The sequence below is a fragment of the Streptomyces achromogenes subsp. achromogenes genome, assembly GCF_000720835.1.
GTDB classification, from domain to species: Bacteria; Actinomycetota; Actinomycetes; order Streptomycetales; family Streptomycetaceae; genus Streptomyces; species Streptomyces achromogenes.
The window spans coordinates 1-57,671 of sequence record NZ_JODT01000043.1 but is presented as its reverse complement, the minus strand read 5'-3'; the positions used below and the strand labels follow the sequence as shown (position 1 = coordinate 57,671).

At 72.5% G+C, this 57,671-nt stretch carries 47 protein-coding genes and 1 pseudogene; 27 read left to right on the top strand and 21 right to left on the bottom strand.

What is annotated here, in order from left to right; translation table 11 throughout:
• Positions 1–110: 110 nt before the first annotated feature.
• The 4 genes and pseudogenes from IH25_RS0132545 to IH25_RS0132530 form a co-directional block, all read right to left on the bottom strand.
• A pseudogene (locus IH25_RS0132545) lies at positions 111–3,209 on the bottom strand (alpha-amylase family glycosyl hydrolase); the annotation flags it as partial.
• A gap of 169 nt (positions 3,210–3,378) precedes the next feature.
• Positions 3,379–5,085: a carbohydrate-binding module family 20 domain-containing protein gene (locus IH25_RS0132540; RefSeq protein ID WP_030619022.1), complete on the bottom strand. Its 1,707-nt coding sequence runs from the start codon at positions 5,083–5,085 to the stop codon at positions 3,379–3,381.
• 300 nt (positions 5,086–5,385) lie between these two features.
• Positions 5,386–6,363 carry a dTDP-glucose 4,6-dehydratase gene (rfbB, locus tag IH25_RS0132535; protein ID WP_030619020.1) on the bottom strand — a complete coding sequence of 326 codons (978 nt, stop codon included), beginning with the start codon at positions 6,361–6,363 and terminating at the stop codon, positions 5,386–5,388.
• A complete protein-coding gene (locus IH25_RS0132530; RefSeq protein WP_030619018.1) occupies positions 6,360–7,427 on the bottom strand; it encodes a glucose-1-phosphate thymidylyltransferase in 1,068 nt (355 codons plus the stop codon). The genes rfbB and IH25_RS0132530 overlap by 4 nt, the downstream gene beginning before the upstream one ends.
• Before the next feature lie 247 nt (positions 7,428–7,674).
• Here IH25_RS0132530 and IH25_RS0132525 point away from each other — a divergent pair, with 247 nt between their 5' ends.
• The 17 genes from IH25_RS0132525 to IH25_RS0132440 all read left to right on the top strand — a co-directional run bounded on the left by IH25_RS0132525 (position 7,675) and on the right by IH25_RS0132440 (position 30,479).
• On the top strand, positions 7,675–8,967 hold the full coding sequence (locus IH25_RS0132525) for an aspartate aminotransferase family protein (protein WP_030619015.1): 1,293 nt from the start codon (positions 7,675–7,677) through the stop codon (positions 8,965–8,967).
• On the top strand, positions 8,964–10,022 hold the full coding sequence (locus IH25_RS0132520) for an ABC transporter ATP-binding protein (RefSeq protein ID WP_051754310.1): 1,059 nt from the start codon (positions 8,964–8,966) through the stop codon (positions 10,020–10,022). The genes IH25_RS0132525 and IH25_RS0132520 overlap by 4 nt, the downstream gene beginning before the upstream one ends.
• Positions 10,019–10,903 carry an ABC transporter permease gene (locus tag IH25_RS0132515; protein ID WP_078844538.1) on the top strand — a complete coding sequence of 295 codons (885 nt, stop codon included), beginning with the start codon at positions 10,019–10,021 and terminating at the stop codon, positions 10,901–10,903. The genes IH25_RS0132520 and IH25_RS0132515 overlap by 4 nt, the downstream gene beginning before the upstream one ends.
• Positions 10,900–11,700, top strand: a complete 801-nt coding sequence (locus IH25_RS0132510) for an ABC transporter permease (RefSeq protein WP_051754309.1) — start codon at positions 10,900–10,902, stop codon at positions 11,698–11,700. The genes IH25_RS0132515 and IH25_RS0132510 overlap by 4 nt, the downstream gene beginning before the upstream one ends.
• On the top strand, positions 11,697–13,196 hold the full coding sequence (locus IH25_RS0132505) for a hypothetical protein (protein WP_030618992.1): 1,500 nt from the start codon (positions 11,697–11,699) through the stop codon (positions 13,194–13,196). The genes IH25_RS0132510 and IH25_RS0132505 overlap by 4 nt, the downstream gene beginning before the upstream one ends.
• Positions 13,193–15,286 (top strand): glycosyltransferase, encoded by a 2,094-nt coding sequence (locus IH25_RS0132500; protein WP_245172955.1) that lies wholly within the window; start codon positions 13,193–13,195, stop codon positions 15,284–15,286. Before IH25_RS0132505 ends, IH25_RS0132500 begins: the two co-directional genes overlap by 4 nt.
• A complete protein-coding gene (locus IH25_RS0132495; protein ID WP_030618986.1) occupies positions 15,279–16,385 on the top strand; it encodes a sugar phosphate nucleotidyltransferase in 1,107 nt (368 codons plus the stop codon). Before IH25_RS0132500 ends, IH25_RS0132495 begins: the two co-directional genes overlap by 8 nt.
• A complete protein-coding gene (locus tag IH25_RS0132490; RefSeq protein ID WP_051754307.1) occupies positions 16,382–17,332 on the top strand; it encodes a carbohydrate kinase family protein in 951 nt (316 codons plus the stop codon). Before IH25_RS0132495 ends, IH25_RS0132490 begins: the two co-directional genes overlap by 4 nt.
• 10 nt (positions 17,333–17,342) lie before the next feature.
• Positions 17,343–20,357 carry a Cof-type HAD-IIB family hydrolase gene (locus IH25_RS43050; protein ID WP_342447392.1) on the top strand — a complete coding sequence of 1,005 codons (3,015 nt, stop codon included), beginning with the start codon at positions 17,343–17,345 and terminating at the stop codon, positions 20,355–20,357.
• Positions 20,354–22,402: a 4-alpha-glucanotransferase gene (malQ, locus tag IH25_RS0132475; RefSeq protein WP_037656072.1), complete on the top strand. Its 2,049-nt coding sequence runs from the start codon at positions 20,354–20,356 to the stop codon at positions 22,400–22,402. The genes IH25_RS43050 and malQ overlap by 4 nt, the downstream gene beginning before the upstream one ends.
• A gap of 8 nt (positions 22,403–22,410) precedes the next feature.
• On the top strand, positions 22,411–23,628 hold the full coding sequence (locus tag IH25_RS0132470; RefSeq protein WP_037656069.1) for a sedoheptulose 7-phosphate cyclase: 1,218 nt from the start codon (positions 22,411–22,413) through the stop codon (positions 23,626–23,628).
• Positions 23,621–23,977: a cupin domain-containing protein gene (locus IH25_RS0132465; protein WP_051754305.1), complete on the top strand. Its 357-nt coding sequence runs from the start codon at positions 23,621–23,623 to the stop codon at positions 23,975–23,977. Before IH25_RS0132470 ends, IH25_RS0132465 begins: the two co-directional genes overlap by 8 nt.
• Positions 23,974–25,014, top strand: a complete 1,041-nt coding sequence (locus tag IH25_RS0132460; protein ID WP_245172954.1) for an ROK family protein — start codon at positions 23,974–23,976, stop codon at positions 25,012–25,014. The genes IH25_RS0132465 and IH25_RS0132460 overlap by 4 nt, the downstream gene beginning before the upstream one ends.
• Complete coding sequence (locus tag IH25_RS0132455; RefSeq protein ID WP_030618970.1) at positions 25,011–25,934, top strand: SDR family oxidoreductase; 924 nt, start codon at positions 25,011–25,013, stop codon at positions 25,932–25,934. Before IH25_RS0132460 ends, IH25_RS0132455 begins: the two co-directional genes overlap by 4 nt.
• A gap of 24 nt (positions 25,935–25,958) precedes the next feature.
• Positions 25,959–27,929 (top strand): radical SAM protein, encoded by a 1,971-nt coding sequence (locus tag IH25_RS38755; protein ID WP_030618966.1) that lies wholly within the window; start codon positions 25,959–25,961, stop codon positions 27,927–27,929.
• Positions 27,930–28,017: 88 nt separating this feature from the next.
• Complete coding sequence (locus IH25_RS38750; RefSeq protein WP_051754303.1) at positions 28,018–29,508, top strand: GMC family oxidoreductase; 1,491 nt, start codon at positions 28,018–28,020, stop codon at positions 29,506–29,508.
• Between the two features lie 26 nt (positions 29,509–29,534).
• Complete coding sequence (locus tag IH25_RS0132440; RefSeq protein WP_030618960.1) at positions 29,535–30,479, top strand: aldo/keto reductase; 945 nt, start codon at positions 29,535–29,537, stop codon at positions 30,477–30,479.
• Between the two features lie 37 nt (positions 30,480–30,516).
• Here IH25_RS0132440 and IH25_RS0132435 read toward each other — a convergent pair whose 3' ends face one another.
• Both IH25_RS0132435 and IH25_RS0132430 read right to left on the bottom strand, forming a co-directional pair.
• Positions 30,517–31,833, bottom strand: a complete 1,317-nt coding sequence (locus tag IH25_RS0132435; RefSeq protein WP_030618958.1) for a cytochrome P450 — start codon at positions 31,831–31,833, stop codon at positions 30,517–30,519.
• A 104-nt stretch (positions 31,834–31,937) separates the two neighbouring features.
• A complete protein-coding gene (locus IH25_RS0132430; protein ID WP_030618956.1) occupies positions 31,938–32,561 on the bottom strand; it encodes a histidine phosphatase family protein in 624 nt (207 codons plus the stop codon).
• Positions 32,562–32,638: 77 nt separating this feature from the next.
• On the opposite strand from IH25_RS0132430, the gene IH25_RS0132425 reads away from it, so the two are divergent.
• On the top strand, positions 32,639–33,163 hold the full coding sequence (locus IH25_RS0132425; RefSeq protein WP_030618953.1) for an AAA family ATPase: 525 nt from the start codon (positions 32,639–32,641) through the stop codon (positions 33,161–33,163).
• A 122-nt stretch (positions 33,164–33,285) separates the two neighbouring features.
• On the opposite strand, the gene IH25_RS0132420 is transcribed toward IH25_RS0132425, so the two are convergent.
• On the bottom strand, positions 33,286–33,903 hold the full coding sequence (locus IH25_RS0132420) for a sigma-70 family RNA polymerase sigma factor (protein WP_030618951.1): 618 nt from the start codon (positions 33,901–33,903) through the stop codon (positions 33,286–33,288).
• Between the two features lie 215 nt (positions 33,904–34,118).
• Entirely contained in the window at positions 34,119–34,880 is a 762-nt protein-coding gene (locus IH25_RS0132415; protein WP_078844537.1) for a hypothetical protein, read from the bottom strand.
• 191 nt (positions 34,881–35,071) lie between these two features.
• On the opposite strand from IH25_RS0132415, the gene IH25_RS0132410 reads away from it, so the two are divergent.
• From IH25_RS0132410 to IH25_RS0132400, 3 genes are all read left to right on the top strand, one after another.
• On the top strand, positions 35,072–35,800 hold the full coding sequence (locus tag IH25_RS0132410; protein ID WP_030618944.1) for a DJ-1/PfpI family protein: 729 nt from the start codon (positions 35,072–35,074) through the stop codon (positions 35,798–35,800).
• A 457-nt stretch (positions 35,801–36,257) separates the two neighbouring features.
• Positions 36,258–37,451 carry an NAD(P)/FAD-dependent oxidoreductase gene (locus IH25_RS0132405; RefSeq protein WP_030618941.1) on the top strand — a complete coding sequence of 398 codons (1,194 nt, stop codon included), beginning with the start codon at positions 36,258–36,260 and terminating at the stop codon, positions 37,449–37,451.
• A 10-nt stretch (positions 37,452–37,461) separates the two neighbouring features.
• Positions 37,462–38,397 carry a sigma-70 family RNA polymerase sigma factor gene (locus tag IH25_RS0132400; RefSeq protein ID WP_030618938.1) on the top strand — a complete coding sequence of 312 codons (936 nt, stop codon included), beginning with the start codon at positions 37,462–37,464 and terminating at the stop codon, positions 38,395–38,397.
• An 84-nt stretch (positions 38,398–38,481) separates the two neighbouring features.
• On the opposite strand, the gene IH25_RS0132395 is transcribed toward IH25_RS0132400, so the two are convergent.
• Positions 38,482–39,954, bottom strand: a complete 1,473-nt coding sequence (locus IH25_RS0132395; protein ID WP_030618935.1) for a hypothetical protein — start codon at positions 39,952–39,954, stop codon at positions 38,482–38,484.
• Positions 39,951–40,883, bottom strand: a complete 933-nt coding sequence (locus tag IH25_RS0132390) for a hypothetical protein (RefSeq protein ID WP_030618932.1) — start codon at positions 40,881–40,883, stop codon at positions 39,951–39,953. Before IH25_RS0132390 ends, IH25_RS0132395 begins: the two co-directional genes overlap by 4 nt.
• Before the next feature lie 213 nt (positions 40,884–41,096).
• Between IH25_RS0132390 and IH25_RS0132385 the strand changes: the two genes are divergently transcribed.
• Positions 41,097–42,458 (top strand): endo-1,4-beta-xylanase, encoded by a 1,362-nt coding sequence (locus IH25_RS0132385; RefSeq protein WP_030618929.1) that lies wholly within the window; start codon positions 41,097–41,099, stop codon positions 42,456–42,458.
• A 92-nt stretch (positions 42,459–42,550) separates the two neighbouring features.
• On the opposite strand, the gene IH25_RS0132380 is transcribed toward IH25_RS0132385, so the two are convergent.
• Complete coding sequence (locus IH25_RS0132380) at positions 42,551–43,057, bottom strand: DinB family protein (protein WP_030618926.1); 507 nt, start codon at positions 43,055–43,057, stop codon at positions 42,551–42,553.
• Positions 43,058–43,242: 185 nt separating this feature from the next.
• Here IH25_RS0132380 and IH25_RS42650 point away from each other — a divergent pair, with 185 nt between their 5' ends.
• Complete coding sequence (locus tag IH25_RS42650) at positions 43,243–43,560, top strand: alpha/beta hydrolase (RefSeq protein WP_030618924.1); 318 nt, start codon at positions 43,243–43,245, stop codon at positions 43,558–43,560.
• 50 nt (positions 43,561–43,610) lie between these two features.
• Here IH25_RS42650 and IH25_RS0132370 read toward each other — a convergent pair whose 3' ends face one another.
• From IH25_RS0132370 to IH25_RS0132325, 10 genes are all read right to left on the bottom strand, one after another.
• Complete coding sequence (locus IH25_RS0132370; RefSeq protein WP_030618921.1) at positions 43,611–44,519, bottom strand: TIGR04222 domain-containing membrane protein; 909 nt, start codon at positions 44,517–44,519, stop codon at positions 43,611–43,613.
• Positions 44,520–44,602: 83 nt separating this feature from the next.
• Positions 44,603–45,121, bottom strand: a complete 519-nt coding sequence (locus IH25_RS0132365; RefSeq protein WP_030618917.1) for a GNAT family N-acetyltransferase — start codon at positions 45,119–45,121, stop codon at positions 44,603–44,605.
• A 16-nt stretch (positions 45,122–45,137) separates the two neighbouring features.
• Entirely contained in the window at positions 45,138–45,959 is an 822-nt protein-coding gene (locus IH25_RS38745) for a 4'-phosphopantetheinyl transferase family protein (protein ID WP_051754301.1), read from the bottom strand.
• Positions 45,960–46,037: 78 nt separating this feature from the next.
• On the bottom strand, positions 46,038–47,750 hold the full coding sequence (gene cmlS / locus IH25_RS0132355) for a chloramphenicol-biosynthetic FADH2-dependent halogenase CmlS (protein ID WP_030618911.1): 1,713 nt from the start codon (positions 47,748–47,750) through the stop codon (positions 46,038–46,040).
• An 11-nt stretch (positions 47,751–47,761) separates the two neighbouring features.
• Positions 47,762–48,388, bottom strand: coding sequence for an LbetaH domain-containing protein (locus tag IH25_RS0132350; RefSeq protein WP_030618908.1), 627 nt, complete (start codon positions 48,386–48,388; stop codon positions 47,762–47,764).
• A complete protein-coding gene (locus IH25_RS0132345; protein WP_030618903.1) occupies positions 48,385–49,749 on the bottom strand; it encodes a class I adenylate-forming enzyme family protein in 1,365 nt (454 codons plus the stop codon). The genes IH25_RS0132350 and IH25_RS0132345 overlap by 4 nt, the downstream gene beginning before the upstream one ends.
• On the bottom strand, positions 49,746–50,444 hold the full coding sequence (locus IH25_RS0132340; protein ID WP_030618901.1) for an SDR family NAD(P)-dependent oxidoreductase: 699 nt from the start codon (positions 50,442–50,444) through the stop codon (positions 49,746–49,748). Before IH25_RS0132340 ends, IH25_RS0132345 begins: the two co-directional genes overlap by 4 nt.
• A gap of 17 nt (positions 50,445–50,461) precedes the next feature.
• A complete protein-coding gene (locus tag IH25_RS0132335; protein ID WP_030618898.1) occupies positions 50,462–50,779 on the bottom strand; it encodes a hypothetical protein in 318 nt (105 codons plus the stop codon).
• 249 nt (positions 50,780–51,028) lie between these two features.
• Positions 51,029–52,282 carry a cation:proton antiporter gene (locus tag IH25_RS0132330; protein ID WP_245172952.1) on the bottom strand — a complete coding sequence of 418 codons (1,254 nt, stop codon included), beginning with the start codon at positions 52,280–52,282 and terminating at the stop codon, positions 51,029–51,031.
• Positions 52,283–52,560: 278 nt separating this feature from the next.
• The gene (locus IH25_RS0132325) at positions 52,561–53,502 is read right to left on the bottom strand and encodes a ParB/RepB/Spo0J family partition protein (RefSeq protein ID WP_245172951.1); all 942 of its coding nucleotides are present in this window, start codon (positions 53,500–53,502) and stop codon (positions 52,561–52,563) included.
• Positions 53,503–54,240: 738 nt separating this feature from the next.
• Here IH25_RS0132325 and IH25_RS0132320 point away from each other — a divergent pair.
• The 4 genes from IH25_RS0132320 to IH25_RS0132305 form a co-directional block, all read left to right on the top strand.
• Positions 54,241–54,654, top strand: a complete 414-nt coding sequence (locus IH25_RS0132320; protein WP_030618891.1) for an ectoine synthase — start codon at positions 54,241–54,243, stop codon at positions 54,652–54,654.
• Between the two features lie 65 nt (positions 54,655–54,719).
• Positions 54,720–55,610 (top strand): ectoine hydroxylase, encoded by an 891-nt coding sequence (thpD, locus tag IH25_RS0132315; protein WP_030618888.1) that lies wholly within the window; start codon positions 54,720–54,722, stop codon positions 55,608–55,610.
• 190 nt (positions 55,611–55,800) lie between these two features.
• Positions 55,801–57,147: a CynX/NimT family MFS transporter gene (locus tag IH25_RS0132310; protein WP_030618886.1), complete on the top strand. Its 1,347-nt coding sequence runs from the start codon at positions 55,801–55,803 to the stop codon at positions 57,145–57,147.
• A gap of 135 nt (positions 57,148–57,282) precedes the next feature.
• Positions 57,283–57,671, top strand: a 389-nt coding sequence (locus tag IH25_RS0132305) for an aminotransferase class III-fold pyridoxal phosphate-dependent enzyme (RefSeq protein ID WP_030618884.1), incomplete at its 3' end; no start/stop codon positions are given.

Here is a 57,671-nt window from a genome sequence, read left to right as displayed (position 1 = left end):
GCGCGGGCGTGCCGGTGGTCCGCCCGGGTTGCCTCGGGCGGTGGGTGCTGGGGTCACGGTGCGGCTCTTTCCTTTCGTACGGTGTGCTGGGGAGGTCAGCCGGGTGGCAGGCGCACGGTCGTGGCGCCGAGCAGGGCCCCGTCCTGTCCTCGCTGGGTGGCGATCAGCTGGCGGCTCGCCCGGGCCTCGGCGATCCGGTCGCGGTCCCGGGGGTCGACGGTGAAGGCCTGATGGTCCGCGAATCCGGGATGGGCGGACCGTTGCGCGTCGGTCAGCTGCGCGGGGATCAGCCGCAGCCAGTGTCCCTCGTCCGACAGGGCACCGTTCTCCAGGCGGATGCCGCCGCCGGGTGCGTACACGAGTTGCTGGCCGGCGACTCCGGCGCCGGTCCCCCGCCATACGACGGTGTCCTCGTCCAGCCAGGTCGCGGCGGACGTGCCGAGGTCCAGGCCGAAGGCGCCGCCGAGGGTGGGGGTGAGGTAGGTGCCGTCGCCGGCCACGCGCCACACCTCGTGGCCGTAGAGGGAGAAGTCCAGGGTCTCGTCGGAGGGGACGTCCTTCTCCTCCTTCTTGTGCAGGATGTAGCTGAGGGAGTCCGCGTGATCGGTCAGCGGGACCTCGAAGACCAGGCCGAAGGAGTCCCGGCGCACCGGGCGGATCGGGTCGTTCCACTCCGGCGGGCGGGCCGCTCCCGTCCAGGCGTGCAGGCCCCAGCCGTCGTAGTCGCCGTCGGCGCGGTGGTAGTGGACGACCGCCTTCGCCGGGTCCTGGGCCGGGTACGCGTCCACGGGTCTGGTGCCCGTGACCGTGTCGCTGCCCTGTTCGGTCCACACCTCCGGTGTCGCGGCGAAGCCCAGGGTGCGTGCGGGGGCGTCGGGGACGCCGTCCTTCTCCACGGTGAAGGTGATCTCGGTGGTGCCCTCGGCGGGGGCCAGCCAGGCGAACGCGCCGTAGGCGTCCCGGCCGGTGAAGGCGGCGGTGCGGCCGTCGGCGGTGCGCAGGCGCAGGCCGTCGTACTCGCCGTCGGGCCGCCGGTGGTGGACGACGGCCCAGTGGCGGGCCGCGGTCGGTGCCGGAACCGGTGCGGTCCGGCCCGCGGTCGTGGCGGCGAGGGCGCCGGCGGTCCGGCCCGCGCGGTCCACGACGACCGCCTTGTATCTCAGCGGTGTGCCCGCGGGGACGTCCGGGGCGATGTGCTGGGTGACCTTGTACGGGGCGTGGTCGGCGGTGCCGAGCGTGTGCCACGCACCGTTGCCGGCCTGGGCGGCGAAGACGACCCGCTGGTAGTCGCCGCCCGTGACGTCGGCGGAGACCTCCACGGTTCCATGGGCGCCCGCCTGGGGGGCGGTGAGTGCGAGCGAGGGCGCGGCCGTGGGCGGGTGCGGTGGCCGTGCCGCCTGGTACACGACGGACGACAGGGCCGGGACGGTCACGGTGGTCTTCCCGTCGGCGTCCGCGCGTACGCTGCCGGTGGTGCCGTACAGCGCACGGTAGGGCGTGTCCGGGGAGCCGGTCGGCAGGGTGACGGTCCTGGGCTCGGTGGCGTTGTTGAACGCCACCAGGTAGTCGCGTCCCGCGCGGACGTCGGTGCGGGTGACGGCGTAGACGGAGCCCTGTGCGTAGCGTTCGGTCTGGACGCCGTCGCGCAGGGCGGGGTGCTGCCGGGTGAGCCGGGACAGGGTGGCGATCGCCCGGTACAGGGGGTGGGAGGGGTCGTAGGCGTCCGAGGAGGCCGTGCGGCCGGTGCCTATCTCGTCGTCGTCCAGGTACTCCGGCACCTTGGAGGCGAACATCGTCTGGCGGGCGGCCACGTCGCCGCCCGAGCCGGTGAAGCCCTGCTCGTCACCGGAGTAGACGACCGGGTTGCCCCGGGAGAGGAACATCAGCTCGTGGGCCAGGCGGTCGCGGCCGAGGAGTTCGGCGTCGTCCGCGCCGGGGTGGTCCTGGGCGAGGAAGGTGCCGATGCGGCCCATGTCGTGGCTGCCGAGGAAGGTGACCTGGCTGTAGGCGTTGGTCTTGTCGGTGGTGTAGCGGTAGTCCTGCGCGAAGACGTGGGCGAGGTCGTCCGCGGGGCCGCCGCGCGAGGCGAAGTCGCGGGCGGCGGCCTGGAACGGGAAGTCGAGCGTGGCGTCGAGCCGGCCCTCGGTGACGTAGGGGGCGGTGATGGCCGCGTCGGCGGAGAAGGCCTCGGCGAAGAGGAAGAAGTCCCGGCGCCCGTGCCGTGCCGCGTGGCGGTCGAGCGCGGTGGCCCACTGGGTCCAGAAGGCCATGTCGACGTTCTTGGCGGTGTCGACGCGGAAGCCGTCCACTGCGAAGTCGTCGACCCACTTCTCGTAGATCTCCTCCATGCCCCGGACGACCTCCGGGCGTTCGGTCCACAGGTCGTCCATGCCCATGAAGTCGCCGTCCAGGGCGCTCTCCCCGGCGAAGGTGGAGTTGCCGCGGTTGTGGTACATGGACGGGTCGTTCAGCCAGTCGGGCACCTTGCGGTCGTCCGGGTCGGCGGAGACGCGCGGGGTGTACGGGGCGCCGTCCGCGTCCGCCGGGCGCATGCCGGTGCTGTCGTCGAAGGGGCGGCCCTCGGTGTCGAGGTAGGGGTAGGCGCCCTTGCCGCGGTATCCGTAGCGTTTCTCGGCGTAGTCGATGGTGTCCGCTGTGTGGTTGGTGATGACGTCGAAGAAGACCTTCATGCCCTTGGCGTGGGCCTTGTCGATCAGTTCCGCGAGGTCGGCCTCGGTGCCGAAGTGCGGGTCGACGCGGGTGAAGTCGGTGATGGCGTAGCCGTGGTAGTTGGCGGTCGCCCTGCCGTCGCGGACCGTCACGGGCTTGTTCCGGAACACCGGCGCGAGCCAGATGGCGGTGGTGCCGAGGCCCTTGACGTAGTCCAGGTGGTCGATGGCGCCCCGCAGGTCGCCGCCCTGGAAGAAGTCCTTGTCGGTGGGGTCGTAGCCGGTGGTGGTGCGGTCGCCGGTCAGCCCGCCCCGGTCGTTGGCGGCGGAGCCGTTCGCGAACCGGTCGGGCAGCAGCAGGTAGAACTGTTCCCGGCTGGTCGCCGGGCGGTCCGGCTCGTGCGCGAGCCGGGCGTCCGCCGGGGGCGGGGGCGGCCCCGCGGCCGTCGCCGGTTCCGCGGCCGTACCCGGAGGCGGTTCCGCGGCCGTCGCCGGGGGCGTCAGCGGTGGCAGAACGGCTGTGCACAGGGCGATGGCCAGTGCGGTTGCGTGATGTCGGGGTCTGCCGGCCACGTGACGCGTCTCCTCGGGGTGTCGGTCGCGGGCAAGGACGGGCTGCGTCGCGCGGCGGGGTGCGGGACCGCCCGGCACCGGTGGTCGGGCCGGGCGGTCGTCGCCGGTGTGCGGAGTCCGGCTCCGGGTGGGCCGGTCAGCCGCGCCAGGTGTCGTTCAGCGTGACCACTCCGCCGACCGGCACGGTGGCCGTACGGTTGGAGCCGCTCTCCCAGGTGACGTTGCCGCTCGCGTCCTTGCGGAGGTACTTGTACTCGAATGCGGTGCCCGCGGGCAGGGGCTGGGCGAGCTTCCACACGGGGTAGCTCGCCGGGTCCAGCTTCAGGGCGTTGGAGGGGTTCCAGTTGCCGAGGGCGGAGGTGCTGCCGACGACGTAGATGTCCTGGCCCCACTGGGTGGTGGCGTTGACGTTGAACGAGGCTCCGGTGGTGGGAGCGGGGTCGGGGTCGGGGTCGACGGTGGTGTCGCAGTTCTTCGCCCCGACGTGCAGGGCGAGGGCGGAGTTGGCGCCCAGGGTGGCAGTGAACCGGCCGGACGAGTCGACGGTCACGCCCTTGCCGCTCTGCACGTCGCAGTAGCTCCCGGCGGGCAGCGAGGTCTGGAAGGTGCGGGTGAGGGTGGAGCCCTCGTGGTTGATGGCGACGTACGCCTTGTCACCGCGGCCGAAGGCGATCTGGTTGTTGCCGTTGTCCCACCAGTCGGTCACGGCGGTCCCGGCCGCCGTGGTGCGGAACTTGACCATGCTCGCTATCTCGCGCCAGGCGTGCTGGCACTTCCAGCCGTCGGTGTAACAGGCGTTGACCTGGCCGTTGTTCGGTCCGCCGGCGTCCTTGTCGCTGAACTCGTAGCCGGAGTGCACAGCGGGTGAGCCGTACGGCCAGGCCAGCATGAAGACGTTCGCGAGGGTGTAGTTGGCGCCGTCCTTGTAGGTGAGGCTGCCTCCGTTGCGCTCGGTGTCGTGGTTGGTGACGAAGACGGACGCCTTGCCGCTGGAGACGTAGCCCCACGCCTCGCCGAAGTTCTTCAGCTCGGCGAGCTTCTCGTTGTTGAAGACCCGCTTGAGGTCGTAGGCGTAGCGGAACTCCTGGACGTCGCCCGTGTTGTAGAACTCGGGCGGCTGGACCGCCTCGCCGGGGGCCCCGATCGTCTCCTGGTTCCAGTACACGCCGGGGTTGGTCAGGCGGGACTTGATGTTGGCGAGGTCGTCCTCGGGGATGTGCTTGGCGGCGTCGATACGGAATCCGTCGACGCCGAGGGACAGCAGGTCGTTCAGGTAGCCCGCGATGGTCTTGCGGACGTACTCCTCACCGGTGTCGAGGTCGGGCAGGCCGCCCATCTCGCAGTGCTGGACGTTCCAGCGGTCGCCGTAGTTGCTGATGCTCGTGGTGCAGTCGTCCATGTCGGCGGCGGAGTAGGTGCCGGGGTAGGCGTACTTGCTGAAGGACGACCCGGCGGTGCCGGTGCCGGAGGCGTTCGCCATGTGGTTGATCACGGTGTCGGCGACCACCTTGACGCCTGCCGCGTGGCAGGTGTCCACCATGTTCTTGAAGTCCGAGCGGTTGCCCAGCTTCGTGCCGATCTTGTAGCTGACGGGCTGGTAGGCCGTCCACCAGGAGGGACCCTGGATGTGTTCGTTCGGTGGGGAGACCTGGACGTAGCCGTACCCGGCGGGGCCCAGCTGGTCCGTGCACGCCTTGGCGACGGACGCGAAGTTCCATTCGAACATCACCGCGGTGACGTCCTTGCCGCCGGGCACGCTCGCCTGCGCCGGCGTCGGTCCCGTGACGGCCACAGCGGCTCCCGCCAGGGCGGCGAGTGCAGCGGCCACGGTCTTTCTGGCCATGGTTGCTCCAGTGGGGATGGGGGGCGGTACCGGAGTCAGCCTCGGTTGACAACGCGCCATGCCAGGTAAGGCCGTTCACTGGTTCTTGCAGCAAGAAATTGCGGTCGAGACCGTACGGCGCCGCTTACCGCAGGTCAACCCCTCGCGCAGAACTGCCGATTGAACAGGCAATAGTTGAACTGGCTGCGCGCAAAGCCTTTCGCAACGGTTTTCAGGGTGTTACGTTCAACGAACTCCGGTCCCCGGCCGCGGGGTTCGCATCCGGTGCGTCCCCGACGCGCCCGGCCGCGCGGACCGGAGTCACACGGACTCCAGCAGGGGTTCCCACCACGCCCGATGGGTGCGGTACCAGTCCGCCGTGGCGGCCAGTGCCGCCTCGAAGCCGACCCGTGGCCGGTATCCCAGCTCCGCGGTGATCTTGCCATGGTCCACCGCGTACCGCCGGTCGTGCCCCTTGCGGTCCTCGACGTGCGTGATGCGCTCCGGGCCGGCCCCGCACCACCGCAGCAGGCGGTGCGCGAGGTCCAGATTGGTCAGCGAGGTGCCCCCTCCGATGTTGTACGTCTGCCCCGGCCGCCCCGCCGTGCGCACCAGCTCCACCGCCCGCACGTGGTCGTCCACGTGCAGCCAGTCGCGCACCTGCCGCCCGTCGCCGTACACCGGCAGGTCACCGCCGGTGAGCAGGGTGGCGACGAAGCGCGGGACGGCCTTCTCCGGATGCTGGTACGGGCCGAAGTTGTTGGAGCAGCGGGTCACCCGGACGTCCAGGCCGTGGGTGTGGTGGTGGGCCAGGGCGACGAGGTCGGCCGCGGCCTTCGACGCCGCGTACGGCGAGCTGGGTATGAGCGGGTCCTCCTCCCGTGCGGCGCCCTCGGGTATCGAGCCGTAGACCTCGTCGGTGGAGATCTGCACGAAGGTCCGCACCCCGTACCGCAGCGCGGCGTCCAGCAGGGTGTGGGTGCCCATCACGTTGGTGTGGGTGAAGCCGGTGCCGTCCTGGATGGAGCGGTCGACGTGCGACTCCGCCGCGAAGTGGACGATCTCGTCGTGCCCGGCCGCCAGCCGCCGCACCGTCACGGCGTCGCAGACGTCGCCGTGCACGAAGGTCAGCCCGGGGTGGCCGCGCACCGGATCGAGGCGGGCGAGGCTGCCCGCGTAGGTGAGTTTGTCCAGGACCGTGACCGAGACGCCGGGCGGCCCGGCGGGGCCGAGCAGCGCGCGGACGTAGGCGGAGCCGATGAAGCCGGCTCCGCCGGTGACGAGGATGCGTGAGGTCATGAGGTGAGCTGCACCTTGCTGTGGTCGCCGAGGACGAGACGGTGGGCCTGGGGCGGACGGGGCGCGGCGGTCACCACGGCCTCCCGGCCGATGAGCGACCGCTCGATCCGTGCGGCCCCCTCCACGCACGCGCCCTGGAGCAGCACCGAGAACTCGATCGCGCTGTCCTCGATCCGGCAGTCCTCGGCGATGGCGGTGTACGGGCCGACGCTGGAGTTGTTGATGACGGTGCCCGCGCCGACGACGACGGGCCCGACGATCCGTGATCCGCGCACCACGGCCCCGTCCGCGATGCGGACCCGGCCCACCAGGACGCTGTGCGGATCGACCTTGCCGTCCACGCGGCCCTCCATCCGGTCCAGGACGTGCCGGTTCGCCTCCAACAGGTCCTCGACGCTGCCGGTGTCGCGCCAGGGACGGGTGGTCGTCTCGGCGCGTACGCGCAGTCCGCGGTCGATCATCCACTGCACCGCGTGGGTGATCTCCAGCTCGCCGCGCCCGGAGGGGCGGATGGCGCGCACCGCCTCGTGCACGGCGGGGGTGAAGGCGTAGACCCCGACCAGGGCCAGGTCGCTGCGGGGCCGCTCCGGCTTCTCCTCCAGCCGGCGCACCACTCCGTCGTCGTCGACCTCCGCGACGCCGAAGGCGGTGGGGTCGGGCACGGGGGTGAGTAGCAGCCGGGCGGCGTCCCGCTGGGCGGCGGCGCGCCGGACGAACCCGGCGACGCCGTCCTCCAGGTGGTTGTCCCCGAGGTACAGCAGGAAGTCGTCGTCCGCGAGGAAGGGGCGGGCGACCGCCACCGCGTGGGCCAGGCCCAGGGGCCGAGGCTGGTTCAGGTAGGCGATGCTCAGCCCGAAGGCCGAGCCGTCGCCGATCGCGCGGCGGACGTCGTCCCCGTGGTGGCCGACCACCACGCCCACCTCCTCGATGCCGGCGTCGGCTATCGCCTGCAGGGCGTAGTGCACCACCGGCCTGTTGGCGATGGGGAGGAGCTGCTTGGCGCTCGTGTGGGTGAACGGCCGCAGCCGGCTGCCGGTGCCGCCCGCCAGGACCAGGGCTTTCACGCCGGGCACCGGTGTCGCGGCGGGGACTGGATCTGTGGTCTCACGGATGTCTCCTTGAGCGAGAGTCGCGGGGTCACCGGTGGGTCTGTTCCCGACTCAAGCAGAAGCCGGACCGGGCGCGCAAGGTCGTTCAGCAACTTTCAGCAAGTTCTTGCACCCAGCGCCGCGTTGGTGTTTGACTCGCTTCCGGCACCGCCCAACGGCGCTGCCCGGAACAGCAGTTCACACAGAAGGGGGTGGGCGGCGCATGACGGCTCGGCACCAGCGGGAACGGCTGGAGCGGGAGGCGCGGCACCTGGCTCCGGGCGCCTCCGAGGAGGCGGCCGTCGGGCGCCGGGTCTTCGCCGAGGGGCGCGGTCCGGTCCTCACGGACCTCGACGGCAACCAGTACCTGGACTTCGCGGCGGGCGCCCTGACCCAGTCCCTGGGACACGGCCATCCGGAGGTGGTGGCGGCCCTCACCGCGCAGGCCCGGCGCCTGTGGAACGTGCACGACTCGGCCACGCCCGACCGGGCCGCCCTGCTGGAGCTGCTGGCCGGGCTGCTGCCGGAACGGCTGGACACCTACGCGCTGTTCTCCACCGGCGCCGAGGTCGTGGAGGCCGCGCTGCGCGTGGTGCAGGCCACCGCCGCACCGGGCCGCAACCGGATCGGCGCGCTGCGCGGGGGTTTCCACGGCAAGACGATGGGCGCGCGGATGCTCGTGCACTGGGACGTGGGCCACCAGGCCTTCGCCGGCAACTCGATCCTCGGGTACTCGGCCTACTGCTACCGCTGCCCGCTGGAACTCACGTACCCCTCCTGCGGGGTGCGGTGCGCCTCCCTCGTGCGCAAGCACATCGCCGAGAAGCCGAACGTCTCGGCTCTGGTCTTCGAACCGGTCCTCGGAGCCGCCGGCGTCGTCGTGCCGCCCCCGGGCTACTGGGAGCAGATCGCCGACGCCTGCCGGTCCAACGGCGTCCTGCTGGTGGCCGACGAGGTGCTCACCGGCGGCGGCCGGACGGGCACCTTCCTGGCGAGCGAGCAGTTCGGTGTCGAGCCCGATCTGGTGGCCCTGTCCAAGGGGCTGGCCAGCGGTTTCCCGTTCGCCGTGCTGGCGGGGCGGGCCGACCTGATGCACCATCCGGCGGCCTCCGGGGCCGGCGCCTACGCGTCGACGTACGCGGGCAATCCGCTCGGCATCGCGGCGGCCCGGGCCACGCTGGAGGTCATCGAACGCGACCGGCTGATCGAGCGCGTCCGGGTCCTGGGCGAGCTGCTGCACGAGCGGCTCCGCGCCCTTCCGGCCCGCTTCGAGAACCTGGGTGACGTACGCGGCCTGGGGCTGCTGTACGGTCTGGAGTTCGTCACCGACCGGGCGAGCCGCACCCCCGCGCCGCACCTCGCGCGGGCCGTGTACACTACCGCCCTCGACCTGGGTCTCCGCGTCGCCCTGGGCGGGCACATCCTGCGTCTGGCACCGCCTTTCACCCTCGACGAGCCGCTGCTGGACGAGGGCGTCACACTGCTCGAACAGGCCCTGGAACGGGTGCTGTCGTGATCGTCGCGGAGCACCTCGTCAAGGAGTTCCGGCTCACCGAGCGCAAGCCGGGCCTGGCCGGCAGTCTGGCCACCCTCTTCACCCGGGAGCACCGCGTCGTCCGCGCGGTCGACGGCGTGTCCTTCACGATCCCGGCCGGCGCGAAGACGGCGTACATCGGCGCCAACGGGGCGGGGAAGTCGACCACCATCAAGATGCTGACCGGCATCATGACGCCCACCAGCGGGCGCTGTCTGGTCCGGGGCATCGAGCCCTACCGGCACCGGCAGGCCAACGCCCGCGGCATCGGGGTGGTCTTCGGGCAGCGCAGTCAGCTCTGGTGGGATCTGTCCGTGCCGGACTCGTTCCGCATCCTGCGCCGGGTCTACGACATCCCGGACGCGGTGTACCGGCGCAATCTCGCCCTGTACCGGGAGCTGCTGGACATCGACGCCCTCGGCACCACGCCCGTGCGCCAGCTGAGCCTGGGGCAGCGGATGCGGGCCGAGATCGCGGCGAGCCTGCTGCACGATCCGGCGGTGGTCTTCTGGGACGAGCCGACCATCGGCCTCGACATGGTGCTCAAGGACGCGGTACGGCAGTTGGTCAACCGCGTCCACGCGGAGCTGGGCACGACCGTCGTGCTCACCAGCCACGACATCGCGGACATCGCCGCCATCTGCGACAGCGCGCTGGTCGTGGACCGGGGCCGGGTCGTCCACCAGGGCAGCATCCGGGACCTGCTGCGCACCGCCGACCGGCGCTCGGTCGTCTTCGACCACCGGGGCCGGCCGGATCCCGGGCCCGTCCGCGCGGAGATAGAGCGGGGGCTGCCCGGGGTGAGCGCCTCGTCCGCCGAGGACGGCCGGATCAGGGTCGACTACCCGGCGGACCGGTTCACCTCCCGGCAGGTGCTCGGCTTCCTGCTCGACCGCTTCGACCTGGCCGACTGCTACGCGCCCGAACCCGACCTGGAGGACGTCCTGCGGAGGATCTACGGCGGGCACCGCGAGGCCCCGTCCACCGGGGTCCCGTCCACCGGGGTCCCGGGCGGCGGCGAGGAGGGTGTGGCATGAGCGGCCCGCTCCGCCCGGAGACGCACGGCCCGCTCCGCCGGGTGCGGGAGAACCCCACGCCCCTCTCCCCGGCCGCGCGCGCCCGGCGCTATCTGCCGTTCGCCACCGGGGGGCTGCAGTCCCTGCTCCAGTACCGTTCGACGTTCCTCACCACCGGGATCACGGCCGCCGCCGGCGCGGCGATCACGGTCTTCCTGTGGCGGGCGGTGTACGCGGACGCCCCGCCCGGCGGCGGCCCGGGCGGCTTCACCTCCGAGAGCATCACCACCTATCTGCTCGTGGCGCAGGTGCTGCAGATCCTGCACGCCAACCGGGTGGACGACGAGGTCGCCGCCGAGGTCTACCGCGGCGACGTCGCCGTCATGCTGGTGCGGCCCGTCAGCTACCCGGTGATGCGGTTCTTCGCCTGTCTGCCGGTGGTCGCGGCCAACGCCGTCCTGGTCGGCGTCCCCGTGCTCGTGCTGTTCGCGCTGCTCGTGCCGCTGACCACGCCACGGCCCGTGGACGTCGTGCTGTTCGCGGTGTCCACCGCGCTGTCCGTGCTGCTCGCCTTCCTCGTGAACCTGCTGACCGGGATGACGGGTTTCGTCACCACGAACACCTGGGGGGTGCGGATGGTGAAGCAGAGCGTGGTCGCCTTCTTCGCCGGACAGCTGGTGCCCCTCGCGCTGATGCCCGGGCCGCTTTCGGCGCTGGCGTCCGCGCTGCCCTTCCGGGGCATGGTCGACGGACCGCTCACCCTGCTGCTCGGCCGTTACGACGGGGTGGCCGGCGCGGCCGACGTGCTGGCCCGGCAGATCGGCTGGGCGGCCGGTCTGACGCTGCTGGCCGGCGTGCTGTGGCGGGCCTCGCTGAGCCGTCTGGAGGTGCTCGGCGGATGACCGGCACGGTGTGGCGCCATGTGCGGCTGGCCTTCTTCCTCGGCGGGGTCGGGCTGCACCGGCTGAGCATGTACCGCGTGGACTTCGCCCTGGGCGCGGGGGCCTTCCTGGTCCGGGTGGGCCTGCAGACGGCCGTGGTGGGCCTGGTGTTCCGGCAGGTGCCCGCGGTGGACGGCTGGACCTATCACGAGGTGCTGTTCCTGCTCGGCTTCTCGCTGCTGCCGCGCGGCCTGGACCACCTCTTCACGGACCAGCTGTGGGAACTGGGCCGCAAGCTGGTCCAGCGCGGCGAGTTCTACCGCTATCTGATCCGCCCGGTGAACCCGCTGTTCTCGCTGCTGTCGGAGCGCTTCTTCCATCCCGACGGCCTCGGCGAACTCGCCGTGGGCGCCGTCCTGGTGGGGTGGTCCGGCAGTGAGCTGGGGCTCCACCTCACCCCGGTGCAGTGGCTCGTCGCCCCGTTCCTCGTGCTGTGCGGCGCCCTGATCCACACCTCGGTGAAGCTGCTGTTCGCCTCGCTGTCCTTCTGGACCGTGACCAGCCTGCCGTCGATGTACGCGGCGAACCAGGTGTCCGAGTTCGCCGCCTATCCGCTGGACATCTACCACCCCTCGCTGCGCGCGGTACTGACCTGGGTGCTCCCCTTCGCCTTCACCTCGTACGTGCCGTGCGGCTATCTGCTGACCGGCGCCACGGGACGCGTGGTCTGGCTGCCGCTGGTGACCGCCGGGGCCCTGGCCGTCGCCCTGGCCGTCTGGCGGCGCGGCATCAACGCTTATGAAATGACCGGGAGTTGAGCACGCACGTGTTCCGCGACGACGATCTCCAGCCCCTGCACCTCGAACCCCTGCTGCGCTCCGCGCCCTGGCTGCCGCGCGATCTGCGGGCCGCCCACCGGTGGGAGGCGGTCGACCACGCCGAGCTGGGCTCCGGCGAACTGCTGCTGGTGGTGGCCGCCGTCGGCGGGCCCGCCTCGGGCGAGCGGGTCTTCCTGACCGCGCGCCGGGATCCGTCGGGCGCCCTGACCGCGGCCGGCGACGACGGGCCGCACGGACTCGCGGCCGTGCGCCACGTGCTCGCCGGCGCCCGGCTGCGCACCGCCCGCGGCGGGCACGTCGACTTCCGCCGGGCGCCCTCGGCCCCGGCCGGCGAGCCGCGCCGGCTCCCCTTCGACCAGGGCTGGTCCTCCAACTCCCTGTCCCTGGTGGAGGTGGCCGGGGCCGCGTACCTCCACAAGACCTACCGGCGGCCGGCCGAGGCGGTCCACGAACCCGAACTGCTCCGCCGCATGAGCGGCACCGGGCACACACCCGAGTGGGCCGGCGACTACACCTACACGGACCCCGTGCGCGGGTCCCGGCACCCCGTGGGCGTCCTCTACCGCCATGCTCCGGGCCGGGGCATCGACGCGCCGCTGCGCGAGAACCTGCGCTCGCTGTGGCCCCGGCTCATGTCCGGCACCGCGCCGGACCGGCTCGTACGCGACCATCTGCTGCCGCTGGAGGCGAGGTTGCGCGCCGCCGGGCGTTTCCTGCGCGGCTTCCACCGGGATCTGGCGGCGCGCCTGGGCGCCCCCGCCACCGGCTACCCGGTGGCCGACGCCCTGGCGCGGGCCTCGGCCCGGCTGGCCGAGCTGGCCCGGGCCGGCGCGCCCCTCCCTCAGGACGGCGCGCCCCTTCCGCGGGCCGCCCGCGACGCCGCCTTCGACGCGCTCGCCACCGAACTCGCCCGGCTGGAGGGAGAGTTCGACGGCCGGACGACGGCGTCCGTGGCCGGCCCCTGCCACGGCGATCTGCACCTGTCGCACCTGCTGTGCTCCGACACGGCCGACGGCACCTGGCACATGAGCGTCATCGACCTGTCCACGCCCGCCCTGTCACCGGACGACCCGGAGTACGCCGCCCAGTCCCCCGTGCAGGACCTCGTCGCCGTGCGGCGCGCGCTGGAGTACTTCGCCGCCGACGAGGCCGCCTTCGAGAGCTCCCGCAGGCTCGGCGTCGACGCGACCGAGACCATGTACGGCTCCCTGGACGGCGCGCCCGGCCTGCCGGCCGCGGACCGGGCCGTGCTGACGAGTGTCTTCCGCACCGCCGACCTCTGGCGCGAGCGCGTGCTGGGCCTGCTGCTCGGCCCCGCCTCCGGTGATCCGCTGCGGCGGCTGCTGTACCTGCGCCGGCTCCTGCACGAGCTGGGCTACAACCACGACCACGCCCGCCCGTACCACGCCGCGATCGACCTGCGCCACGCGCTCGCGCTGGCCACCCCCGCCCCGACGACCCACGCGAGGACATGACCGTCGTGAACGCGCCCAGGATGCACATCATCGAGACGTACTTCGAGTGCTGCGGATTCGACCACACCTTCCTTCAGGGCGGCACGTCCGTGTACCTGTGGAACCTGTCCAAGACCTTCGCCGCCCGGGGACACCGGGTCTCCATCGTCACCCCCGCCCACGGCCGGCTGGACGACCTGCGGCGGCGCTACGAGGTGGAGGACCTGCCCTACGAGGACACCTACACGCTGCCGGTGGTCCTCGACCCCCGGGTCTGGCAGGGCTTTCCCGCACAGGCCGAGCTGGCACTGCGCACCACCGCCCACCGCATCCGGCTGGCCGGCGTGGACCTGTACTTCCTGGCCAACGAGTACCTGAACCGGCTGCCCGACACCTTCTACCCGCCGTACTCCGCCAAGGGCCGGGACCTGGTGTTCTTCAAGCCCCTGGTGTTCCAGGTGGACAGCGTGCGCTTCCTGCGCGGCTGGTTCGGCGGCGAGAAGGCCGTCGTCCACGCGCACGAGCCGTACTACCACTACCTGCTGCCGGCCGCCCTGCGCGACGACCCCACGAAGCTGGTCGTCAGCAACGTGCAGAGCAACATGCCGATCGCCAAGAAGGTGTACCGGCCGGAGGTGGAGCGCCTCTTCGAACTGCTCGACGTGAACGTCGAGTTGCCGGGCCCAGAGCCCGAATCCGACGTGCCCGCGGCGATCGTGCAGTACCAGCAGCTCACCCATCTGCACTACACCTACCCGCCGGACCACGTGGCGGTCTACGAGCTGACCGCCGAGCACGCCGACCTGATCGACTTCCTGTCGCCCGGCCAGCTGGACTTCTACGCGGGCTTCCGGGACACCCCGTTCGAAGCGCTCTTCCGGCGGCTGCCGATCGCCGGCGTGGTGCGGCGCAACGCCCACAAGATGTTCGTCGGCGGCTGCGCCATCTCCGACCAGTGGCTGGCCTGGGACCCGGCCGGCGTGGACCGGGTGAAGGTGCTCGGCGGCCTCGGTCTCGATCCCGCCCTGCCGACGTTCTTCCACAACGCCCGCTACGCGGTCCACCACAAGGGCCAGACCGAGCTGATGCGGGCCGTGGACCGGGTGCTGAGCGAGGGCCTCGCGGCCAACTTCGTCATCCGCTGCATCTCCGGCAACGGCATCGACAATCCCTTCTTCCACGAGGTGGCCGCCCGCCATCCGGGCCGGCTGCACTTCGAGTGGGAACGCGTCGAGGAGGCGCAGGTCTTCTCGTACGCCGCCGCCAGCGACTTCGCCCTGTTCCCCTCCAAGTTCGAGATGGACACCTTCCTGATCGCCCAGGGCGAGGCCATGGCCGTGGGCGCGGTGCCGATCGCCACCGACCAGCGCGGCATGGAGCACTTCCGGCACGCCGACGGCCCGGACACCACGACGGGCTTCGCGGTGAACCGCTCCTTCGCGGAGGACGACGACCTGCTGACCGACGCGCTCGCGCGGCGGATCCGGCAGGCGGTGGCCCTGTGGTCGGACGATCCCGGCCGCTACCGTGAGCTGTCCGGACGGGCCGCAGCCGTCGCCCGGGGCTTCACCTGGGACCACTGCGCCGACCTGCACCTGGCGGCGTTCACCGGTCTGTGGGAGGGCCGCCCCGCCGTCCTGTCCACCGAACTGGCGCTGCGGCACGGCTGGTTCGACCTGCTCCCCGACGCGTCGGTCACCCCCGGTGCCGCGCTCGCCCACGGTGACATCGCGGCCTGGGAACGCCGTGCCCCGTTCGATACGGACGCCGCGCTGACGATGTTCCGTGCCGCCTGGGAGCGGGCCGACTTCGCGGTCTGCGAGCGGGTCCTGGAGCGGCTCCCCGAGGCGGTGCCCGCGGCGGAGACCGCCCGGCTGCGCGGGCGGTTGCGGATCCTCGGTGACGGGCGGCTGGAGTACCGGCTCCCGCACGCCGAACGAGTGGAAGTGGTCGAGCCCCGGCGGGGCCCGGACCGGTCCCTTCCGGAGGTGCGCACCCTGGAACGCACGGCGCCGGGGCGGTTCGTGGGCGAGGCTCCGAGCGACGCCGGGCGGCTGCTGCTCACGCTGTCCTCCGGCCGGGTGACCTGGGACGAGGTGCGTCATGGCTGATCTGAGCACGGTACGCGCGGTGCTGCTGGCGGGCGGTGAGGGCCGCCGGATGGGCCCGCTCGGCACGGGGCGGCTCAAGCCGCTGGTCCCCTACGGGGGAACCTGCCGGCTCATCGACTTCAGCCTGGCCAACGCCCGCGCCTCGGGCCTCGCGGAGGTGCTGCTGCTCTCCCAGTACGAGGAGCGGCTGCTGATGGACGACCTGCACCGGACGTGGAACACCGGGCCCGGCTTCCGGGTGCGCTTCGGCCCCTACGACGCCGCCTACGCGGGTCCGGAGCTGCCCGCCGCGCTGCCGCCGCGCACCTGGCCGCCGGAGCGGGGCACGGCCGACGCGCTGATCCGCAAGGCGGAGTACGTCTTCACCGAGGGCACGAGGGACGTCCTCGTCCTGCACGCCGACCATGTCTACCGCTACGACTACGGTCCGCTGGTCGCGGCGCACCGCGCCTCGGGCGCGGCGCTGACCGTCGCCTACCAGCGGATCGACATGCGCTGGGTGCACCTGTTCGGCATGGTGCGTTTCGACGGCGGCGGCCGGCTGACGGAGTTCACGGAGAAACCCGAGAACCCCACCTCCGACCTGGTGTTCGCCGCGTTCTGCGTCTTCGACGCCGCCGTGCTGCGCCGGTATCTGACTCAGCTGGACGGCACCGACTGGCAGCACGACATCAGCCGGGACGTGATTCCCGCGATGCTCGCGGCCGGGGAGCACATCCGCGGTCACGAGGTGCGCGGCCACTGGGAGGACATCGGCACCGTCGAGCGCTACCACCGCGCCCACCTGGCCCTGGCCGCCGGGCCCCGGGCGCCCCTGCCCGTAGGGCGGATGCCGCGGACGGTGCGGCCTCAGGTCGGGCGGCGCTGGGTCGCCGACGCGCCGGGAGTCCGTGCGTCGGTGGTCCCGTCGGACCTCGTCAACGCCGGGCTGGTGCGAGACAGCGTGCTCTTCCCCGGGGTGCGGGTCGGCGCGGGCGCCCGGGTGCGGCGCAGCGTGGTGCTGCCCGGCGCGGTGATACCGCCCGGCGCCGACATCGACGGTGCGGTCGTCCTGGAGGACGGACGCGTTCAGCACGTTGCCGAAGGAGTGAGCGCATGACCCTGCCCGAACACCACACCCGCGCACCGCGTCCGGCCGACTACGACGTCCTGGTGGTCGGCGGGGTCGGGGTGGACACCATCGTGCGCGTGGACGAGCTGCGCGTACCGCCGGGCGACTCGGTCTTCGTGGAGCCGCTGAAGGACTACGTGGGACACACCGGCAACGGTGTCGCGCTGGGCTGGCACGCGCTCGGGCTGCGCACCAAGTTCATCGACTTCCTCGGCGACGACCCGCAGGGCCGCATGGTGCTGGAGCACTACGCCCGCCAGGGCCTCGACTTCAGCCACCTCGTCTCGCCGCACGGCACGCCGCGCTCGGCGAACCTCGTGGACCCGCACGGCCGCCGCTTCTCCTTCTACGACGGCCGCCACCCCGCCGACCTCCGGCTGCCCCGCGACTTCTACCTGCCGTTCCTGGAGCGGTCGGCCCACGTCCACCTGTCGATCATCGGTCACAACCAGGACATGTACGAGGACGTCCACCGGCTCGGCGTGACCAGCTCCACCGATCTGCACGACTGGGACGGGCACAATCCGCACCACCGCCACTACGCCCTCAACTCCGACTACGTCTTCCTGAGCGCGGCGGCGATCCACGACCGGCTGGACAGTGTGCTGCGCACGATCCTCGACGAGGGCCGGGCCCGGTTCGTGGTCGCGACCGACGGCGCCGACGGCTGCCATGTGCTGGAGCGCGGGGCCACGCGGGTCCGGCACTTCCCCGCGGTGCGGCCCGAGCGTCCGGTGGTGGACAGCAACGGTGCAGGGGACGCCTTCGTCACCGCGTTCCTGCACTCCTGGTTCGAGGGCCGCCCACTTCAGGAGTGCGTGCTGAGCGGTTCGGTGGCCGGTGCCTTCGTGTGCGGGAGCGTCGGCACCCACACCGAGTTCATCGACCTGCCGGGGCTGCGCGCGGCCGGCGCGCGCGCCGCGGCGGACTGGTGAGGGGGCGGCCATGCATGTCATCCACTTCGCCTTCGAGTGCGGCGGGTTCGACAACCGCCTGATGCGCGGCGGGCTGTCGCCGCTGGTGTGGAACCTCTCGCGGGAGTACGCGGCACGCGGTCACCGCGTCTCGCTGGTCACCCCCGCCCACGGGCTCCTGGAAACGCTGCGGCACGACCACCCGATCGAGGAACTGCCCTACGTCCACGAGCACCATGTGCCGCTGGTGCCGGATCCCAAGGTGTGGCCGGACCACCCGGCCGAGATCGGCCTGGACCTCACCACCCGGGCCCACCGGCTGCGCAGGGACGGCGTGGACGTGTACTTCCTGTCCGACGCCTTCCTGGACCTGCTCCCCGACCGGCTGTATCCGCCGCCCGGCATGGAGGGCAGGGACCTCGCGCACTTCAAGCCGCTGGTGTTCCAGGTCGCGGGCGCCCACTTCGTCCAGCGGTACCTGAGGGACGGGGAGGCCGTGGTCCACGGCTTCGAGCCGTACTACCACTACCTGCTGCCGACGATCTTCGCCGGCGATCCGGCCCTGCGCACGGTGAGCACGGTGGCGGCCAACGCGCCCGTCGCGCAGGCGGTGTACCGCCCGCAGGTGGAACGGCTGCTGGGCGTGTTCGGCGTCGAAGCGGACCTGGACGCGTTCGCGGCGCCGCTGCCCGCCGAGGACAGCCCGGAGGCGACCATGGCGCGGGTCCTGGCCGGCACCCGGATGCACGTCGAGGCCGGCCCGGACCACATCGCGTTCCTGCCGATGATCCTGGCCCACGCCGATCTGGTCGACTTCGTCTCGCCGGGCCAGCGCGACCACTACAGCACCTTCCGGGACACACCGTTCGAGTCGCTGTTCCAGGCCCTGCCGGTGTCGCGGATGCTGCGCGAGCGGGCGCCGAAGCTGTTCACCGGGGGCTGCGGGATATCCGACAGCTGGCTGGCACGGGATCCGCGCGCGGTGGACCGTGAGGCGGTCCTGCGGGGCCTGGGGCTCGACGCGTCGCTGCCGGTCTTCTACCACGCCGCCCGCTACGCGGTGCATCACAAGGGGCAGTTGGAGCTGGTCCGGGCCGTGGAGGAGGTCCTGGCGGGCGGTACCGAAGCCGTGTTCGTACTGCGTTTCGCGACCAACGGTGGCGGGCGGACGGCACCGGCCGCCAACGCCTACTTCCAAAGTGTCGCCGACCGGTTCCCGGGCCGCGTGCACCTGGACTGGCGGCTGGCCGACGAGGACACCTTGTTCGAGCAGGCGGCGTGTGCCGACTTCTGTGTGTTCCCCTCCAAGTTCGAGCTGGACGGCTTCCTCATCGCCCAGGCCGAGGCGATGGCGTGCGGCGCGGTGCCGATCGCGACCGCGCAGAGCGTCACCGCGCACTTCGGGCACGCGCTGCCGGCGGACGACCCGCGGGCGACCGGCCTGTCGCTGCCCGGCTCGTTCCGCGACGACGATCCCGCCCTGGCCGCGTCGCTCGCCGAGCGCATACGCCAGGCCGTGGCACTGCGGCGCACGGCCCCCGGCGACTACGCCCGGCTGTCGGCCAACGCCCGCGCCACGGCCCGCCGGTTCACCTGGTCGCGCAGCGCGGACCTGCGCCTCGCGGCCTTCGAGGACCTGCTGCGCGACCGGCCCAGGCCTTTCCCCGTCAAGGACGCCGTCCGGTACGGCTGGTTCGATGCCCTGCCCGCCGAGGCGTGGTCCCGGCACCGGGAACTCGTCGCGCGGTCCGCCGCGGACCTGGGCGACACCGGGGCCTACGGGCGGTGCGCTCCCCTGGACGAGCGGGCGTACGAGCGGCTCTTCGAAACCGCGTACGCCCGCGCCGACTTCGTGCGGTGCGCCGAGACCGCCCGCGCGGCCGGACGGGACGACTGGGCGGCCCGGGTGCGCGGACGGTACCGGGTGCTGCCGGACGCCACGGGCGGCCGGGTGCTGGAGTACCGGCACCCGCACGCGCGGCACGTGGAACTCGCGGTCCCCGGCACCGCCGCCCCGGCCACGGGCCTGGAGTCGCGGGCCGAGGCCGTCGCCTCCGACGAGGCCGTGCCCGCGGACAGCGGCATGGTGCTGACGGCGCTGGCTCCGGTCGGGGACGGCGTGTTCCGGGGCGCGCTGCCCGGCTCCCCCGCCGGACGCGGGCCGCTGGTCATGCTGACCCTGGACTCCGGGCGGGTCACCTGGGACACCCTGCCCGGCGACGGGCTCGCGGACCGCCCGGCCTTCCGGCTGGTGGCGACCGACCTCGACGGCACCCTGCTGCGCGACGACCAGACCGTCTCCGAGCGCACCCTGCGCGCCCTCGCCCGGGTGGCCGAGGCCGGGGCCCGGCACCTCGTGGTCACCGGAAGACCCGCCGCGGCCTGCAAGCAGTACCTGGCCGCACTCGGCTACCGGGGGCTCGCCGTGTGCGGGCAGGGCGCTCAGCTCTACGACGCCGGAGCCGACCGGCTGCTCAGCTCGGCCTCGCTCGACCTCGGCCTCGCCCAGGAGGTGGTGGAACGCGTCGAGGCGGTGCTGGGGCCCCTGGAGCTGGGGGTCGTGACGGCGCCGCCGGAGAGCCGGTTCAAGGTCACCCCCCGGTTCGGCGAACGCGTCCGGCACGGCTGGGACGTCACGGCCGACCGCGGCCTGCTGTGGACGGACCCCATCGACAAGCTCGTCCTGCACCACACGAGCGTCCCGGAGGACGAGGTGGAGTCCGTGGCGCGGACGCTGTGCGGGGACCGGGTCACCGTGGTGCACTCGGTGCGGGGCATGGTGGAGGTGTTGCCGGCGGGCACCACCAAGGCGGCCGGGGTGGAGCGGGCCGCGCGGCTGCTCGGCTGCGACGCGGCCGAGACCGTCGCGTTCGGTGACATGCCGAACGACATACCGCTGCTGGCCTGGGCCGGGCACGGGGTGGCCGTCGCCAACGCCCACCCGGCGCTGCGGGCCATGGCCGACGAGATCGCGCCCGGCAACGACGAGGACGGTGTCGCCGTCGTCCTGGAACGCCTCTTCGGCACCCCTGAGGAGCCGTCATGACCGACGCCCTGCGCGCGTTGGCCCGCGCCCACCGCATCGCCACCGCCTACACCACCGACCGGGGGCAGCGGGTGGCGGTGTCCCCCGACACCCTCGTGGCCGTACTCGCCGCGTGCGGTGTCGACGCGGCCACCGGCGCGGCGGCCCGCGCCGCCCTCGCCGCCCACCGTGAACGTACGGCGGCCCGGTCGCTGCCCGACTGCGTCGTCGTACGCGGCGGCGCCGTACCCCCGCTCGGACTGCCCGGGAACGCCACCGCCGAGGTGGAGTTGGAAGGAGGGGGCACCGCCGCCCTGTCCGGCCCGCTGCCCGTCGGCCGGCACACCCTGCACGTCACCGCGCCGGGGCGGAGCGAGTCGGCGCCGCTCCTCGCCGTACCGGAACGGCTGCCCGTGCCGGCGGCACGGCACTGGGGGTTCCTCGTCCAGCTGTACTCGGTGCTCTCGCGCCGCTCCTGGGGCATGGGCGACCTCGGTGACCTGGCGGAGCTGGCGGCATGGTCGGGTCGCGCGCTCGGGGCGGACTTCGTGCAGCTCGGTCCGCTGCACGCGATGGAGCCCGGTCCGCTGCCGGACCCGTCGCCGTACCGGCCCGGCTCCCGGCGGTACCCCGACCCCATGCACCTGAGGGTGGAGGCGATCCCGGAGTACGCCTACCTCGCGGGAGAGCCGCGCCGCGTCGCCGACGGGTGTCTCGCCCGGGCCCGGGCCCTCAACGAGGGCGTGCTGCGCGGGGAGCTGCTCATCGACCGGGAGACGGTGCGCCTGCTCAAGCACGAGGCGCTGCGGGCCGTGCGCCGGGTGCCGCTCTCCCCCGGACGGGCCGCCGCGTTCGCCGCGTTCACCGCGCGGGAGGGCCAGGACCTGACGGACTTCGCCACCTGGTGCGCGCTGGCGGACGTGCACGGCGGGGCGTGGCGTTCCTGGCCGGCCGGGCTGCGGGACCCGCGCTCGCCCACCGTGGCCCGCGCCCGCGAGGAGCTGGCCGCCGAGGTGGACTTCCACCGCTGGCTGGCCTGGATCACCGACGAACAGCTGGCCGCGGCGCAGCGGGCGGCCATCGACGCCGGCATGGAGATCGGCCTGATCCACGACCTGGCCGTCGGGGTGGCCCCGGAGGGTGCCGACGCGTGGGCCCTCCAGGACTGTCTGGCCGCGGGCATGAGCGTGGGCGCGCCCCCGGACGACTTCAATCCGCACGGCCAGGACTGGGGGCAGCCCCCCTGGCGTCCGGACGGGCTGGTCGCGTCCGGGTACCGGCCGCCGGCCGCGCTGCTGCGGGCCGGGTTGCGGCACGCGGGCGCGCTGCGCGTCGACCATGTGATGGGCCTGTTCCGGCTGTGGTGGGTGCCGGAGGGCCGGCCGCCGTCCGAGGGCACGTACGTCCGCTACGACGGCGAGGCCATGCTGGGCGTGCTGATGCTGGAGGCGCACCGTGCGGGGGCCGCCGTGATCGGCGAGGACCTCGGCACGGTCGAGGACGGGGTGCGCGAGTCCCTGGCCGCGCGGGGCGTCCTCGGCACGTCCGTGCAGCGTTTCGAGTACCTCGGGGGCTCGGCGGGCCGGCACGGTCCGCTGCCGCCCGAGCGGTGGCGGCGCGACTGCCTCGCCACCCTGACCACGCACGACCTGCCGCCGACCGCGGCCTGGCTGAGCGGCGAGCATGTCGCGCTGCGCGCCCGCCTGGACCTGCTCACGCGCCCGGAGGCGGAGGAGAAGGCCGCGGCCACGGCCGAGCGCGACGGCTGGCTGGCGGAGCTGGAGCGGCTCGGCCTGCTGCCCGACCCGGAGGGCGAAGTGGTCGCGCTGCACCGTTTCCTGTGCCGGACACCGGCGCGGCTGCTCGGTGTCTGGCTGCCCGACGCGACCGGCGACCGCCGGTCCCAGAACATCCCGGGCACGTCCGCGGTGTACCCCAACTGGAGGCTGCCCGTGAGCGACGCCCAGGACCGTCCCGTACCGCTGGAGGACCTGCCCGGACAGCCCCTCGTGGCCGCTGTGTCCCGGGTGTTCGGGCACCTCTCGCGGCAGGGGGAGACCACGTGAGGAGAGAGATGACAAGCCAGGTTCTCGACCGGGTCGGGCATCCGCCGGCAGGGGTCCGCGAGGATTCCGGCGGTTTCGACCTGAGCGCGCCGGACGGCACCCGGTACCGGGTCGACCTCGGCTCCGGAGTGCTCGACCCGGACAACACGCTGCTCGCCGGCCACCTGGGGGAGCGCCGGGTCGTGGCCTTCGTCAGCCGGACCGTCGACCGGCTCTACGGCGACCGGCTGCGCGCCTACCTGGAGGCCCATGTCCGGCCCGGCCAGTGGTCCTTGCACGTGATACCCACCGGTGAGCACCACAAGACCCTCGCCGCGGTGGAGCACGTGTGCGCCCTCGCCAAGGCGGACGGGCTGGACCGGCACGGGGTGATGCTCGCCGTGGGCGGTGGCATCGTGGCCGATGTCATCGGCTTCGCCGCGTCCATCTACGCCCGGGGCATCCGCTACATCAAGGTCAACACGACCCTGGTCGGCCAGGTGGACGTCGGGGTCGGGGTCAAGACCGGGGTGAACGCGCTGCGGACGAAGAACATGTTCGGCGCCTACCATCCGGCGCACGCCTCCCTGAACGACCCCGCCTTCCTCGCGACGCTGCCGCACCGGGAGATCCGCTGCGGGCTCGCCGAGATCGTGAAGATGGCGGTGATCCTGGACGAGGACCTGTTCCAGGCGCTGGAACGGCACCCGGACGCCTTCCGGCGCCCGCACGGCGCCGGTGACGGTGACGGCGCGCACCATTCCCACGGGGAGCTGGAGACCTACATCCTGCGCACGTCGATGCGGCTGATGATGGAGGAACTCTGCCCCAACCTCCGGGAACACGAGCTGGCCCGGCTCGTCGACTTCGGCCACACCTTCAGCCCGGTGGTGGAGACGGCCGGCGACCACCGACTGGAACACGGCGAGGCGGTCGCCGTCGACATGGCGCTCTCCGCCCATCTGGCCCGCCTGCTCGGTCTCGCGGACGAGGAGACCTGCGACCGCGTGGTCCGGCTGCTGCGGCGGATCGGGCTGCCGGTGTTCGATCCCGGCACCTGCACCCCGGAGCTGATGACGCAGGCGCTGCGTGCCTCCTGGCAGCGCCGAGGCCGCAAACTGCACCTCGTGGTGCCGACCGGGATCGGCAAGGCGGCCTTCGTGGAGGAGCTGGAGGACGTTCCCGCGGACGTCCTGACGGCCGCGCTCACGGCACTGGCGGCGGACGGGGGCCGGCGCGATGCCTGAGACGGTGGTCAACCTGCGGGACCTGCTGGCCGGCAAGGAGCGGGACCACGGCGGTCTCGGCACGATCCTCGCCCACCGCGTCTTCGCCCGCCGTCCCGGCTCCCCGGGCGCGGAGTTCATCGACCTGGCGGTGCTGCCGCCGGGCACCTCGATCGGCCGGCACCGGCACGGCGCCGACCGCGAGACCTACATCGTGCTGGACGGCGACGGCCTGATGTACCTCGACGGCGAGGAGTTCCGGGTCGGTCCCGGTGACGTGATCGTCAACGGGCCCTATGGCGAGCACGGGCTGCTCAACGACGGTGAACGACAGCTGCGGCTGCTGGTCTTCGAGGAGGGGACGCCGTGAGCGGCGGGCCGGCCGACGAGATGTTCACCGTGGTCGACGTGGGCGGCACCACGCTGCGGGTGGGCGACTACGACCCCGCGACCGGGGCCGTGCACCGGGTGCGCCGGGTGCCCGTCGACGGCATGCACCGCGATCCGGGCGCCCCGGTGGCGGTGCTCCAGCGGCGGGTGGTGGACCAGATCGCGCGCGAGGTCGCCGCGCACACGGGCGGACGGCCGCCGCGGGCGCTGGGTGTGGCCTTCGCCGGGCCGATCACGGCCGCCGGTCTGGTGCTCGCCGCGCCCACCGTCTGGGGACGGCGCGGGGATCCGCTGCCGCTGGGCGAGTTGCTGACGGAACGGACCGGCACGCCGGCCGTCGTCGTCAACGACCTGACCGCGGCGGCCTGGCGGTACGCCGCGACCGAGCCCGGGGACTTCTGCCTGCTCACCATCAGTTCGGGCATCGGCAACAAGGTGTTCCGCGGGGGCGAGGTGCTGCTGGACGCCGACGGCCACGGCGGCGAGCTGGGCCACTGGGTGTGCGACCCGTCCCCCGACGCGCCGCTGTGCGACTGCGGGGGCCGTGGGCACCTCGGCGCCATCGCCTCCGGGCGGGGCGTGCTGGCGGCGACGCGCCGGGCGGCGCACGCGCGGCGGTCCGCTTTCCGGGACTCCCGGCTCGCGGCGGCGTGCGGCGGCCGGGCGGACCGCGTCGACAACCGGGCGATCGCGGCGGCGGTCCGCGCCGGCGACCCGTTCACCACGGAGGTGCTGCGCGGCACCCTGACCCCGCTGGCCCAGGCGGTGTCCGGGGTGTTCGCGTCAATCGGGGTGTGCCGTTACATCCTGATGGGCGGCTTCGCCCTGGCGGTCGGTGAGCCGTACCGGCGCCTGCTGGTCGCCGAGTTGGCGCGGCTGGGCTGCTTCGGTCTCGGTCCCGGGCAGATCGACGCCATGGTGTCGCTCGGGGTCGCCGACGACGACCACGGGCTGATCGGCGCGGGCCGGCTGCTGGCGGACCGGATGCCGGCGCGGTTCTCCCGGGGGGCGTCGTGACCGGGCCGGTCCTCGTCGTGGGCAGCGGTCTGGTGGGCACCGGGATCGCCCGGCGGCTGGCTGCGGAGCACCCTGTGACACTCGCCTCGCGCCGCCCTCCGCCGGTGCCGCCGACGGCCTACGGGGCGCACTGGACGGCCCTGGACGCCACCGACGCCACGGCCTGCCGGCGGTTGCTGGACCGGCTGCGTCCCGAGGGCATCGTCCTGGTGCACGGCCCGTCCGACGTCACCTGGTGCGAGGCCCACCCGGAGGAGGCCCGGGCCGCGCACGTCACCGTCGCGGAGACCTTCGCCGGCCTGGCGCCGGACACCCGGATCGTGATGATCTCCACCGACAACGTCTTCGACGGCGGCTCGCCGGACAACACCGAGAGCAGCCCCGTCTCCCCGGCCAACGCCTACGGCCGGGCGAAGGCGGAGGCGGAGCGGGCGCTGCTCGCCACGGCGGCCCGGGCGGTGGCCCTGCGGGTCAGCCTCGTCTACGGCCACGAGCCGGCGGACGCGGGCAAGTGGCTGAACTTCTTCGCCGCGTGCGCCCACCGGCTGCGGCACGGGCAGCGGATCGAGGCCCCGGACGACCACTGGACGACACCGGTGCTCCTGGACGACGTGGCGGATGTGACGGCGGCCCTGCTGCGCGCCGGGCACCCGCTGCCCCCGGTGCTGCACCTGGGCGGACCCGACCGGCTCACCCGTGCCGAGTGGGCCGCCGTCATCGCCCGGCAGCTGGGGGCGCCCGCGGACCTGGTGACTCCGGTACCGCGGGCCCTGACCCGCTATGCCTCCCGTCCGGTGAACGCCTGCCTCACCAGTGAGCTGCTGGCGACCCTGCCCGCCACCGGGCGGATCGCCCTCCGGGGGGTGCGCGAGGGAGCGCGCCTGCTGGCACCCGCGTTCGCCGGAACCCCGGCCGTCTGAGATCCCGTACCCGCAAGGAGCCCCGTGGCCACCGCACCCACCCGTTTCCGGCATGCCCGGCTGTATCTCACCTTCCGCTGCAACTCCCGCTGCGGGTACTGCAATGTCTGGCAGGACCCCGTCTTCGACGGCCACCGGGAGCTGACCGCCGACGGGCTGCGGCGCTGTCTCGACGAACTCGCGGACCTGGGCGTCACCTACCTCGACATCACCGGTGGCGAACCGTCCCTGCACCGGGAGCTGGTCACGGCGGTGCGGCACGCCCGCGACCTGGGCATGACGGTGGAACTCACCACCAACGCCATCCGGTTCGCGCCGCTCGCCACCGAGATCGTCCCGTACGTCGACACGCTGAACATCTCCCTGGACACGCTCAGCGCCGAGCGGTACCACCGCATCCGGGGCACCGACACCCTGGACCGCACCGTCGCCCTGGTGGAGGGCCTGCGGGCCGAGGGGGCGGACAACCTAAAGCTGATCTGCGTGGTGACCGACCGCAACGCCGACGAGGTGGAGGACGTGGTCGCCTACGCGCAGCGGCACCGGGTCACCGTCTATCTCGCGCCGATGTTCAGCTACTTCGCGGCGCAGAGCGAGGTGCGCCCGGCCGGCTCGGTACGGATGCTCAAGCTGGCCGCCGTCAACGGAAGGTCCGCTGCGGCCACGGCGACGGAGGCGCCCGCCCGGGCCCCGTCGACGGTGCTGCTGCGCCGGGTCGCGGAGCAGCGGTACGCGCCGTACACGCTGGTGAACCTGGCCTTCCTGCACCATCTGCGGACGCTGTCCCCGGCGAGCGTGACCGCGTGCGGGGCCGACTCCCGGATCCTCACCGTCGGTCCGGACGGCCGGGTCATGCTGCCCTGCTATCACGAGTGGGACGCCTCGCTCCCCTGGGAACGGCCGTACCGGGAACTGGTGCGGGACCCGGAGCTGGTCCGGGTGCGGGACGAGGAGGTGGGACACCGTCCCGCCTGCCGCACCTGCGCGGTCTTCCCGTACCTGGGGCTGCCGATGAGCCACCGGCTCACCACCCCGTTCCTGCTCCAGGCGTTCTCCCGAGAGGTGGACCGGCTCAAACCGTACGCGGCGGCGCTGACGCCCGAGCGGCGTGCGGCGCTGCTCGAACGGAGCGACGCGCTGCTGGCGGAGCTGGAGCGGGTGTCGGCGCCGCTGCGGGCCGGAGAGCACCTGGACGAGCTGTACCACTTCGAGGCGGCGGACACCGGCGTGCGCACCGGCCTGGCGCGGGAACCGGTGCGGGTGGAGGAACTGCTCGCGGACCACGCTTACGACGACTGCTGGCAGGTCCAGCGGACCCCGCATCGCGTCGTCCGGCTGCTGTACACGGAGATCCTGCCCGCCCTGGCCGCCCTGGCCGGGGACCGGCGCGGCCCGGCACGGGGGCCGGCGCTCGCCTTGGACGTACTGGACGCCCATCTCGACTGCTGGCGCGTCCTGTTGGCGCTGCTGCCCGGGGGCGAGGCGCCGGACCTCACCGTACGGCGGCGGCTGGCGGACTGGTGCGCGCGGGCCGGGCAGGTCCTCGCCGGCCGTCCCGCGGCGTCGGCGCTGGCCCTGCTGGCGAGCCTGAGCGCGCTGCCCGCCGCGGAGATCGCCTCCTGGGGCTCGCCCCGGGGACACGCAGAGGAACCCCTCGTGGTCAAGCTGCTGTGCTCGCTGGCGGGCCCGGAGCGCCGCGTGGAGCTGGCGCCCCTGTTCGCACCGGAGTTCACGCCCGCGCTGACGGGAGAGCCGGTGGCCGGATCGGTGCCGGTGCCGGACGCCGGGCCGCCGGCGGCGTCCGAGCGGGTGCCGACGCCGGAGGAGGCGCGCGCCGGCCACGGGCTGGAGCGCTTCGTGGCCGCGCTGCGCGGGGCGGACACCGGTGCGCTGCGCACGGCGCTGCGGCGCTGGACGGCGGCGGCGGACCCGGTGACGGCTCCGGACATCGCACGGCGCCTGCTCCTCGCCGAACTCGGCGCCGGCCCCCGGTGATCCCGCCTCTCCCGCACGGCGGTCCACGCCTCCCCGTACCCCGTACCCCCTACCTCGTATCCCCACCCGATCTCTCAGCGGAGCGACCATGACCATCCCGTCCCTTGCGTCCGGCTACGACGTCGTCATCCTCGGCGGCGGAGTGGCCGGCTGCGTACTGGCGGCACGCCTGAGCGAGGACCCCGGCCGCACCGTGTGCCTCGTGGAGGCGGGCCCCGACTACGGCGCCCGGCAGGAGGACTGGCCCGGGAAGATCCTCGACTCCCGTGCCCTGCCACGCGAGAACGTGTGGGAACGGCACACCGAGTCCTACCGCATCCGGGCCCGTGTCCTCGGCGGCTCCTCGTGCGTCAACGGCGCCTGGAACACCTGGGGTTCGCACGCCGACCACGCGGAGTGGACCCGTGCCGGCGGTGACCACTGGTCGGCCGGCGCGCTGGAGCCGTACCGGCTGCGGGCCGTGGAGCGGATGGGGCTGCGCACCGTACCGGACTCCGAACTGTCCGCCTGGGCCTCGGCCGCCCTGGTGGCGGCGCGCGAACTCGGCTACCCGGAGGTGGACATGGGCACCCCGGGCCGGCCCGGCCACGGCCGGCCGCTGCTCAACTCCGTGGACGGGCTGCGCTGGAACGCCGCCTTCGCCTACCTGGACCCGGCGACCCGGTCGCGGCCGAACCTGACGATCCTCGCCGGCGCCCTGGTGGACCGCCTGTCCTTGCGCGGGGGCCGGGTGACCGGTGCGCACGTCGTCCTGGACGGGCGGCCGGTGACGCTGACGGCCGGCACCTGTGTCCTGGCGTCCGGCACCTTCGGCTCCCCCGCCGTGCTGCTGCGCAGCGGCATCGGCCCCGCCGCCCACCTGGAGCGGACCGGCATCCGCTGCGCGGCGGACCTCCCCGGTGTCGGCGCCAACCTGTCCGACCAGCCGGGGATCTTCGTCCCCCTGTCCCCCACGGACGGACTGAACAGGGCGCTGGCGGCCAAGGAGGCGGCCGGGGAGCTGTATGTCAGCCGGATGCTGATCCGGGCGGCCAGCGAGTTCTGCCCGGACGGGGCGTGGGACCTGCATCTCCTGCCCACGGCCGGCCCGCCGCTGTTCGGCTCGCTCCCGCCCGGCCAGTACGAGGCCGGTGTCTCCGCCTTCCTGATGAAGCCGGTCTCGCGCGGGCACGTCCGGCTGCGCTCGGCCGACCCCGAGGAGCCCCCCGAGATCGCCCCCGCCTTCCTGTCCGACCCGGCGGGCCGGGACCTCGCCGTCGTCCGGTCGGGGCTGCGGAAGGCCGAGGAACTCGCCACGGCCATGAAGCCGCTGGCGGGCCCCGCCGACTCGGTACCGGCGCACACGCTGCCCGACGACCTCCTGCGGGCCCGGGTGGGCACCTACTGGCACCCGGTGGGTACCTGTGCCATGGGACCGGCGGACGATCCGCGGTCCGTGGTCGACGGGCAGGGCGCCGTGCACGGTGTGGCGGGGCTGCGCGTCGCCGACGCCTCCATCCTGCCGACGGTGCCCGCCGCCAACACCCAGCTGCCGGTGCTGGCCGTCGCCGAGATGCTCGCCGACACCCTCCGCGCCTGACCGCCCCTCCACCACGGGAGACCGACATGACGGCAGAGACCGACATCCGCGCGCACAAGCTGCTGTACGGCTGCATGGGGCTCGGCGGCGGCTGGGACACCGAGCCGTACACGGCCGACGACATCCGGCGCGCCGAGGCCGCGATCGAGGCGGCGCTGTCCGCCGGGATCACGGCCTTCGACCACGCGGACATCTACAAGTACGGCAAGTCGGAGGCGGTCTTCGGCGAGGTGCTGGCCCGCAGCCCCGGCTTGCGGCAGCGCATCGTCGTGCAGACCAAGTGCGGCATCCGGCTGCCCGAGGGCGACCGGCCCGGACTCTACGACCTGCGGGGCGCCGCCATCGTACGGCGGGTCGAGGAGAGCCTGTCCCGGCTGCGCACGGACGTCCTGGACGTCCTCCTCCTGCACCGTCCCGACCCGCTGACCGATCCCGGGGAGATCGCCGCGGCACTGGACTCCCTGCACGCCCAGAGACTGGTCCGGCAGTTCGGCGTGTCCAACATGAGCGGCCCGCAGATCGCCGCGCTGCGAGCCCATACGGACCTCCCGCTGGTGGTCAACCAGCTCGAGATGAGCCTGGCCCGGCGGGACTGGGTGGAGGCGGGCGTCCTGTTCAACACGTCCGACGCCGCCCGGCTCGGCTTCGCGCCCGGCACGCTGGAGTGGTGTGCGGCGAACGGCGTCCGGCTCCAGGCATGGGGGCCGCTCGCCCGGGGCCGCTTCACCTCGGGCGCGGACACGCGGGCGAGCCGGCTGGTCGCGGAGCTCGCCCGGCGCAAGGACACCACCCCGGAGACCATCCTCCTGTGGTGGCTGCGACGCCACCCGGCGGGCATCGCCCCCGTCATCGGCACCACCCGCCCCGAACGGATCAGCGCCTGCGCGGACGCGGCCCGCCGCGAACCGGACCTCACGCACGAGGAGTGGTACGACCTGTGGACCGCCGCGCGTGAGGCTCCCCTGCCCTGAAAGCAGGACGTGTCGCCTCTCTCGTGGGTCGTCCACGTCAGGCCCGTGGGCGCGCTGTCATCCGGATGCCGTCGCGGGCCCACAGTACGAAGCGTTCCGTTGGCGTCACTTCGTGCCCCGGCGCGGGGCTGAAGCGCAGGCGTTTGAGGAGGACGGCCAGGACGAGCTGGGCCTCGACCGTGGCCAGGGCGGCGCCCTCGCAGCCGCGGGGACCGATCCCGAAGGGGATGTACGCGAGGCGGGGCCGCTTGGCGACCTCTCGGGGCGTGAAGCGTTCGGGGTCGAACCGTTGCGGATCGGGCCAGTACTCGGGGTTCAGGTGTACCGCCCAGAAGGGGTAGAACACGGTCGTCCCGGCGGGGATCCGGTACGGGCCCAGGGTGAGGTCTTCCGTCGTCTCGCGCGCGCCGTACGGGCCGGGCGGGAACAGGCGCATCGACTCTTTGAGCACCCTGTCCAGATACGGGAGCCGTCGCAGGTCGCCGTAGTCGGGCGCGGCGCGGTCGCCGAGGACCTGGTCCAGTTCGGCGGCGACGCGGTCGGCCGCGTCGGGGTGTCGGCCCAGCAGGTGCAGTGTCCAGGAGACGGCGACGCCGGTGGTGTGGTGGGCGGCGAGGAGCGTGACCATGACGGTGTCCCGGATGCGCGCCGGGCTCTGCCCGGCTTCGATGAGCGCCCCGATCAGGTCGCTGCGGTCGGCACGGCCGTCCGGGCGGTGCGCCGCCACCACGCGGTCGACCGTCGCGCGCAGGTAGGCGAGCGCCGCGTCGGCCCGCCGTGCCGAGCGGGGGTCGGTCCGCGGCACCTGGTATAGCCGGCCGAGGTGCTCGGTGAGTACCTCTTCGAACGCGGTGACGACACGGTCCGCGTCCGTGCCGGCGTCCGCGCCGCCGAGCGCGAACTCGCAGATCATGCGGAGCGAGAGGGCGGTCAACTCCTGCTGCAGTTCCACGGGTTCGCCGTCGGGCTGTCCGGCCCAGCGGTCCGCGAGTTCCCGTGCCAGGCCGGTGAAGTGTGCGAAGTGCCGCTCGTGGGCCGGGCGGCCGGCGAGCACGGAGAGCAGCAGGCGGCGCCAGGGGGTGTGCTCGTCGGCGGGGAGCACTTGCAGATTGCCCGCCTCACACAACGGCTCCAGGAAGGTGAACAGTTTCTCGGGCCGCTTGTCGATGTGCGCCGTGGCCTCAAGGAGCACGGGATCGGCGACCGACACGGCCTCGCCCACGCCCGGCAGCTGGAAGCGTACGACGGGGCCGTAGATGTCGTGCAGGCCCAAGGGGTAGCGGTGCAGACCGCCGGCGGCCGCGACGGCACGCACCCCGCCGTCCTCCTGGTGGTCGGGACCGGGAATGCGCATGCTCGTGCCTCCTGTCGGGGGTGCGCGCAAGTCTGGTCCAGGTGTGCGCCGGTGTCACGTTCCCCGCGGACTCGCCCCCCGGCACGTGCCCGCGGCCGTCGACCTCAGATGTGCGGCTCGGGGGGAAAGCCCGTCCAGCGTAGCTCGGTGGGCAGGTGGCTCATGTCGTTGGAGACGAGGACGGAGGCGGGTCGACCGGGCGCGTAGCGGATGACCGTGAGTGCCGCGTTGCAGTGGTTGAGGCCGAGCCAACGCCACTTGGGTGCGTGCAGGGCGTCCCGGACGAGCCAGGCGACCAGGAAGTTGTGGGTGACGACGAGTTCGTACCGGTCCTCCTCGCCCGCCACCGGCCCGGTGAACAGCTCCAGGGCCTGACGGGCCAGCGCGGGGCCACGGCTCCGCTCCTCGTCGGTGGCTCCCTCGAGGAAGCGGAGACAGAAGTCGGCCGATTCGGCCGGCAGCTCGTCCTTCTCGGGTATGTAGGGCACGTAGTCACCGGCGACTTCCGAGACGTGCAAGGGAACGCACTTCAGTTGGTCGCCGATCAGGCGTGCGGTCTGTTCCGCCCGCGGGAGAGGACCGTGGTGAACAGCCGTGAAGCGGACGTCCCGGAGGCGCCGGCCGAGCAGTGCGGCTTGCCGTCGGCCACCCTCTGTCAACCCGCTCTCGTCCGGTAGTGCCTCGCCGTGCCGGGCGACATAGAGGTAACGGGTCGCCGTGCCGGTCATCTCGAGCTCCTCTGCGCCACTGGCGAGCTTTCCGCGGTGCCTGTTCCCGAGACGCTGACGCGGTAGCGTCGGCTCCCGTGATCGTATGGCTGAACGGTACCCATGGCGCGGGCAAGACCACGACCAGTGCGCTCCTGCCGCGACTGATCCCGGGTTCGCGGGTGTTCGATGCCGAGAAGGTCGGCGAGACACTCATGGACATCACGCCGGGGCTGCCCGCGACGGACAACTTCCAGCACCGGCCGCCGTGGCGGTCGCTCGTGGTCGAGACCGCGCGCCGGGTCCTCGACTACACCGGCGGCACCTTGATCGTGCCCATGACCGTCCTGGTCGAGCAGTACTGGCGCGAGATCAGCTCGGGCCTTGCCCGGCACGCCATTCCGGTACGGCACTTCGTCCTCCATGCCGATAAGGACACCCTCCGCGCGCGCATCGCGGGCGACACGGTCCTCGGTCCCGACTCCCCGTTCCGTCTGCGCCACCTCGCCCCTTACGCCGAAGCGGCCCGCACATGGCTGCACGCCGAGGCCGAGGTCGTCGACACCACGCACCTCACGCCCGCCCAGGCCGCCGCGCGGATCGCGCGGGCCGTCGAAAGCTGAGCACGACGGCCCGCGGATCCCCAGGACCGGGTACCGGATCCCGGTGAGTAACGCCCGCGCGGGCAGGGGAGTCGGCTGCCGCCGCCCGGGCCGGGTACCGGGCGGCGGCGGTGTGCGGGTGGTCAGGCGGTCGCCGGCACCGGCGCGGAGCGCTCGGCTTCCCAGAGCCACTCGATCAGTGAGGTGCGGGCCCGCGCGACCCGTGAGCGCACCGTGCCCACCGGGCAACCGCTCACGTCGGCCGCCGCCGCGTAGGGAAGTCCGAGCAGCTGCGTGAGGACGAACGCTTCACGGCGGTCGACGGGGAGCGTGTCCAGCAGGTCGGCGAGGGCGATGCCGTCGTCGAAGCCGGGCAGTCCGCGTGGCTGGGCGCGTTCGGCGGCCGACTGCCAGTCGCCGGTGCCGGACAGGCGGGGGCGGGTCGAGTTGTGGCGGATGCTGTCGATCAGCGTGCGGCGGGCGATGGACAGCAGCCAGGTGCGGGCCGACGAGCGGCCCTCGAAGCGGTGCAGGCTGCCCAGGGCCCGTAGGAACGTGTCCTGGGTCAGGTCGTCGGCGGTGTGGGGGTCGGCTCCGAGGAACGTCACATAGCGGTGGACGTCCCGGTGCAGGGCGCGGACGAACAGGTCGACGGCATCGGGGTCGCCGCCGCGGGCGGCGAGTGCCCAGGCCGTGATCGCATCGTCTTGCGGGCGTCGGTCCGCGGCTTCGCGTGGTGTGGTCAGGGCAGGAGTGAGCACCTTGCTGTCTCTCCTTCTCGGGAATCCGGGCGCGCCGGCCCCACGGCGGGCGCGCACAGGGCGGCGCGCGGGGCACAGCGGCACCGGTGAAAGGGGTGAGCGGCCGGGCGCGCGAGCGCGCGGCCGAGGCCCGAGGCGAGGACCCGGCGACTCGTCGTCTTCGCCGACGGTCCCGGGAATCCGGCTGGTGTACGGCCTCGGGGAGCCGGCTGTCGTCAGGCGACAGCGCACCCCGCCGGCGGCCCCCGGGAGGTGACCGCTCGGGTGAGAAGGAGCCGCCGCAGCGTGCCGTCCGAACGGCCCCGGCGGGCGCGCAGGCGTGACCGGTAGGGCGGCACGGGCAGCCGGAGGAGCAGGCGCAGCGGAGCGACGAGCCACCCGGCGAGGGCCCGCAGGATGCGGAACGCGGCCCGCTCACCGTAAGCCAGCCACAGGCCGCACAGCAGCGCGGCCAGCAGGTGGGCGGTGAGCATACCGGCCGAGGACATGCCGAACATGCCGGACATACCGTGGCCGGAAGCGTGCGAGGCCCCCATGTGGTCCATCGACCCCATGGAGTGCGTGCCGCCCATGGAGTGCGTGCCGCCCGTTGTGTGCCCCATGGAGGCCATAAACGACGGCATGCCACCGTGCCGCGCGCCGGGACCCGGCGGTGGACCACCCAGCAGACAGCCCAGCCACCGCCGGCCGAGCGACCCGGCGTCCGGGGCGTGGGGGTGAACGGCTGCCTGGGTGAGCGCGAACGAGGCGTGGAGTACGGCCTGGGCGGCGACCGCGAGGGAGCCGACGGCGGTCACCCCGCGCTCCCGTCCGGCCAGCAGCCAGGCCGTGCCGCCGGTCACCGCCGCGCCCGCGGCCATGGCCCACCAGGGCACGGCGGTTCCCGACATCATGACGTGGCCCAGGGAGGCGAGCAGCACGCAGACGGCCGCGAACACGGCGGCCCTGAGCGTGCGGGAACACCACCCGGCCCTCATGCGCCTCATCCTCGCAGCCCGGGCCGCACGGGTCACGCGAGGGTGGGCCCGCGCCGTCCGCCGTCCGGGTTCGCCACATCGTCCCGCGCGGGAACTCACCGGCCGTCCCCAACGACCACTCCCCCGGGGGCGGTTCACGGACCGCTCGCCGTTTCCCGAAGTCCCTCGCGGCTCACACAGGAGGCACACCGATGGAACGCAGAGAGTTTCTTCGCCGGACGTCAGCGGCGGGCGCGGCGACTCTGGGGGCCGGGACACTGGCGGCCACGGCGGCGGGTACCCGGGCGGCGGCCGCGACGCCCCGGACGGGGCCGCTGCGGGTCGACATCGTGGTGTTCGACGGAGTCGAGGAACTGGACTGCGTCGCTCCTTACGAGGTCTTCTCGGCCGCCGCCATGCACCATGCGAACGGCGTCGAGGTCCGCTACGTCACCACCGGACGCCCTGGGCTGATCCGCTGCGGGTACGGTACGGGCATCCAGGTCAAGCACCGTTGGGCGCCGCGCGAGACGGACCTGATCGTGGTGCCGGGCGGCGGCTACACGCGCCGGGACGGTCCGGGCGTCTGGGCCGAGATCGACAACGGCACCCTCCCGCGAGCGCTCGCCGCGGCCCCCCGCGAGGGGCTGACGATCAGCTCGCTGTGCACCGGAGCGGTACTGCTGTCCGCGGCCGGCCTGACCCGGGGGCGGCCCTGCACCACGCACCACGGCGCGAAGGCGTACCTCGCGGAACACGGTGGTCTCGTCAAGAACGCCCGTGTGGTCGACGACGGTGACCTCGTCACCGTGGGCGGCATCACCTCGGGCCTGGAACTGGCCCTGTGGCTGGTCAAACGCGAACTCGGAGCGGACGCCGCGACCGGCGTCGAGACGATGCTGGAGTACGAGGCACGCGGAACGGTCTGGCAGGCGTCCTGACTCCGGCGGTGTCCCTGTACTTGTGGCGTCCCGCGCGGGATCAGGCGGCCCAACTGCCGTTGGACAGCGCCGCCGAGCGGAAGAGAGGAACGGTCGTCGCCCGGGGAGCGTCCGCGTCCCCGGGGGCGGTCGTGGAAGGCGCCGGGCGGCCACGGTCTTCGAGTCGCCGGGCTCCGGCGCGTGGTCTCCCCCTCGCCACGCCCCGTCGCCCGGCGACCGCCACCGATCCTGACGGCCTTCGGGGAACGAGAACAAGGACCGCTGTTCGTCCCGGACGGCACCAGGCTGTCCGGGCAGGTCGGAGCTCCGCCGTGGGTCCGTCCGGGACAGAGGGCGGAACGACCGCCCCTTCTCCCGGACTTGCCGCGCTCCGGTGACCCACGTCACACCCGACTTCTGTCAGGAATCGGGGCGCCGTCCCGTTCAAGGGGCACGCGAACGAGACAGGAGCATTGCCGTGAAGCACCGCATCGTCGTACTCGGCGCCGGATACGCCGGGGCCTTCGCCGCCGGGAACCTGGCCCGCCGGCTCTCCCCCGCCGATGTCGAGATCACCGTCGTCAACGCCGTGCCCGACTTCGTCGAGCGGATGCGACTCCATCAGCTCGCGAGCGGCCAGGACCTCGCGTTCCGCAAGCTCGCCGACGTCTTCGCGGGGACCGGGGTGCGGCTGCGCCTCGGGCGTGTGACCGGCGTCGACCCCGAGCACCGGACCGTCGCCGTGACCGGCACGGACGGCACGGACGCTGAACTCCCGTACGACACGCTTCTTTACGCGCTGGGCAGTTCCGTGGCGCACCAGGGCGTGCCCGGCGTGGCCGAGTACGCCTTCGACGTGACCGGCCTGTCCTCGGCGCTGCGTCTGCGTGAACGCCTGGCCGGGCTGGGCCGGGGCGGTACCGTGCTGGTCGTCGGCGAGGGGCTGACCGGCATCGAGACCGCCACCGAGTTCGCCGAGTCCCGGCCCGACCTGTCGGTCGCGCTCGCCGCCCGCGGCGAGCCGGGCGCCTGGCTCTCCCCCAAGGCCCGCCGTCACCTGCGCCGGGCCTTCGACCGGCTCGGTGTGACCGTCCACGAGCACACCGCCGTCGAAGCCGTCGAGCCGGCCCGGGCGATCACCGCCGACGGCAGGTCCATCCCGGCCGATGTCACGGTCTGGTCGGCCGGGTTCGCCGTACACCCCCTCGCGGGCGCCGGCGGCCTGGAGGTCACCGGGACCGGGCGGATCGTCGTCGACCGCACCATGCGCTCGGTCTCGCACCCGGACGTCTACGCCGTCGGTGACTGCGCCCACGCGATCGGCGACAACGGCAGGCCGCTGCCGATGTCGTGCGCCTCGGCCGGCTACACCACCATGCAGGCCACCGCCGCGGTCATCGCGCGTCTGACGGGCGGCACGGTCCCGACCACCGCGCTGGCGTACCACGGCAACCACATCAGCCTCGGGCGGCGGGACGCGATCTTCCAGGCGGTGGACGCGGACGCCCGGTCGACGTCCTGGTACCTGGGCGGCCGGCCCGCCGCGTGGTTCAAGGCGGGCATCCTCACGGGGTCGGGATGGAGCATCGCCCACCCGACCTTCGGTCTGCCGAAGCGCGAGCGCCGCCTGACCACGGCACCTGACCGGGACGGTGTGAAGGCCGCCGCATAGGCTCCTCCCCATGGACAGCGCAGCCATCGATCGGTTCGAGGCCGGCCGGGGCCGGCTGGCCTCGCTCGCGTACCGCCTGCTCGGCTCGGCAGCCGACGCCGAGGACGCCGTGCAGGACGCGTTCCTGCGCTGGCAGGCGGCGGACCGGGAGCGCATCGAGGTGCCGGAGGCGTGGCTGACCAAGGTCGTCACCAATCTCTGCCTCGACCGGCTCCGCTCCGCGCAGGCGCGTCACGAGCGCGCCGTCGGTGACCGGCTGCCCGAGCCGCTCCTCGAGGGTGACCCGATGCTCGGCCCGGCCGACACCTTCGAGCAGCGCGAATCGGTGTCCATGGCCGTACTGACCCTCATGGAGCGCCTCTCACCGGTCGAGCGGGCCGCTTACGTCCTGCGCGAGGCCTTCTCGTACTCCCACGCCGAGATCGCCGGGATCCTCGACATCACGGAGTCCGCGAGCCAGCAGCATGTCCACCGGGCCCGACGTCACCTCGCCGCCGGACGCCGCGGCGGCGAGGTGGACCCCGCCTCCGCGCGCCGGATCGTGGAGGAGTTCCTCGCCGCGGCCGTGTCGGGGCGCACCGATCGGCTGGTGGAGCTGCTCACCGCCGACGCGACCGTGGTCTCGGACGGTGCCGGCCTCGCCAGGCGGCTGCTGCGGTACACGACGCCCGAGCGCATCGCCTCCTTCGTGCGGGCCGGTTTCAAGCCCACCGCGGCGAAGCGGCGGCTGGCCGGTGGCTCCGTCGCGCTGCACATCGCGCTGGTCAACGGCTCCCCGGCCGTCCTCGGTGTGGTCGACGGCCGGGTGGTGGGCATCGTGGTGTTCGAAGTCGCCGACGGCAAGGTCGCGTCCCTGCGCGGCATCGCCGCCGCCGACGGGCTGGTGCGCCTCAACGAGGCCTGGCGGCGGCACGAGACCGGCGCGCCGGTCATCAGCGCTTGGTAGCACACCGGCATCCCTTCCCCGATGGCCGGGCTGTCAGCGGCACCCGCGGCCGGCGCGTCGTGCCCGGCGAGTCCCGCGGCCCTGTCACCAGTTGGGGTCGAGTCTCAGCACGGTGTCGTCGTCCGCCATCCACCGGTCGAACTCGGCCTGGGTCGCGAAGACGGGCCGGCCGCCGACCGTGCGGGTCAGCTCGGCGAGGGCCGGCAGGGCGCCGGCCGGGTCGCTCGTCGCCATCTCCTGCTGTACGCCGGAGAGCCGGGGCAGGAGCACGGCGGCGGCGTGCGTGACCCGCTGGTCGTCCAGGTGGCCGATCGCGCTGCCGAGCAGGCCGGAGGTCGCGGCGGCGGTGAGGAGTTCGCGTTCCAGGAGGTCGGTGGCAGCGTCGTCGGCGCCGTCCGCGCGGGCCGCGACCAGGGCGGCCTGCAGGCCTTGGACGACCAGCGCGGCGGCGGCCTGACCGACGAGCCCGCCGAGGAGGGCGCCGACCACGGGCACGGGCACGACCGTCTGCGCCACCGCACCGCAGGCCCAGCTGAGGGCGGTGGTCAGGGTCGCCTCGCAGCTCAGGGCGGCGAACTCGCCCGTATCGATCCGGCCGCGGGCCAGGTCCAGCCCCGCTTCGGCGACGGTGTACGCCGCTCGGGCGGTGGCGAAGGGGAGGTCGCCGCCGCCGAGGACGGCCGGGAGGCGGCCGGCCCGCGCGGCGCTTCGGACCAGCGAGCCCAGCGCGGTCAGACTTCCCGATCTGACGGCGGCACGTGCGGCGGCGGCCGAGGCCGTGAACGCGGCGCAGGCCGCGGAGGTCTCGCCGGCCCGTACGCGTGCGGCCTGTGTCGCGGCGCTGGTGACACCGTCGATCAGGCCACCGAGGGCGGCTGCGGTGGCCCCGGCGGCGAGGGCCTCGCCGCCGGCCGCTCGGACGGCTTGCCCGCGGGCCCAGCCCACGGGGTCCCGCGCGGCACGGTGGACGTCCGCGAGGCCGACCGGTGTGCTGCTCACGCCGGCGTGCTCGAGGCGGTCCGTCAGATGGGCGCGGGCGTCCGAGTAGTCCGCGTACCGCACACCGTCGGGATTCATGGCGAGCCGGCGGTCCAGGAGGTCGTCGACGGCCGCGATCCGGTCGGCCGCCACCAGTCGCGTCATCCCCGCGTAGTCCCGCCGGGAGATCTGATGAGCGGTGGTCGTGGCCCTGTCCACGAGTTTGGCCTGCGCCTGCCCCACGACGGTCCCGTGGTCGACGAGGTGGAGGTCGGCCGCGGCGGTCTGTGATCCGCCCGCCATCCACTCGGTGACCCGGGCCCGGACCGGGGAACCGGCCAGGATCGCACGCCGGTTGAAGGACAGCTCGTGCATCACCTCGAAGAGATGGCCCGCGCGCTGGGCGTTGGTGACGTTCGCGTAGCGCCGCGCCAGCTTCCGCACCGTCTCCTGGGTCCGCAGCGTCTCGACGGTCGCCGCCGCCAGCCGCCGGGTGGCCGCGTCGGCGACGGCCCAGACGGCGTGGTCGGTGCCATGGGGGATCACCGAGCGCCCCACGGCGCCGGGTACGGAACTCACGACTCGGTGTCCATGGCCCGCAGCCGGGCCTCGGCGTCGGCGACGACCCGCCCCGACTCCTCGGTCATCCGTCCCTCCGCGTCGGTGATCGGGCAGCTCATGACCATGACGGCGAGGCCGGCGAGATCCACCATCGCCGCCACCTCGGCGCGCCGACGGGCGTCGTACCGGGCGTAGTCGTCGCACGCTTCGACCAGCGCGGTGAACGAGGGCAGCCGCTGCACCAGGACGTACCGGAGGTCCCGCAGGAGGCGCCGCATCCGCTTGCTGCGCTCGTACAGGGCGGAGGCCGCCTCCTCGACTTCCCGCATCTCCGTCTCGGCCCGCTCCAGGTCCTCGGCCATCTGCCGTTGGCCGCGCCGGGCTCTGCGGCTCTGCCACTCCGCGACGGCGGCCAGCGAGAGGACGGCCGGAGCCGCGACGATCAGGGACAGCACCGTGGTCCCGGCCGCCACCCCGCCACCGCCCGCGGCGAGGGACCCGCCGCCCAGCCAGGCGAGCGTGGCGCTGGTGGCCGCCGCCCCGGACAGCCCCGAGATCGCCGTACCGGTGGAGGCGGTGGCGAAGGCTCCGACCGCGAGGAAGGCGCCTGCCCCGGCTCCCGAACCGGCGAGCGCGCCGCCCGCCAGCGCGCCGACGGCGGCCGTCACGGCGCCCTCGCGCAGCCGGCGGAACTCGACGCCCACCTCGCCGCCGACGGCCGGCAGCTCGATCTCGGCCAACTCGACCAGATCGACGCGCTTGAGGCGCTGGAAGGCGTCGCGGAAGGGGACGAGGGCCTCGTCGTAGAGCGTCTGCCGTGCCTTCTGCTGGGCGGCGTTCTCCGCGGTGGCCCGCTGACCGAGCTCCTCCTGGCACTCGACCAGACGTTCGTACCTTCGTCGGTTCGCTTTCGCGAGCCTGACGGCATCGACCATGGCGACGGCCATGCTCCCCCCTTGTTCCTCGGCTCGGCGATTCTAGTGCCGCAACAGGCCGTCCCCGCCCCGTTGTTGAGCCCCACGACCGAACGTACGGCGGTGCTGAACGTCTCGAAACATTCGAACCCGCGCGACCCGTTGACCGACGCCGCTCAGGTTCGTAATCTCGCCGTCACATTCGATCATATGTGCGAAAGTTTCGACGGAGGAGATGGCATGCTCATGACTAGATCACTGCCCCGGCGGACAGCGGGGGCGGTCACCACCGCGCTGCTCGCCGCGACGATGGTCACGGCCCTGTCGCACAGCGCGACCGCGGCCGAGGACACCCTCGGCTCCGCCGCGGCGGCCAAGGGCCGCTACTTCGGCACCGCGGTCGCGGCGAACCACCTCGGCGAGTCCGCCTACGCCGGCACCCTCGACCGCGAGTTCAACGCGGTCACGCCGGAGAACGAGATGAAGTGGGACGCCACCGAACCCACGCGCAACACCTTCACCTTCGGCGCCGCCGACCAGATCGCCGCCCACGCCCAGAGCCAGGGCATGAAGCTGCGCGGACACACCCTGGTCTGGCACTCCCAGCTGCCCTCCTGGGTCTCCGGCCTGGGCGCCAGTGACCTGCGCACCGCCATGAACAACCACATCACCCAGGTCATGCAGCACTACAAGGGCAAGATCTACGCCTGGGACGTCGTCAACGAGGCCTTCCAGGACGGCACCAGCGGCGCCCGGCGCAGCTCGCCCTTCCAGGACAAGCTCGGCAACGGCTTCATCGAGGAAGCCTTCCGCACCGCCCGTACCGCCGACCCCGACGCCAAACTCTGCTACAACGACTACAACACCGACGGTGTCAACGCCAAGAGCAACGCCGTCTACGCCATGGTCAAGGACTTCAAGGCCCGCGGCGTCCCCATCGACTGCGTCGGCTTCCAGTCCCACTTCAACAGCGCCTCCCCGGTCCCTTCCGACTACCAGGCCAACCTCCAGCGCTTCGCCGACCTCGGCGTCGACGTCCAGATCACCGAACTCGACATCGAGGGCTCCGGCACCGCACAGGCCGGCAACTACGCCAACGTCGTCAAGGCCTGCCTCGCGGTCACCCGCTGCACCGGCATCACCGTCTGGGGCATCACCGACAAATACTCCTGGCGCTCCAGCGGCACCCCGCTCCTCTTCGACTCCAACTACGCCGCGAAGCCCGCGTACACCTCCGTCCTGACGACGCTCGGCGGGACCGGGAGCGGCGACGGGGGCGGGGGTGACGGCGGCGGCAACCCCGGTGCGGCGTGCACCGTCGACTACGCCCGCACCTCCGACTGGAACGACGGCTACAACGGCCAGGTCACCGTGACGGCCGGCACCGCGCCGATCACCGGCTGGACCGTGACCCTCACCTTCCCCTCCGGGCAGAAGGTGTCCTCTCTGTGGAACGGCAGCCCGACCTGGAACGGTGATGTCGCGACGGTGCGCTCCACCGCCTACAACGGCAGCCTCGCGGCGGACGCCTCGACCAGTTTCGGCTTCACGGTCATGAAGAACGGCAACTCGGCCGCTCCCACGCTCGGCACCTGCACGGCGTCCTGACACCACCACCGCCCGGCCGCCGCCCGGTCCCGCTGCGGACCCGGCGGCGGCCGGTCACGGTGCCGAGGATCCGCCCGCGGTGTCCGCCTGATCTAGTCGCCGGTCGTGCCGTCGAGCATCTCGCGCAGGATGTCCAGGTGGCCGTTGTGGCGGGCCGTCTCCTCGATGAGGTGGAGGAGGATCCAGCGCAGGTCGACGTGGAGGCCGTCGCGGACGGGACGCTGGGCCTGCTTGTCCAGGGCGTTCGCGGCGACCAGCCGGCGGTAGCGATCGCATTGTCCGGCGTATTCGTCGAGCAACTGGGTGAGCGGGAAGTCGACGGCGATCCGCATCTCGCGGTCGGGGTCCTCCTCGGTCCACGGGCCCTGGTCCTCCTCACCGAGGAAGACCACTTGGAACCAGTAGTACTCGACCCAGCGGAGGTGGTTGACCACTCCGCTCAGGGTCATCAGCGGTGAGCTCGGCAGAGGCGCTGTGCGCGCGTTCTCCGCGGAGACGCCGGCGCACTTGGCGCGGGCGGTGTCACGTGCGTAGTCGAGGAATGTGGTGAGCTGCGTGCGCTCGTCCCACGCGGGTGGCGTGTCATCGATTCTGGTCATCGCGCGAAGCGTCCCCGATCACCTCCACCGGTGTCGAGCCATTTGTCGCCCGCCCCGGATCCGCCGGGGCGGGTCCTTTCCGGGGATCACCCCACCCGGTTTCAGGGTTCTCCCGGCGGCGCGGCATCGGCAGCTACCGGCGTGCGATCGAGGCATCCCGCGAGCGCTACCCCCTCACCGGGCCGGTGGCCGGCAACAACACCCCGTGCGAGTTCTGGAAGCGGCCCGCCGAGGCGCCGACCGTGCTCGACAACGACGTCCCCGCCCTGCTGGTCGCCGCCACCGGAGACCCCCGCACCCCCTACACCGGCGCGGAGGCCGTGCACGAGCAGTGGCCCACCTCCCGGCTGCTCACCGTGTCGGGTGCCCGGCAGCACGGGCTGTACGGCGAGTACGGCAACGCCTGTGTCGACGAGCGCGTCAACGCCTGCTTGCGCACGGGACGGCTACCGGCGCACGACCCCACCTGCGCGGCGGCGGCTTCGTCCCCGCGTCGTCCCTGAGTACCCATACGGCGCCGCCCCGAGGAAGCGCGTCCGTCCCGTCGGCATCCTCACTCCCCCGCGCTTCCGCACCCACCTCCGTCACCGCCGCCGCACGCTCCGGCGTACCCGCCGGCACTCCAGTCCCCGAACGTGCCGAACCCGGTGGCGGAGGCGCCGCCGAAGGCCGGGTCCCCGGCCCTCCAGGTCTCGGGCGTGACCAACTCCCTGAATTCCGGCTCTCGGGCGGCGGACAGTCCGTCGAGGGCCACCGCGCCCACAGGGGTGACGGCAAGGGCGGCCAGGGCGTCTGCCCGGCGCCACCGGGCGGGACGCTCGCGTTCGCCGCGCAGGCTGCCGAGTGCCGACCGGACCCGGTACGGCACCTGGGCCTGGGCCGGCTTGACGAGCGTGGCGGTGAGGGCCGCGCCGGCCGCCAGGGCCACACCGGCCCACCAACGGTCAGCGGTACCGGCGGTGAGTTCCCACACCGCCGGCACGGGCGCGAGCGCCGCCGACCACCACAGCAGACGCCGGGCACGATACTGCCGGCGCCACAGGGCGGGGTGGATCAGCAGGCCCTCCGCCCGCAGGCGGTCCCCGACCGACCGTACCGCGCGGCTCGCGGCGGCCTGGGCGACCAGCTTGCCCACCCGTTCACTGCGGGAGATGCCCGCCGCCTCGATGAGCGCCCGCTCGACACCGGTCGCCGCGCCGGCCGCGTAGCTGCCCTCGGGGACGGTGACCGTGCCGTCCTCCGCCACGGCCAGACGCCCCTGCCCCACCATGCGGAACAGCACCGTCGCCACCGTCCGGCGCGACCCGCCCGCGAGGTAGGCCAACTCCTCCACGGACAGATCCTCGCGGACCGTCACCTCCGCCCTCAGCATCAGCGCGATCCTCACGGCGACGACGATCCGGTACCCGATCGCGCCCGCCGTCAGGACCAGTACCGCGAGATAGAGCCCTTCGTACAGCATCGCCATTCCCCAGTAGCCCCCGTCCACTCAAGACGGTTGTCCCCGCCACGGCAGATCGACAAGCCGCACATGGCTCCCCGGCTTCAGGTGCGGGGGTTCAGTGGCCCGATGCGGTGGAGGACCTCGTCGTGGTCGCCGCCCGGGAGGTCCTCCGCGCGGAACAGCAGTTCGGTGTGGGTGTCGGCGTCGTACGTCGTGGCGACCATGTGCAGCAGCATCACGATGGCCTTGTTCTGCCGGGAGACACTCGTCTCCACGTACTTCGCCCCCAGGCCCAGCTGGGGGTCGATCGCGTGCACGAGGAGGTCGATGCCGAGGCCCGAGATGCCGGTGCCGGGTGTGACCGCCGCCTGCCAGATGAAGAACGTGTCCGGTGCGTCGGGTCGGCGGTAGCCCGTCAGGAAGCCCACGATGTCGTCGCCGGCGGTGGCCACCATGGAGGTCTCGGCGAAGTCCCGGAACCACAGCCTGTAGTGGTACGGGCTGTTGTCGTCCAGCATCGGCTCGTCGAGCACCATCCGCCACACGGCTACGGCGTCGTCCGGAGTGGGCGTGCGGTAGCGGACGGCGGTGCCGGTCTTCTCCGACGGAGAGGCTGTCATCGTTGTTCCCTTCGCTTCAGGCGGATCGAGTGGTGCCGGTGGCGGCCGGGGCGGACAGCGACCGCGGTGCGAGGGCGGTGATCCGGCGCGTGCTGGCGATCGCGGCGATCCGGTCTCCCTCCACCGGGGCGTCCCGCAGGTGGATCGGGAACGCGGGCCAGTCCTCGGCGGGGCTCCCCACGGGCCGGGCGAGGTCGCCCCGCACCTCGATCCGGTCCAGCCGGGCGGCCAGGCCGTGTCCCGTGAGTTTGACGACGGCCTCCTTCCGCGACCAGAGCCGGGTGAACGCCTCCGGCAGCTCCCGCGCGGGCAGCCGGGACAGGGCCGCGCGTTCACCGGGGGTCGTGATGCGGGCGATGAGACGCCGCAGGACACCGGGGTACGGGGAGGTGTCGAGGTCGATGCCCACGCGGCCCTCGGTCACGACCGCGATGAGGACCCTCCGGCGGGTGTGGGTGACCGAGTAGTCGTACCCGCCGTGGAGGACCCGGGGGCGGCCGTGGCCGGCGCCGCAGCGGGCGCAGGCGCGTTCTATGCGCACGCCTCGGGCCGGCCTGCCGGTGTACCGGTGGGCGACCAGGCGCTGCGCCGCGCGCGAGGTGACGAGCAGGTCCCGCCGTACGCCCCTGGGCATCGCCGCGGCGCGGGCCGCCTCGTCGGGGGACAGCAGGGCTTCCCACTCGGGGCGGGCCCGGACGGGCACCGACCAGAGGTGGCACTCACCGGTGGCGGGCAGGGCGTCGACGGCCGACAGTGTCGCTCCTCCTTCCGGCGGTGGTCGCGGACGGTTCTCGGCGAGGTACGGGTACGGGCCGGTTCCGGATCGCTCCCGGATCACCGCCGCGCTCACCGCCGCGGACCCGACGGCCGGGGCTCGGTGACCCGGCGGCCGAGTCCGCGTTGACGCGGACCGGCGTCAGACCTCGTACTCCGTGCCCACGCCGTCGAAGCGGAGGCGGTCCTGGATGACGACCTGCTCGCCGTTCTTGTCGTAGCCGGTGAGCAGGCCGGCCTCCATGAGGCGGATGACGATCTGTGAGCTGAGTTCCTGCTGGTCGGCGTCGCTCAGTTCGCGGATCAGCTCCTTGTAGCCGACCTCCTCCTTGAGGAGACGGCTGAGGATCTGCCGGTGCCGTTCCTCCAGCGGCCACTTGATCATGTCGAGGCCGTCCTCGTTGGCGAGCACCTGCTTGGGCTCCAGACGGAAGGTCTCGGGATCCACCTTGTAGTACGGCTTGAGGGTGACCTCCGCGCCGTTCCACTCCAGGCGCTTGATGCGGTTGAGCCGCTTGGTCAGCCGGCTGATCCAGCGTACGCGGGCGGGGTTGAGCTCGTCGTCGGTGAACTCGTCGCTCAGTTCCATGCGTTGGTGGCGTCCGATGCTCATCATGGTGGTCGCGCGGTCGCGGAAGTCGGCCACCGACAGGGTGCCGTCGCCGCTGGAGGCGGCCAGCCGGGTGAACCAGCGCTTGCGGTTCAGGCGCCCGTCGTCGGATGCGCTGATGCGCCGCTTCGACCAGAACTCGGACTCCGGCTCGGTGAAGGAGGCCAGCGTGTAGAAGGAGGCGAGGAACTCGTGGTACTGCTCGTAGGTTTCCCGGTAGGCGCGGTTGTACCAGGCGTGGACCTCGTCCCTCTCCGCTTCGCGCTGGGCGATCCGGTCGATCGCGGCGGCGGCCGAGACGGCCGACTGCGTGGCCAGGTGGACGCCCTGGGAGAACAGCGGGTCGGTGAAGCAGGCGGAGTCGCCGGAGAGGAAGTAGCGTCCGCCGGAGTACACCTCGGAGTCGTACGACCAGTCGTGGACGACCCGTACCTCCTCGACCATCTCGGCGTCCCCGAGGATCTCCTTGGCGCGGTCGGCCTTGGCGAGGGTCTCCCGGTAGAAGCGTTCGGGGCCGGCCTGCTTCACCTCGCTCGCCTTGGAGCGGTCGACGACCAGTCCGACGCTGAAGAGGTCGTCCTTGAGCGGGATCATCCACACCCAGCCGTCCTCGAAGGTGATGGAGTACGTCGTCCCCTTGAGGTCGCCCTCGAAGGGGTCGGGGCGGCGGAAGTAGGACCAGATGGCGAAGCTCTTGTAGAACTCGTCGTAGCGTCGTACGTCGAGCTTGCGGGCCAGTGGTCCGTTGGAGCCGCCGGCGTCGATCACGAAGTCGAACTCCAGGCGCTTGGCGGTCTCTCCCCGGCCTGCGGTGAGCGACACCCTGTCGGGGTCCGCTATGTCGACGTGGGACACCGGTGTGTTCTCGTGCACCTCGATGCCGCGTTCCCTGACCTCGTCGAGGAGCAGCTGGTCGAACTCCTTGCGCTGCACCTGGATGGCGTGGTCGAAGACCCACGGCGAGGTCCGCGGTGTGGTGAAGGAGAAGGTCCACGGGGCCTCGTCGCGTCCCCACAGGAACGTCGCCGAGGGCTTCTTGACGAAACCGGCGGCGTCGATCCGGTCCTGCAGGCCGAGCCGGTGGAAGATGGACAGCGAACCGGGGAGGAAGGACTCGCCGACCCGGTAGCGGGGGAAGGTGTCCCGCTCGTAGACGACCGGTGTGTGACCGAGCCGGTGCAGGGTGAGGGCGGCGGTGCAGCCGGCGGGGCCGGCTCCGATGATGGCGACGGTCGATCGGTTCATGGGTGCTTCCTTCACGACTCGGTGGACTTGATGGCTTTGATGCGGCTCGGGGAGAGGTAGGAGAATCCGCTCGCGGCGTTCTCGAAGAGGGTGAGACCCGCCTGGAACCGGCAGGTGTCGCCGATGCGGACCTCGGGGGCGACGGTGCAGGCCAGGCCGAAGAAGTTCCCGTCCCCGATCTCCACGCTGTTGCCGGCGTGGAAGTTCGGGGCGAAGAAGTTGCCCGAGCCGATCCGGGAGTGGTGCCCGAACGTACACCGGTAGTTGACGACGTTGTAGCTTCCGAGGACGGTGCGCACGCCGACGTAGTTGTCCGGTCCGATGATGTTGCCCTGTCCTCCGATCGCCGCGGGGTCGACCCGTGAGGAGGGGTGGACGACGTTGACCGCCTGCCATCCGCGGGGAGTGATGTACTCCTCGATCACCTCGCGCCGCTGCTTCATGCCGGACACGGCGAGGACGACCTTCGTGCCCTCGTCCGGCGGGTGCGCGGCGAGTTTCGTCCAGGTTCCGTCCGGCGCGTGGACCTCCTCCCCTTCGACGGCGAGGTAGCGTGCGACGCCGTATCCGGATTCCTCGGTGTAACGGGCCACTTCACGGGCGAACTTGCCCGCGCCTATGACGACCACGTCGGTCACGGCCGGCTCCTCTGCTTCTTGAACCGGGCCGATACGGGTATCTCGTCGATCACGGTCACCTTGGCGGGCATCTTGAACGGCTCGACCTTGCCGTCCAGGAACTCGCGGACGTGCCGGCGCACTTCGGCCCTGGTCATCGCGCCGTCGGGTTTGACGTCGACGTGCACGGCCTGTCCCGTGATGGAGTTGGGCTTTCCGTAGACGGCGCAGTAGGCGATGCGGGGGCTGCCCATGAGGATCGATTCGAGTTCGAGCGGGAGGACCTTCTCGCCGCCGACGTTGATGATCTCCTTGGCGCGGCCCTTGACCTTGATGTAGCCGTCCGCGTTCTCCTCCACGAGGTCCCCGGTGCGGAACCAGCCGTCGGAGGTGACGGCCTCGTCGGAGTAGTTGAGGTAGCCCATGAACTGGGTCCGGGTGCGCAGTTGGAGTTCTCCGTCCACCACCCGGTACTCGACTCCCTCGTCGGAGATCCGGAAGTACGTGCTGGACGACGACTCGCTCTGCGTGGTGGAGATGCCGGTCTCGCTGGTCCCGAACGTCTGCAGCAGCCGGGCCCGTGGGAAGGCGGCGTGGACGCGCTTGAGCAGTTCCTCCGGCATGGGTTCGGTCCCGTAGGTGATCAGCCGCAGGCTGGAGAGGTCGAACTTCTCGTGGAAGTCGCCGATGAGGATGAGGTTGAGGAAGGTGGGGCTGGTCGGCAGCAGGCGGATGCCGTAGGCCTCGACCAGCCGGCAGATCTCCTCGGGTGTGCGCTTGGCCGGCACCACGGCGGTCGCCGCGCCGCGTACGACGCCGAGCAGCGAGTTGATCCCTCCGATGTGGTCGGCGAGCAGGAACAGCAGGATGTGCGGGGGCTTTTTGCCCACGCGTTCGCCCGTGCCGATCCTCTCCGCCACCAGGGCGTCGAAGTCGTGCAGGACCGCCTTGGGCGCCCCCGTCGATCCGCTGGAGAGGAGGACGAGCCCGGCCGAGCCGGACGCGATCAGGGCTCCGTAGAGTTCCGCCGCCTCGCCCGGGGGCGAGTCGAACGGTGCGACGGTGACCTCGTCCTCCACGTGCACGACGTGCCGGGGGCGGCAGGCGTCGCGGACGGCCTCCAGGGTCGTCTCGGTGAACGTCACGACGGGCACCACCACGGCCTTGCGGCGGTAGAGCGCGAAGAGCGCGGCGATCTGGGAGAAGGAGAAGTCGCCTTTCAGGACGACGGCTTCGTGCGGTTTCACTCCCGCCTCGTCCAGCAGCGTCTCGATCCGCCGGATCTCCCCGGCCAGTTCCGCGTAGGTGTGGCGGGACGAGTGGTGGACGACGGCGGTGCGGTCGCCCCACCGCTCCAGCCTCTCGGTCAGGGTGTCCCTCATTGGACTCCTCCCAGGTACAGCGTCTCTCCGGTGACGAAGGCCGAGTGGCCCGTGGTCAGGAAGTCGACGGGGCCGACGATGTCGTCCATCTCGCACATCCGCCCGATCGTCTGCCGCTCCACGACGGCGTCGAGGGTTTCCGGTGCGAGGGTGCGGGTGAGGACGGTGCGCACCGGCGGCAGACCGATCCCGTTGACCCGTATGCCGAACGCGGCCAGTTCCTTGCTCATGACGCGGGTCAGCTGCTCCACGGCGCTCTTGCTCGCCGAGTAGACGAGCTGGCCGTCCAGCGCCCACGGCACGGCGACCGTCGAGACGTTGAGGATCGCCGCGGACCCCTCGGGGCTCCTCTGCAGCAGTTTGGCGGCCTCCCGGCAGCAGTTGAGCACCGCGAAGAAGTTGAGGTCGAAGAGGGCGCGGGCCGTCTTCTCCGGCGTCATCATGAAGTGGTTCATGACCGAGGTGCCGGCGTTGTTGACCAGTGCGTCCAGGTGTCCGAACTCGCGGCGGACGGCGCGGAACATGGACCGTGCCTGTGCCGCGTCGGTCAGGTCGATCTCGTGATGGCGGTAGGCGGGGTGCCGGATGCTCGACGGCCTGCGGCTGCAGCCGATCACCGTGTCCCCGCGGTCGAGGAAGTGTTCGGCCAGGGCCTTTCCCACGCCGGTCCTGGTTCCGGTGACTAGGGCGATCATCAGGCGGCCCGGGCCGGTCACACCGGCTGGGAGACGGCGACACCGGCCTCGGCCAGCTCGGCCTCGATGAACTCGGCGAGCCGGCTCACCCTGCCGAACGGGCTCACCCGCTGGGAGACGGCCTTCTCGGAGGTCAGCGAGATCTCCTCGCCGTACTCGTCCTCCACGGCCTCCTCCACCTGGGTCAGGAAGTTGACCAGCTGCATGGAGTCGAAGACTCCGTTGTCCCCGTAGAGGGCGAGGGAGGTCAGTTCCGTGACGGGGATCTTCTCGTCCCTGCGTTCGTTGACCTCCTCGATGACGTCCTGGATGAGAGCGAGAAGCCGGTCGTTCATGGTCGCCATACCTTCCGAAGTGGGGTGGCCGGGTTTTCCAGGGGCGGCGGGCGGCACATTTCTCTTTCCTTCGAGGAGCCGCTCTTTTCATGCGAGATGCCGCGTCCGAAGGGGCAATCAACTCTCGGAGTCGTGCCACGAGGCTTTCGCCGGGGCACGCGATTCCGTGTTCCGTGCCGCGCCGGTATCCGGGTCACGAATGTGCCGGACCGCATTCCGCTGTGTCAAACAGGTCCGGGAGGCGCCGGGTCAGGACAGCGCGCTCCACTCCCTTTGCTCGGCCTCCCGGATTTCCTCCTCGGCCGTTCGCTCGACGCGCGCCATAGCCAGGCGCAGGATCGGCGGGGCCAAGAGGGAGGTCACCACGGCGACGAGCACCACGATGGTGTACGCCGCCACGCTGAGAATGCCGAGCCGCAGCCCCACCATTCCCACCACGATCTCGATGACCCCCCGCGCGTTGAGTCCGGCCCCCAGGGCCAGCGCCTCCCACCGGCCGAGGCCGCTCACGCTCGCGCCGGCCCACACGCCGAGGAACTTGCCGAGGACGGCGACCGCGAGCACGCCCAGCCCGGCCAGGGCGACACCGGGATCCGCCAGCGCGCCGAGGTCCATGCGAAGACCCGCGGTGGCGAAGAAGACCGGCGCCAGCACGGACAGGGCGATGGTGCGGAGCGGGGCCAGCCGGGCCGGCTCGACCTTCCCTTCCCGTCCGACGAGGACACCGCCGAGGAACGCGCCGAGGACCGGCTCCAGGTGCAGCGCGTGGGTGGCGGCCGCCGCCAGCAGGATCACCCCGGCCGCCGTGGCGGCCGGTACCCCCGGTTCCGGGCTCGTGCGCGCCAGCCGGAAGGCGTGCCGCACCGCCCACCGTCCGGCGGTCAGTGCCACGACCGCCACGACCGCCACCGAGGCGAGTGCCTCCACGACCGGTGCGCCGCTGATGCCGGTGACGGCGATCGACGAGACGACGGACAGCGTGAACCAGCCGAAGACGTCGTCGATCACTCCCGCGGTCAGGGTGAGCTGGCCGACGGTGCGGTGCAGCAGTCGCATCTCCATCAGCGTCTTGGCGATGACCGGGATCGCGCTCACGCACATCGCGACGCCGAGGAACAGTGCGAAGACGCCCCGCTCGGTACCCTCCGGGACCAGTGCGGCGGGCACCAGGAACGCCGTACCGACACCGAGGCCGAGCGGGACGATCAGGCCGCCGGCGCTGACCAGCACGGCCGTCCTGCCGCGCCGGCGCACCAGCCCCAGATCCAGGTGCATGCCCGTGACGCCGACGAGCAGCAGCACCCCGAGCTGGGCGACGGCGTCCAGCAGGTGCGCCTGTTCCCGGCCGCCGGGAAAGAGCCAGCCCGACAGTCCGGGGGCCAGGCGCTGGAGCACGGAAGGGCCGAGGACGACTCCCACGAGGAGTTCGCCGACGACCGCGGGCAGGCCGGCGCGGGCGGCGATCCTGCCGAAGAACAGCGCCGACAACAACAGCAATGCCACTTGGAGCAGAAAGACCAGTAATTCGTGAGCCGCGAGTGGTGTGGCCGTCGTCGGCGCGTACGAGAAAAGCACATGTCCTCCATGGGAAAAGGGCCCGCCGGTGTCCGAACGCGTCCGGGACACCAGTTTTCAGACCTCACCCACGAAAAAACCAGCGGAGCCCCTCGGTCGCCGGGGTTGAACAACCCGGCGACCGAGGGGCTCCGCCGCACACTGCCGCCTCCGGCCGATTCTCTGTTCAAGTGTGGATTGTCGCCGGTTGAACACCGCGGTGCCCGCTAGTCCGCCCGTCCCGCGCGGTCTTCGAGTTCCTGGGCGAGGCTCCGCCACATGTCCGAGCACTGGAGGGCCAGTTCGGCGACGGTTTCCGCCAGGTGCGGCGGGATGTTCTCGACGACGTGCGGATATTTCGCCTTGGCCTGGTACTGCAGGAAGAGCCACCGCAGCAGCTCTCTGCCCGATTCCGAGAACCTGAGGGAGGGGTCCCGCCGCAGCGACTGCAGCCGGGCCCTCATGTTGCGTGCCTTCCGCTCCAGTTCCTCCGCGGTGACCGCGGCCTCCCCGGCCACCGCCCCGGGCTCCTGGCGGCCTCCGGGCCGTCGCGGTTCTTCGCGGTCCCTGGGCACGACGGGGTCTTCGCCACGCCGCACCCGTTCCCTGACGTCGTGTGCGGTGCCCACGGAGACCCCCGCCGCCTTCGCGATCTGCCGCAACGGGGCGTGCGGGCGGGCCGTCAGCGCCTCGGCCGCACGCCGTCTTCCCTCGGCGGCGCTGAGCGGCCGGCGGCGGCCGTCCCTGCCCAGCCGCACTTCCTGGCGCGAGGACCCGCCGTTCAGCCGCCGGCGGATGCCGCCGACCGTCTTGGTGGACAGGCCCGTGCATTCGGCGATCGCCCGGTCGGACATGTCCTGCCGGGAAGCGACGATGCGTTCGGCCGCCGACCGCCGGTCCTCCAGGGACAGGGGGAGGCCGTGCCGGATGTTGGCCCGTACGGCTTCGACGAAGGCCGCCTCCGCGGTGCCGTCGAAGAACTCCGCCTTGATGGAGTGCCACCCTTTCTCCTTCGCCGCGCGGAGTCTGTGCATCCCGTCGATCACATGCATGGTGGTCCGGTGGACCAGGATCGGCGGCCATTCGGTCTCGCTCTCGGCCAGCCTCCGCGCATGCTGCTCGTCCTCGCCCGCGAGGCGGGGGGAGTCGGCCGGCTGAAGCTGGTCCACGGGGACCAGATGAGGCACTGGCCCGCCGGGGACCAGGCCTCCCGGTCGATCGCTGTGATGGAGCTGAGCTTCCATATCGGCCCCCAGCCGGTATGTCCGGATCACCGTGCGCGCGGATGGTCTCCGATACGCCGTCCGCCTGCCGCGTTCGGACAACTTCTGGTCGTAGCGCTGTCAGCGTGGCATCCCTGAACGGGGCACGGGCTCGTTAGCGATCGGAACCGGCCGTGCCGCGGACGCCTCCGGCACGGCTGTCTCCGCGTGGGTGCGCCCAGGCGTCACAGGGGTGGAATCGGCAGGGACCGGTGCGGCGATTCGAAGGTTTTGTGAAGCAGGTGTCCTCCCCCGGCGTGGAGCCGACGGGCGCGGGTACACAGCGGTCCGCCAAGATCAACTCACGGCTGGAGCCGGTCAGTTGGCCGAAAATACGCGATCGGAAGCGGCAACGGCCCCCCGCGCACCCATGGTTGATACCCGGCGCCCCTGTTGGTCTAATGGGCTGACCAGGCGGACGCCAAGATTCCGCGGTGCGCCGGCGCCATGGGCCAGTGGTCCGGCCAGGATCACCCGTGGCCGTATTTCCCTCTTGCGGGGTCTACGAGTGCGCGGCCCGCGCAGTGGTACGCGGTTCCGCCCGTCCCACCCGAGGCAGATGCGAGCGAGCGTCCGAAGGCAGGCGCCCGCACCGTGAGCGAGGCCGCTTCCGCCCATCCACGACTCAAGGGGGCATGACCCGTCGTGATCGTCCGTTCATTCAGCGACATCGAGGGCACCGACCGGCACGTCAAATCCAGGTCCGGCACCTGGGAGAGCAAGAGGATCGTCCTCGCCCGGGAGCGGGCCGGCTTCTCCCTGCACGAGACCACCGTCTACGCCGGCACCGAGACGTTCATGTGGTACGCCCACCACGTCGAAGCGGTGCTGTGCGTCGAAGGGGAGTCCGAGCTGACCAACGAGGAGACCGGGGAGAAGCACTGGCTCACCCCCGGGACGATGTACCTCCTCGACGGCCACGAACGGCACACCCTGCGCCCCAGGACCGACTCCCGCTACATCTGCGTCTTCAACCCGCCCATGACCGGCCGGGAGGACCACGACGAGAACGGCACGTACCCGCTGCTCACCGACGCGGAGGGCGCGGATACGGCCTGAGACGGCAGCCCGGCCCGCGAACCGGGCACTCGCACGGCACGATCGGCTCCGAAGGAGAGCGCTGTATGAACACCACTGTGCGTCCTGACCTGTACCCGACCCGAGTCAGCGGCGAGGCCGTGCCCCAGCCGCGGGTCGACCCCGTGGTGTGGGGTGACGCGCCGGGCCCGCTCGACGAGGAACAGCTGGCCCGCTACCGGTCCAGCGGCTACCTGGTCCTCGACCACCTGCTGTCGCCGCGGGAAGTGGAGGCGTACCGCGCCGAGTTGCGGCGGCTCGGCTCCGACCCGGCGCTGCGCGCGAGTGAACGCGTCATCCTGGAGCCGGGGTCCGACCGGGTGCGCTCGGTGTTCGAGGTCGAGAAGGTCAGCGAGCTGTTCGCCGGTCTGCTGCACTCGCCCCGGCTCACGGACATCGCACGGCAGGTCCTCGGCTCGGACGTGTACATCCACCAGAGCCGGGTCAACTACAAGCCCGGGTTCGGCGGCGCCCCGTTCGACTGGCACTCCGACTTCGAGACCTGGCACTCGGAGGACGGCATGCCCCGGCCGCGGGCGTTCAGCGTGTCCATCGCGCTGAGCGAGAACCTCCCGTGCAACGGCCCGCTCATGGTCATGCCGGGCACGCACACGACGTTCGTCCCCACGGTCGGGGAGACACCGCCCGACTACCACAAGGAGTCGCTGCGCGTGGAGCGCCTGCCGGTCGGCTCCCCCGATCCGGACCATCTGACGCGGATGGCCGAGCAGCATGGCATCGAGCAGGTCACGGGCCCCGCCGGGACCGCGGTGATGTTCGACTCGAACCTGCTGCACGCTTCCAGCGGCAACATCACGCCGTTCCCCCGCTCCAACATCTTCATCGTCTACAACAGCGTCGAGAACACGCTGGAGGCCCCCTTCGCGGCGGCCAGGCCGCGCCCGCAGCACCTCGGCAACCGGGAGTTCCCCGTCTGAACCCCGGCCACGGGGCGGCACCCGCTGATTCCGTCCCGGCCGGTCCCGTTCCGGCGGGACCGACCGGGACGGGACCGGAGCAGGACGTCTCCCCCTGTCCGCACCCGACGTCCGAGCACTGCCCGCACCCGACGTCCGACCACTGCCCGCACCCGACGTTCGACACGCTGCCGCGCAGGACGAAGGCGACATGACCTCCTCTCCCCGTACCACTCGTTCCGCAGCGATCTGGACCCTCGCCGGCCTGGTCCTGCTGACCCTCAACCTGCGGGCGGCCATCACCGGCGTTCCCCCGCTCCTGGGCGAGCTCCAGGACACGTTCGGGCTCACCGGTGTCGAGGTCAGCGTGCTCACCACGCTGCCGGAGCTGTGCCTGGGCGTCTTCTCCGCCCTCGCCCCCCTGCTCGCCCGCCGGATCGGCACCGAGGCGGCGATCACCGTGGCGCTCGTGGTGATCACGGCGGGGCTCCTGCTGCGCGTGGTGCCCGCCGAGACCGCGCTGTTCGCCGGCACGGTGCTGGCCGCGGCCGGGATGGCGACGGGCAACGTGCTGGTGCCGGCGGTCATCAAGCGAGGGTTCCCGCACCGCGTGGGGACGCTCACCGGCCTGTCGATGATGCTGCTGTCGGTCGGCGGCGCCGCCGGGGCGGGCCTGGCCGTCCCCCTGGACCACCTGGGCGGCTGGCGGCCCGCGCTGGCCGCGTGGGCGGTTCCCGCCCTGGTCGCGGCCCTGGTGTGGGGCCCGCTGGCGCTCCGCGCGCGCACCCGCCGGCCGGAACGGCCGGCCGCCGACACCTCCCCGTCCGCCCCGGCCGGCCCTCCGCGGGCCCCGGCGGACACCGCCGCGGAGACGGCGGCCCGGGCCGCCGCGGGCCAGGGCTCGCTGCTGCGCTCGCCGCTGGCGTGGGCCGTGATGGTGTTCATGGGCATGACGTCGTTGATGTTCTACACGCTGACGGCGTGGCTGCCCGAGATCATGCACGATCACGGGTTCACGCCCGCCACCGCGGGGATGATGAACTCGGTCATCATCGTCATCGGCATCCCCCTCGGTTTCGTCGTACCGGTGGTCGCGGCCCGCATGCGCGACCAGCGGCCGCTGGTCCTCGGGGTCGTCGCCCTGATGGTGGTCGGGCTCGGCGGCCTGCTCCTGGCTCCGCGGGCCGGCTGGGTGTGGATCGCCGTCTTCGGAGTCGCCACGGGCAGCGCCTTCCCGATCGCCCTCACCCTCCTCAACCTCCGTTCCCCCGATGCCGCGGTCACGGCGCGGCTCTCGGGCATGGCCCAGTCCGGCGGGTACCTCCTCGCCGCCACCGGTCCGCTCACCTTCGGTGTGCTGCGCAGCGCCACCGGCGGCTGGGAGGCGTCGATCTGGCTGCTGCTCCTGCTGGTGGTGCCCGAACTCGTCTGCGGTCTGCTGGCCGCACGGCCCGGCTTCGTACGGCCGGTCCCCCCACCGCCGGACGGTCCCGAGGAGAGCCGTCCCGAGCCCGCGCCGGTCTCCGTGCGGTCCACCGAGTCGGACCGAGCGCGCTGAGAGACCGGCCCGCCCCCTGTCCGCGCGCGCTGAGAGACCGCCCGTCCCCTGTCCGCGCCTCGCCCGAGCCGGGCGAAGCGCACTCCCGCACCTTCCGCGTCGACCACAGCCGTTTGACGACCCCCGGGAGCACGCATGACCATCATGCCGCCCGACCTGAGCATCTTCGAGAGCCTGGAATCCGAGGTACGCAGCTACTGCCGCGACTGGCCCACCGTCTTCGACCGCGCGCACGGCACACACCTCGTGGACGAGGACGGCCACCGGTACCTGGACTTCTTCGCCGGCGCCGGATCACTCAACTACGGCCACAACAACCCCGTGCTGAAACGGGCGCTGCTCGACTACCTGGAACGGGACGGCGTCACCCACGGGCTCGACATGGCCACCACCGCCAAGCGCGCGTTCCTTGAAACCTTCCAGCGCCTGGTGCTGCGTCCGCGGGATCTGCCGTACAAGGTGATGTTCCCGGGGCCGACGGGCACCAACGCGGTGGAGTCCGCGCTGAAGCTGGCGCGGAAGGT

Bases quoted from the DNA above. Each gene is read 5' to 3' on its own strand.
- IH25_RS0132365 (WP_030618917.1), bottom strand. From the start codon at position 45,121: ATGACAGCCTCTCCGTCGGAGAAGACCGGCACCGCCGTCCGCTACCGC.
- IH25_RS0132400 (WP_030618938.1), top strand. From the start codon at position 37,462: ATGGACAGCGCAGCCATCGATCGGTTCGAGGCCGGCCGGGGCCGGCTG.
- IH25_RS0132340 (WP_030618901.1), bottom strand. From the start codon at position 50,444: ATGATCGCCCTAGTCACCGGAACCAGGACCGGCGTGGGAAAGGCCCTG.
- IH25_RS0132525 (WP_030619015.1), top strand. From the start codon at position 7,675: ATGACGGCTCGGCACCAGCGGGAACGGCTGGAGCGGGAGGCGCGGCAC.
- IH25_RS0132370 (WP_030618921.1), bottom strand. From the start codon at position 44,519: ATGCTGTACGAAGGGCTCTATCTCGCGGTACTGGTCCTGACGGCGGGC.
- IH25_RS0132310 (WP_030618886.1), top strand. From the start codon at position 55,801: ATGACCTCCTCTCCCCGTACCACTCGTTCCGCAGCGATCTGGACCCTC.
- cmlS (WP_030618911.1), bottom strand. From the start codon at position 47,750: ATGAACCGATCGACCGTCGCCATCATCGGAGCCGGCCCCGCCGGCTGC.
- IH25_RS38750 (WP_051754303.1), top strand. From the start codon at position 28,018: ATGACCATCCCGTCCCTTGCGTCCGGCTACGACGTCGTCATCCTCGGC.
- malQ (WP_037656072.1), top strand. From the start codon at position 20,354: ATGACCGACGCCCTGCGCGCGTTGGCCCGCGCCCACCGCATCGCCACC.
- IH25_RS0132495 (WP_030618986.1), top strand. From the start codon at position 15,279: ATGGCTGATCTGAGCACGGTACGCGCGGTGCTGCTGGCGGGCGGTGAG.
- IH25_RS0132435 (WP_030618958.1), bottom strand. From the start codon at position 31,833: ATGCGCATTCCCGGTCCCGACCACCAGGAGGACGGCGGGGTGCGTGCC.
- rfbB (WP_030619020.1), bottom strand. From the start codon at position 6,363: ATGACCTCACGCATCCTCGTCACCGGCGGAGCCGGCTTCATCGGCTCC.
- IH25_RS0132540 (WP_030619022.1), bottom strand. From the start codon at position 5,085: ATGGCCAGAAAGACCGTGGCCGCTGCACTCGCCGCCCTGGCGGGAGCC.
- IH25_RS0132380 (WP_030618926.1), bottom strand. From the start codon at position 43,057: ATGACCAGAATCGATGACACGCCACCCGCGTGGGACGAGCGCACGCAG.
- IH25_RS0132415 (WP_078844537.1), bottom strand. From the start codon at position 34,880: ATGAGGGCCGGGTGGTGTTCCCGCACGCTCAGGGCCGCCGTGTTCGCG.
- IH25_RS0132510 (WP_051754309.1), top strand. From the start codon at position 10,900: ATGACCGGCACGGTGTGGCGCCATGTGCGGCTGGCCTTCTTCCTCGGC.
- IH25_RS0132335 (WP_030618898.1), bottom strand. From the start codon at position 50,779: ATGAACGACCGGCTTCTCGCTCTCATCCAGGACGTCATCGAGGAGGTC.
- IH25_RS0132440 (WP_030618960.1), top strand. From the start codon at position 29,535: ATGACGGCAGAGACCGACATCCGCGCGCACAAGCTGCTGTACGGCTGC.
- IH25_RS0132410 (WP_030618944.1), top strand. From the start codon at position 35,072: ATGGAACGCAGAGAGTTTCTTCGCCGGACGTCAGCGGCGGGCGCGGCG.
- IH25_RS0132500 (WP_245172955.1), top strand. From the start codon at position 13,193: ATGACCGTCGTGAACGCGCCCAGGATGCACATCATCGAGACGTACTTC.
- IH25_RS0132390 (WP_030618932.1), bottom strand. From the start codon at position 40,883: ATGGCCGTCGCCATGGTCGATGCCGTCAGGCTCGCGAAAGCGAACCGA.
- IH25_RS0132490 (WP_051754307.1), top strand. From the start codon at position 16,382: ATGACCCTGCCCGAACACCACACCCGCGCACCGCGTCCGGCCGACTAC.
- IH25_RS43050 (WP_342447392.1), top strand. From the start codon at position 17,343: ATGCATGTCATCCACTTCGCCTTCGAGTGCGGCGGGTTCGACAACCGC.
- IH25_RS0132515 (WP_078844538.1), top strand. From the start codon at position 10,019: ATGAGCGGCCCGCTCCGCCCGGAGACGCACGGCCCGCTCCGCCGGGTG.
- IH25_RS0132430 (WP_030618956.1), bottom strand. From the start codon at position 32,561: ATGACCGGCACGGCGACCCGTTACCTCTATGTCGCCCGGCACGGCGAG.
- IH25_RS0132465 (WP_051754305.1), top strand. From the start codon at position 23,621: ATGCCTGAGACGGTGGTCAACCTGCGGGACCTGCTGGCCGGCAAGGAG.
- IH25_RS0132385 (WP_030618929.1), top strand. From the start codon at position 41,097: ATGACTAGATCACTGCCCCGGCGGACAGCGGGGGCGGTCACCACCGCG.
- IH25_RS0132470 (WP_037656069.1), top strand. From the start codon at position 22,411: ATGACAAGCCAGGTTCTCGACCGGGTCGGGCATCCGCCGGCAGGGGTC.
- thpD (WP_030618888.1), top strand. From the start codon at position 54,720: ATGAACACCACTGTGCGTCCTGACCTGTACCCGACCCGAGTCAGCGGC.
- IH25_RS0132345 (WP_030618903.1), bottom strand. From the start codon at position 49,749: ATGAGGGACACCCTGACCGAGAGGCTGGAGCGGTGGGGCGACCGCACC.